This is a genomic window from Nostoc sp. DedSLP03 (assembly GCF_034530815.1).
Taxonomy (GTDB): Bacteria; Cyanobacteriota; Cyanobacteriia; order Cyanobacteriales; family Nostocaceae; genus Nostoc.
On record NZ_JAVRCK010000063.1, the window covers coordinates 1 to 50,959 of the forward strand.

Annotated in this window: 37 protein-coding genes and 2 pseudogenes; 24 read left to right on the top strand and 15 right to left on the bottom strand. The window is 41.7% G+C overall.

What is annotated here, in order from left to right; translation table 11 throughout:
• Positions 1-213 precede the first annotated feature (213 nt).
• The 5 genes from RM368_RS25550 to RM368_RS25570 form a co-directional block, all read right to left on the bottom strand.
• Entirely contained in the window at positions 214-846 is a 633-nt protein-coding gene (locus RM368_RS25550) for a glutathione S-transferase family protein (RefSeq protein WP_322696629.1), read from the bottom strand.
• Positions 833-1,303, bottom strand: coding sequence for a VOC family protein (locus RM368_RS25555; RefSeq protein WP_322696630.1), 471 nt, complete (start codon positions 1,301-1,303; stop codon positions 833-835). Before RM368_RS25555 ends, RM368_RS25550 begins: the two co-directional genes overlap by 14 nt.
• Before the next feature lie 326 nt (positions 1,304-1,629).
• Entirely contained in the window at positions 1,630-2,061 is a 432-nt protein-coding gene (locus tag RM368_RS25560; RefSeq protein ID WP_322696631.1) for a YciI family protein, read from the bottom strand.
• 91 nt (positions 2,062-2,152) lie between these two features.
• Positions 2,153-2,650: a VOC family protein gene (locus RM368_RS25565; protein ID WP_322696632.1), complete on the bottom strand. Its 498-nt coding sequence runs from the start codon at positions 2,648-2,650 to the stop codon at positions 2,153-2,155.
• A 35-nt stretch (positions 2,651-2,685) separates the two neighbouring features.
• On the bottom strand, positions 2,686-2,979 hold the full coding sequence (locus RM368_RS25570) for a YciI family protein (RefSeq protein ID WP_322648155.1): 294 nt from the start codon (positions 2,977-2,979) through the stop codon (positions 2,686-2,688).
• A 438-nt stretch (positions 2,980-3,417) separates the two neighbouring features.
• Between RM368_RS25570 and RM368_RS25575 the strand changes: the two genes are divergently transcribed.
• The gene (locus RM368_RS25575; protein WP_322696633.1) at positions 3,418-3,564 is read left to right on the top strand and encodes a hypothetical protein; all 147 of its coding nucleotides are present in this window, start codon (positions 3,418-3,420) and stop codon (positions 3,562-3,564) included.
• Positions 3,565-3,648: 84 nt separating this feature from the next.
• On the opposite strand, the gene RM368_RS25580 is transcribed toward RM368_RS25575, so the two are convergent.
• Complete coding sequence (locus RM368_RS25580) at positions 3,649-3,864, bottom strand: hypothetical protein (RefSeq protein WP_322696634.1); 216 nt, start codon at positions 3,862-3,864, stop codon at positions 3,649-3,651.
• A 125-nt stretch (positions 3,865-3,989) separates the two neighbouring features.
• Here RM368_RS25580 and RM368_RS25585 point away from each other — a divergent pair, with 125 nt between their 5' ends.
• A complete protein-coding gene (locus RM368_RS25585) occupies positions 3,990-4,577 on the top strand; it encodes a PEP-CTERM sorting domain-containing protein (protein ID WP_322696635.1) in 588 nt (195 codons plus the stop codon).
• A gap of 335 nt (positions 4,578-4,912) precedes the next feature.
• Here RM368_RS25585 and RM368_RS25590 read toward each other — a convergent pair whose 3' ends face one another.
• From RM368_RS25590 to RM368_RS25600, 3 genes are all read right to left on the bottom strand, one after another.
• On the bottom strand, positions 4,913-6,127 hold the full coding sequence (locus tag RM368_RS25590; protein WP_322696636.1) for an ARPP-2 domain-containing protein: 1,215 nt from the start codon (positions 6,125-6,127) through the stop codon (positions 4,913-4,915).
• A gap of 7 nt (positions 6,128-6,134) precedes the next feature.
• Positions 6,135-7,559, bottom strand: coding sequence for a hypothetical protein (locus tag RM368_RS25595; RefSeq protein WP_322696637.1), 1,425 nt, complete (start codon positions 7,557-7,559; stop codon positions 6,135-6,137).
• Positions 7,560-7,964: 405 nt separating this feature from the next.
• A complete protein-coding gene (locus RM368_RS25600; RefSeq protein ID WP_322696638.1) occupies positions 7,965-8,327 on the bottom strand; it encodes an alr0857 family protein in 363 nt (120 codons plus the stop codon).
• A 200-nt stretch (positions 8,328-8,527) separates the two neighbouring features.
• Here RM368_RS25600 and RM368_RS25605 point away from each other — a divergent pair, with 200 nt between their 5' ends.
• Positions 8,528-11,443, top strand: coding sequence for a HEAT repeat domain-containing protein (locus RM368_RS25605; protein WP_322696639.1), 2,916 nt, complete (start codon positions 8,528-8,530; stop codon positions 11,441-11,443).
• Positions 11,444-11,473: 30 nt separating this feature from the next.
• On the opposite strand, the gene RM368_RS25610 is transcribed toward RM368_RS25605, so the two are convergent.
• On the bottom strand, positions 11,474-11,701 hold the full coding sequence (locus tag RM368_RS25610; RefSeq protein WP_322696640.1) for a hypothetical protein: 228 nt from the start codon (positions 11,699-11,701) through the stop codon (positions 11,474-11,476).
• Between the two features lie 458 nt (positions 11,702-12,159).
• Here RM368_RS25610 and RM368_RS38860 point away from each other — a divergent pair, with 458 nt between their 5' ends.
• From RM368_RS38860 to RM368_RS25690, 17 genes and pseudogenes are all read left to right on the top strand, one after another.
• Positions 12,160-12,471, top strand: coding sequence for a hypothetical protein (locus tag RM368_RS38860; RefSeq protein ID WP_416212259.1), 312 nt, complete (start codon positions 12,160-12,162; stop codon positions 12,469-12,471).
• Positions 12,420-12,767 (top strand): annotated as a pseudogene (locus tag RM368_RS38865) (transposase); the annotation flags it as partial. The gene RM368_RS38860 and the pseudogene RM368_RS38865, both read left to right, overlap by 52 nt.
• A 3-nt stretch (positions 12,768-12,770) precedes the next feature.
• Positions 12,771-13,181 (top strand): transposase, encoded by a 411-nt coding sequence (locus RM368_RS25620; protein WP_416212260.1) that lies wholly within the window; start codon positions 12,771-12,773, stop codon positions 13,179-13,181.
• 389 nt (positions 13,182-13,570) lie between these two features.
• Positions 13,571-14,680 (top strand): 3-deoxy-7-phosphoheptulonate synthase, encoded by a 1,110-nt coding sequence (gene aroF / locus RM368_RS25625; RefSeq protein ID WP_322696641.1) that lies wholly within the window; start codon positions 13,571-13,573, stop codon positions 14,678-14,680.
• Positions 14,681-14,732: 52 nt separating this feature from the next.
• A complete protein-coding gene (locus RM368_RS25630; protein ID WP_322696642.1) occupies positions 14,733-16,442 on the top strand; it encodes an aromatic amino acid ammonia-lyase in 1,710 nt (569 codons plus the stop codon).
• 306 nt (positions 16,443-16,748) lie between these two features.
• Positions 16,749-18,170, top strand: a complete 1,422-nt coding sequence (locus RM368_RS25635) for a cytochrome P450 (RefSeq protein ID WP_322696643.1) — start codon at positions 16,749-16,751, stop codon at positions 18,168-18,170.
• 181 nt (positions 18,171-18,351) lie between these two features.
• Positions 18,352-19,875 carry a long-chain fatty acid--CoA ligase gene (locus RM368_RS25640; protein WP_322696644.1) on the top strand — a complete coding sequence of 508 codons (1,524 nt, stop codon included), beginning with the start codon at positions 18,352-18,354 and terminating at the stop codon, positions 19,873-19,875.
• Between the two features lie 132 nt (positions 19,876-20,007).
• Positions 20,008-21,861 (top strand): ScyA-related TPP-binding enzyme, encoded by a 1,854-nt coding sequence (locus RM368_RS25645; protein ID WP_322696645.1) that lies wholly within the window; start codon positions 20,008-20,010, stop codon positions 21,859-21,861.
• A gap of 250 nt (positions 21,862-22,111) precedes the next feature.
• Positions 22,112-23,257: a 3-oxoacyl-ACP synthase III family protein gene (locus tag RM368_RS25650; protein ID WP_322696646.1), complete on the top strand. Its 1,146-nt coding sequence runs from the start codon at positions 22,112-22,114 to the stop codon at positions 23,255-23,257.
• Positions 23,258-23,351: 94 nt separating this feature from the next.
• Positions 23,352-24,101, top strand: a complete 750-nt coding sequence (locus RM368_RS25655) for a Coq4 family protein (protein ID WP_322696647.1) — start codon at positions 23,352-23,354, stop codon at positions 24,099-24,101.
• A 129-nt stretch (positions 24,102-24,230) separates the two neighbouring features.
• Positions 24,231-24,866 (top strand): PEP-CTERM sorting domain-containing protein, encoded by a 636-nt coding sequence (locus tag RM368_RS25660; protein WP_322696648.1) that lies wholly within the window; start codon positions 24,231-24,233, stop codon positions 24,864-24,866.
• Between the two features lie 102 nt (positions 24,867-24,968).
• On the top strand, positions 24,969-25,628 hold the full coding sequence (locus RM368_RS25665; protein WP_322696649.1) for a PEP-CTERM sorting domain-containing protein: 660 nt from the start codon (positions 24,969-24,971) through the stop codon (positions 25,626-25,628).
• A gap of 230 nt (positions 25,629-25,858) precedes the next feature.
• Positions 25,859-26,491, top strand: a complete 633-nt coding sequence (locus RM368_RS25670) for a hypothetical protein (RefSeq protein WP_322696650.1) — start codon at positions 25,859-25,861, stop codon at positions 26,489-26,491.
• A 503-nt stretch (positions 26,492-26,994) separates the two neighbouring features.
• A complete protein-coding gene (aroH, locus tag RM368_RS25675; RefSeq protein ID WP_322696651.1) occupies positions 26,995-27,432 on the top strand; it encodes a chorismate mutase in 438 nt (145 codons plus the stop codon).
• 61 nt (positions 27,433-27,493) lie between these two features.
• Positions 27,494-28,729 (top strand): bifunctional chorismate mutase/prephenate dehydrogenase, encoded by a 1,236-nt coding sequence (gene tyrA / locus RM368_RS25680; protein WP_322696652.1) that lies wholly within the window; start codon positions 27,494-27,496, stop codon positions 28,727-28,729.
• 119 nt (positions 28,730-28,848) lie between these two features.
• Entirely contained in the window at positions 28,849-30,582 is a 1,734-nt protein-coding gene (locus tag RM368_RS25685) for a multicopper oxidase family protein (RefSeq protein ID WP_322696653.1), read from the top strand.
• A 216-nt stretch (positions 30,583-30,798) separates the two neighbouring features.
• Entirely contained in the window at positions 30,799-31,353 is a 555-nt protein-coding gene (locus RM368_RS25690) for a hypothetical protein (protein WP_322696654.1), read from the top strand.
• A 354-nt stretch (positions 31,354-31,707) separates the two neighbouring features.
• Here RM368_RS25690 and RM368_RS25695 read toward each other — a convergent pair whose 3' ends face one another.
• The gene (locus RM368_RS25695) at positions 31,708-32,118 is read right to left on the bottom strand and encodes a hypothetical protein (RefSeq protein WP_322696655.1); all 411 of its coding nucleotides are present in this window, start codon (positions 32,116-32,118) and stop codon (positions 31,708-31,710) included.
• A gap of 290 nt (positions 32,119-32,408) precedes the next feature.
• Here RM368_RS25695 and RM368_RS25700 point away from each other — a divergent pair, with 290 nt between their 5' ends.
• Positions 32,409-36,587 (top strand): S-layer family protein, encoded by a 4,179-nt coding sequence (locus RM368_RS25700; protein WP_322696656.1) that lies wholly within the window; start codon positions 32,409-32,411, stop codon positions 36,585-36,587.
• A 49-nt stretch (positions 36,588-36,636) separates the two neighbouring features.
• On the opposite strand, the gene RM368_RS25705 is transcribed toward RM368_RS25700, so the two are convergent.
• From RM368_RS25705 to RM368_RS25715, 3 genes are all read right to left on the bottom strand, one after another.
• A complete protein-coding gene (locus RM368_RS25705; protein WP_322696657.1) occupies positions 36,637-38,364 on the bottom strand; it encodes a ShlB/FhaC/HecB family hemolysin secretion/activation protein in 1,728 nt (575 codons plus the stop codon).
• A 361-nt stretch (positions 38,365-38,725) separates the two neighbouring features.
• Positions 38,726-39,280: a hypothetical protein gene (locus RM368_RS25710; protein WP_322696658.1), complete on the bottom strand. Its 555-nt coding sequence runs from the start codon at positions 39,278-39,280 to the stop codon at positions 38,726-38,728.
• 377 nt (positions 39,281-39,657) lie between these two features.
• Complete coding sequence (locus RM368_RS25715; protein WP_322696659.1) at positions 39,658-43,665, bottom strand: filamentous hemagglutinin N-terminal domain-containing protein; 4,008 nt, start codon at positions 43,663-43,665, stop codon at positions 39,658-39,660.
• A gap of 364 nt (positions 43,666-44,029) precedes the next feature.
• Between RM368_RS25715 and RM368_RS25720 the strand changes: the two genes are divergently transcribed.
• Together RM368_RS25720 and RM368_RS25725 are read left to right on the top strand one after the other, a co-directional pair.
• A complete protein-coding gene (locus RM368_RS25720) occupies positions 44,030-44,374 on the top strand; it encodes a hypothetical protein (RefSeq protein ID WP_322696660.1) in 345 nt (114 codons plus the stop codon).
• Between the two features lie 526 nt (positions 44,375-44,900).
• Positions 44,901-47,573 (top strand): CHAT domain-containing protein, encoded by a 2,673-nt coding sequence (locus RM368_RS25725; protein WP_322696661.1) that lies wholly within the window; start codon positions 44,901-44,903, stop codon positions 47,571-47,573.
• Between the two features lie 398 nt (positions 47,574-47,971).
• Here the strand turns inward: RM368_RS25725 and RM368_RS25730 are convergent, their stop codons facing one another.
• Complete coding sequence (locus RM368_RS25730; protein ID WP_322696662.1) at positions 47,972-50,503, bottom strand: S-layer family protein; 2,532 nt, start codon at positions 50,501-50,503, stop codon at positions 47,972-47,974.
• 91 nt (positions 50,504-50,594) lie between these two features.
• On the opposite strand from RM368_RS25730, the pseudogene RM368_RS25735 reads away from it, so the two are divergent.
• A pseudogene (locus RM368_RS25735) lies at positions 50,595-50,903 on the top strand (transposase); the annotation flags it as partial.
• Between the last annotated feature and the right edge of the window lie 56 nt (positions 50,904-50,959).

Here is a 50,959-nt window from a genome sequence, read left to right on the forward strand (position 1 = left end):
GCTCCCTGTCGAAAATATTATCTGCTTTGCTAACTAACCTGCAGAATGTGGGCTATAGGAGTACAACGCTCGTACATCAGGTGCAAAGTTTCCACTGAATGACCCATTGCGTAAGCCAGCGACCTCAATTCAATGTTAGACAAACCAACTTTCAGACCTGGGTGAGGTTTGTTCAGCTTGATTGGGTTTCATTGGGTTATCTCCTTTTGTGAATCATTGTGAGGTCTGATTGAGACTTGCAAGTGCAGCTGCGATTCGCCCAGATGCCTTTGGTCGTTTGTACATTCGTTCCATGTAGTCCACCAGTGTGGGGAAAGTGGCGAGTAGCTGAACTTCGTTTGCCCAATCCAGTGTGTAAGCAAGCACAAAATCAGCCACTGTGACGTGTTCACCCACTACAAACTGCCGCTCCAACAGATGGTTCTCTAAAACGACAGCCATACTGGTGAAGTCTTGCCGAGCGAGAGGTATTTCAGCAGGCAATCTCAACTCTTCTGGGTATATAAACGTGTGGCGAGCGATACGCCATAGCGGCTGTTCCAATTCGGTGGCAGTAAAGAGAAGCCAACGATAAAGCTGTGCTCGCAGAAGCAAGTCTGTAGGTACCAGGTTAGATTCTGGGTACTTCTCACCGAGATACAAAGCAATGGCTACGGATTCAGTGATGATATGTTCGCCATCGATAAGCACAGGGAGCTTGCCAGTGGGATTAATGGTGAGAAAATCAGGTGTATGGTGTTCACCTGCCCGCATGTTGATGGAAATTGCTTCAAATTCTACCCCAAGTTCCTGGAGAACCCAGCGAACTCGAATTGATCGCGTGGGAGCAAATTCATAGAGTTTCATGAATCAACCTCAGTGATGTGCAAATATCTTTTATCTTCTTGTATGAATGGGTGTGCTCATGTTTCGATGAGTTCGCTTTCTTTGTGTTCCACTCGATCAACATGCCAAAGCGCGATGACCAGAACGTTTGCGCGATCGCCATCTTCACCTTGCCGTTTTCTGCTAGAGCGTGAAAAAGCCGTTCTGCCTCAGCGATTTGGGGAACGCTAATTTGTACGTAGAAACCTTGCGGGGTTTCAAAGTATCCTGGTGGGCAGTCAGATCCCATCAGGAGGCGATCGTCTAGTTCAAGGCAAGCGTGCATGATTTTGTCCTGCCATTCCGGTGAGACATTTTCGGTAGAAGGTGCTTCTTTGTGTGTCATCATCATAGTCATCTTGCCACCCAGACATTGTTCATAGAACTTGAACGCTGCCTCACAGTTGCCGTTGAACATCAGGTAAGAATTGAGTTGCATTGATTTCTCCTTTTGTAATCGATTCTGCGTTTTGATGAGCGGATCGTTCGCACATGAACATCATTTGTGCGGTTGCTGATGACCAAAGAGGCAGGGGAGCAGGGAGCAGGGAGCAAGGGAGAAAGATACTGGAGTTCCCCTGCCACAAGGGTTGCAAGCCCCTAAATTTATTTATGCTCCAAGTAAAAACATTTATTTCGATAGCGCCGGCGGCAAGCGAGTCCGCGAGCGTCGACGCGAAGCGCGAGAAATAATACGTCCTTGTTCCAAGCCCCTAAATTTATTTATGGGGTTCTCCCCCCTGCCCCTTGTCCTCTTCGCTGACGTTATTCTTGCTGCTGCGTTTCAACCTGAGCGCGAATGCGGTCTTCCTGCTCCCTTAAGGCGGGTGTCAGGAATTCACCAAAATCCTCTGCCTCGAATACAGGACGAATCTCAATCTCGGAGTCTCCTAGCATAGGGTTAGGGCAGCGCTTTACCCAAGCAACTGCCTCTTCCATTGAGTTCACCTGCCACAGCCAGTACCCTGCCACTAGCTCCTGCACTGGAGTGAAAGGTCCCTGGGTGACGGTGCGATCGGTTCCTGAAAAGTGAACTCGCACCCCTTTTGAGCTAGGATGAAACCCCTCAGCGGCGAGCAAGATACCTGCCCTGGCTAATTCTTCGTTGTACTGCCCCATTTCAGTTAAAAGCTGTTCGCTCGGCATGACCCCAGTTTCGGAGTCTTGGGTTGCTTTGACAAAGACCATGACTTTCATTGTGAAATCTCCTTCCTGTTGAATGGTTTTGAGTTAGATTGCGAGGGGTTGGGTGTGCTGATTAGCGCAAAGCGCAACTCCGAAGGAACCGCTAATCAGCAGCGACACGCTTGAGTTCATCAATCTGGATCTTCTTCATTTGCAGCATGGCAGTGGTCACTTTTTGAGAGGTTGCCGCATCGGGGTGGTTGAGTAACTCAATCAGAATGCGAGGAATAATTTGCCAGGAGACACCGTATTTGTCTTTGAGCCAGCCGCATTGCTGTGCGGTTTCATCCCCACCGGCAGACAATTTTTGCCAGTAATCGTCCACGTCCGCCTGGGTATCGCAAAAGATTTGGAAGGAAATCGCCTCGTTAAATTTGAAGGTCGGACCACCGTTGAGTGCTGTGAACGGCTGACCATCAAGTTCAAAGCTGACAGTCATGACGGCTCCGGCTGGTTTTCCGTGAATTTCCTGTCCAGCATCTCCATATCGACTGACGTGGACAATTTTGGAATTGCGAAAAATCGACGTATAAAACTGAGCGGCGGCTTCGGCTTGATCGTCAAACCATAAACAGGGAGTGATTTTGGAATTGTTTTGCATGAGGGTTCTCCTTGAGTTCAAGCGGTTAAGGACGGTCAGGGCTGTGCTGGTAGTCCCGCAACTTCGATGACAGGACGGATTTCGACGGTGCCGACTTTTGCACCTGGGATGCGGGTGGCGATCGCAATGGCTTCATCCAAATCCTGAGCATTAACGAGGAAGAATCCACCCAATTGTTCGCGGGTTTCGGCAAATGGTCCATCGGTCACGAGTGATTTGCCATCACGGACTTGGACACTGGTTGCGGTTGCAACAGGATGGAGTGGAGCCGTCGCTAGAAATTGTCCTTGAGGGGAGCAAGTCCTGGGCGAGTTGGGCAGATTCCCCATAGCAATGCTCCCGCTCGGTGTCGCTCATGGCGTTTTCGTCCATATAAATCAGCAGCAAATATTTTATTCGGTTGCCTCCTTTGTAATTAAGTCGAACGGGAATTGTCCAAATCGACACCTGAGTGCAAAAATTTTGTCTAGTACAATTGAACTTTATCGAACAGAATTCAGGAGTCAGGAGTCAGGAGTCAGAATTCAGCATGAATTCTGACCGAAAAAGCGGATAGCGTAGCGGTAGCGACGCAGGAGCGTCTGAATAACCGGGTTTAAAACCCCTACCAAATCGTAGATTTGGTGGTCATCAATTCCTGCGCGGTCTGAATCCCCGACTGATAGCGACGCGCAAAGCAAGTCCGCGAGCGTGTTGATTCTGACTCCTGAATTCTGACTCCTGAATTCTGACTTCTGAATTCTTCTTCAAGTCTTTTTGTGAAAGGTATGGCTTCAATCCCAAAAACAGATGTGGCTCAAGCAATTGCTGCCCTTTATCGAACTGAATGGGGGCGCATTGTTGCTATTCTGATTCGGCTGGTCGGAGATTTTGATGTAGCTGAAGAAGCTGCACAGGCAGCATTATTAGGATAAAAGTTAGTTCTTTTGCTTGGGAGGAACTGACCTTTTAGCGATCGCTTTCTGTGCCCAACTTTCTCACGCCATCCATTCAGTCCATTACGGCGCATCTGTCACCAGTTGAGCAAATAAGTCTTGGCAAGCATCCTCAAACTCCAGCATCACGCCTCGACGCTCACCATTCTTGTCCAAAGTATTGCCCATCTTCTCTTTTGAGCGATGGCGCGATCGCCAGCCGCAAGCAGAGGCGAAATATGCTTTTAAAAACCTCAAAGTAAAAAACTTTAAAACTGAGGTTTTTACTTGGGTTGCCACAATGGAGTGATATCAAGGTTTTCAGTAGCAGATTACTTTAAGCGACGGACAAGACATGAGTGTATCTTCAGTTGCCAAGGATGTGATAGCATACCTTCAACAAATTTAAGTAGCATACCCAATCCATGAATCAAGTTCGACTCTCCAAACTTAGCATCGCCGTGATTGGTTTGGTAGTTGCAAGCGTATTTCATGCTACTCCCGTGCTGGGAGCGATTCTAACTAGACAAGAATTTTCAGGTGATTTTACCTTAGTCGATGCTACTAGCCCATTCCTTACGAACTCTTTGCCAAAAGAGAGCGAATATTCAGGATTCGTGGTTTACTCAGAGTCCGGGACTTTAAGCGATTGGGAGCTATCCGTCAACAATCTAGACCTGAATTTGAATCCAGGATCTACTAATGGCGGTAACTTAACCCCAGATGTTGATTTTGAGCTTGATTCTAGGTCGAATTGGAATTTAGTAGTTGATTTTGGCATTGCTTTTGATGCTCCAAGATATACCTTAGAAAGAACTTCAAGCTCTGAAATTACCTTAACGGGTGAAGTGGGACGGGCAGGAACATACGTCTATCAAGATTCTGCTGCCAATATTACCCTAAGTTCTTCATCTACATCAATACCTGAACCCACTTCCCTACTAGGTCTATTGTTTGGAGTTGGTGCAATTGCTGTCTCTAAAAAAGCTGGTGAGACAAAATCTGAAGCATGAATTAACGTGAGTTCGATGAACCTCTCCCCAACCCCTCTCCGAGGCGGAGAGGGGCAGAAATATTTTTAGTTGACAACGAAAAAATTAGGGTTTCAAAGCCTCTCTCCCTGTGGGGGAGAGGAATGGAAGTGGGGTTTTTAGAGCCGTCAAACTCACGTTGAATTACTCAACTCTTTACCAAAGCTTTCTCGATCTACACAGCGCATAGCCAATCGCACACCACAGACGTACACCCGCTATTCATTGTTAACCCAAAGAAGAGCCACTGCCCCAAATACCCATTCCAGTAAGGCTCCCCATCAGCAATCCCCCCATGCTTCAATCATCGGTTCATCTCATTTTTTTGGAGAATTTTTTCTTTGATATGATGGGGATTTTTTCACTTTTTTTCGTGCTGCATCACGTACTTGTTGATTCAGTAGATAGCTAAAGCCAGAAGCTTCGAGGCGAGAAACTAGTTCATCATGAGTATGTCCTAATGCTTTGGCTGTAGCATCAATATTCCAGTTATATTTGGCTAGTTGGCTGAGTAAATATACTCGACGGGTTTGGGCGGCTGATAAACGGTAAGTTTTGAGGTACTCTAATTCTCCGTTATCACGTACAATCGCCTCACCAATATGGTTTTCTTCTTTAGGTTGCAGGCTAGTGATAAACCGTTGCATTTGGAATGGTCCAGCAGTATACACTCTCTGGGAATGGAGTTGACGCTGTAATAATCCTCCAGCCATAAATCCTTGAAAAGAAGCCCAATCCGAGCGCATAAGAGCGATCGCTGTTTTTAAATCTGTTAAACTATTAATCTGAGCATCATCCACAGATACAGTCATTGGGCAGGTTGTATCGTACATGAAGCTATACTGATAAATCAGTTCACCGTAAAAGTCTTCTAAAAGGCTGGTATGCAAAGCGCGGTAATCTTCGGGAGTAGGAACTACAAAAGCAGAGGCTAAAGCTTCAGCGACAAATACTAATACACCAACTTGTCTTTCGTGAATTTCAAACACTCGCAAAGCGTCTTCCAAGCCTGCAATGTAACGTCCGCTAAAAGAATATTCGTAACGCGAACCCAGTCCGTGAGACAGCGCATATTTAGAATATTCACTCCAAGCAATATCTGGCCCTGAGAAAAACAGCGATAAAAAACCTTCCATTGCTAGGTGCAAAGGTAAAAATCTCAGTTGATTCTTTGATTCTCGCTTGACCATACGGTGCATTAACCGCACGCTTGCACAACAAGAGTTCAAACTTTTACCATCAGATTTGAGGATCTGTCCGCCAAAGCTAGCTACAGGACTACCGTCATCACTCCAAGACATGACTAAGCCATGAGGCACGTAAGAAAAATATTTCATACCTGGTTCAGTTATCTTACCTTCCAGGGAAACAACCGCAATATCTGCATTGTATGAACGACGCAGCAGGCGCAAATCACCGCGCACTTGTTGCCGCAGTAATGGCACAATACGCACTGCACCCCGGATTTGGGAAGGTGCAACTTCCAAGCCTTTCAAAGATATGTCTGTTAATAAGCTTTTTGTTTTTGCCATAACTAAATTAATTTGTAATTAACTGCTGTACTCGTTCTGCTAAATATGTTTCTAGTTCTGATAAGGGTGCAGAACCTTCGGCAAAACGAGCAAAGTTAAGCATAGTTGGTAAATCTTCTGCATCTCTTAGCCCTACGGTGGGAATGAATGGGCTAAGGGTGCGTAAGGAAAAGTCGTCAGAATTAAATACAGGGTTGCAATGAATAATAGAAGTTTGCCGACTGGGGTCTAATTTATTACGGTAGACGCGCAGGACTTCGGCTGCTCCATTGGGTGGATCGTTTTCGCAACCATCGGAGATAATTACTACTAAATCTGCTCTTGATGCCAAAGCTGCTAACAATGGTGTTGCTAAATCAGTCTGTGCGCGGGCAGTTACTTGTAATGAATCTTCTACGGGTACTGTCCAAAAAGCTTGGTATTCTCTAGCTGCGGCTTGCAGTAAGTAGTGAGTAGCCATAGCTACACCCAAGGGGCGACGACGCTTTTCACTAGAGCCAGAACTAGAGTAGCTGCAATCTAAGACGGCTGCAACTTTTCCTAATTTGAGAGGTGCTTTTTTTAATGCCAAACGTGCCGATCGCTCTAAGGCTTGGTGTAAAATGTCTCGTTGGTGTTGTCGTGTTTCCCAAGGTAAAGACAGGATATATAACGCCAGTTTAGTTAAGGGCAGACGACCAAAATCTACATTTATATCAATTTCTGTACGTTCCGCCGCACCTTGCAAACGCAACTTTTCGCCTAAAGTCATTTGCTGTTGAATACGAGATAAGAACACATCACGGGGAACTTTGTGTTTAACTGCAAATCCTTCGGCGATGGTGAAAGGTAAATTGTAAATGGCTTCGGCGCTGTAATGTGCTTGGCGAAACTGTTCAAATAACCCAGTTGAGTAAGAATTTTGCTTCCAATTACGGAACAGGAAAGTACCCAATTCGCCTTGCAGTTTGAGGTGTGCGTGAGTAGCGATCGCTCGTACTTTAGCACGATACTTAACAGCATCAAAACTCAGATCACGCCGCATACTTAAATAATCGCGGGCGATCGCTCTACTACGTCTATTATTAATACTGCGTTGTCGTAACTGTTGTAATACTCCCCAAGCTCGTTGTGGCGGTAAAGCATTCAGCGCATAAGCAATTAGTGCGCCTTCTTCTTGGCGATGTTCTGGGCGCGTGTCTTTTCCTGTCGCCAGTAATTTTAAAATGATTTCGGCTTGGTTGAAATGGTTAATACCTGCTGCTAAAGTCCGCGCATAAAGTAAGCGGTAATTACCCAGAATGTAGTCATGTAGAAAGTCAATTGATACTCGTTGTCCGTAAGCATCATCATAAAATTCTTTTTGTCCAGTGCAGGCAAGACAAGCATTAATGAACATTACTAAATCTTCTCGCGCTACTCGTTCAGTACTATTATTATTGTTATTAGTCATAATATTTACTCACTTAGAGGCGCACAGAGAGTCCGGGGAAAGAACGGTACGACTAAGTTAGACAACTTAAGAGGTTGGAACGGAAGTCATACCAAAGTCCCGCGAACAGTAAATTCTCTGCGTAATACCAATTTGAAAAAAGAATGCGACAGATAGATAGCCCTAAACCCTTATCCTGTCTGAATTCTTAATGCGTGAATTTTGTTAGCGCAGCGTAAAGCCTTCTCTACGAGAAGCCATGCGTGAATTTTGAATTGGTATAACTCTGCGCTTACCTTTGCGTTCCTTGCGTTTCAATATTGTTGGGTGCTGTTCGGGGAAAGGCGGCACGACTAACTAGGACAGTTCCATATACTGGGTTCGGAAATCATACCAGAGTCCCGCGAACAGCAAGACTAAATTACTTTAAGCATGACACAGTTGTAGGCTTTGGGATAATTGCTGGAATAATAATTCTGCCGATGAACTCAAAGCGGTAATAAAAACACCTGTTTCACTCTTGGGAGTTGATGTTATCCAAATACCTTGGAGAGTAACTTCCAACCATGAACTATCGCAAAGGCAAAACTCTATCAAATTTTCTTCAGCCAGTTTTTCTAAAACAGCTAATGATTCGATAGGTAATAGAAAAGCAGCCGTGCTGGGTTCTAGATAAATATGTGTGCCAGTGCTTAAAGCCAAACTCGCTCTTGTATTTACCCAATTTTCTAAAGGTACGTTGAGATAATCTAAACTAAAGCTGTTTTCGGTGTAGGTTAGTTTTAACATATAGGTGAAGGAATATCTAAATAAATACTGAGTTATGTGCTTTGGTTGATTGAATCTATAAAATCAGAATAGTCTGGGGAATTTCCCCTAAGCTAACTGTAAATGTGCAACCGGAAATGCTTGTGAAATAAAGTTTAGATAGTTAGGGGAAGTTGCTAAACTTGGGGGAATCCCCGAACTTTGTTCAGGCAATTACGAAAATGGCAAGAGCGAGTTATGGCCCAGAGGCAAAAAAGCGATCGCGGCATTTATTAGAGGTGCTATTAGCTTATGCTAATGATGCACTCTTGTGTGATGAAGCAGCTTTAGATGCCCTGCGTCCTGAGATTCAAACTCGCTGGCAAAGTGAAACTCGTTTAGTTGTCAGAACTAAAGTGAGATTTTTGCAAGCGTTAACAGGCTTAACATCAAGTCAATTAACATCTGAGCAAATCAAAGAAGCCTTAAAACGGTTTGCAGATTTCTTAGAAATTTTAGAAGATAATCGCCCATCTCGCGGCGGTTCAGAAACTTGGCACTTTACCTTGAATCTCTGGTACAAACGCCAAGACACAGCAGCCAACATTCAAAAATTTGATTTCGAGTGGGAAAGCCGCCGCCCAAAGAAGTCCAAGGAAGTAACAACAAAAAAAGGAGACAAGGAGACAACAGATAAAAATTCTTCCCCAACGTCCCCCACTCCCTACCCTAACTGGCAAGAACTATGCCGCGCTAATCTAAATAACCGTTTAACAACAAACTCCCTCACCAGCGGCGATGGTATCACTTTTGAACTGAATCAGGTTTACGTACCTTTGGGCTTAGTGCAGCGAAAACAGCGTCTACGTCATCGTGATGATGTAACTCCTCTTGAGGGTTCGCGCTTATATGAACCAGAGGATGTGGATGTTACGCAAACTTTTGACCATAATGAATTTTTGCAACAGGTGCTAGGACAAAGGCAAAGTCAAAGAATTGCAATTGTTGGTGAACCAGGCGCAGGTAAAACTACTTTATTGCAGAGAATTGCTATTTGGGTATTGGAAAATACCGCAGATTTACCCATTTGGATTTCCCTAGCAGATTTACAAGGTAAAACTCTAGAACAGTATCTAATTCAAGACTGGCTACCTTCAGCTATTCGTAAACTCAGGGTTCTACCAGAAATCGAAGACGCATTCTGCGAACAGTTCAACCAAGGAAAAGTTTGGTTACTCTTAGATGCAGTAGATGAAATGGCAATTGAATCTACTAGTGCTTTGGCAAAAATTGCTAATTGCCTGAAAGGTTGGGTAGGTGATGCGACAGTTATTCTGACATCTCGGCTAAATGTTTGGGATGCAGGAAAGAATGCTTTAGAAAATTTCGACACTTACTGCAATTTACATTTTACTTACGGTGAGGAGCAGACACAGGATCGGGTAGGACAATTTATTTGTCGATGGTTTGAGTACAACCCAGATTTAGGAGAAAAGCTACGACATGAATTAAACCAACTCCAAAGGCGACGTATCAAAGATACAGTAAAAAATCCCTTACGCTTGGCTTTGTTATGCCGTATCTGGGGCATAACTCAAGGAGAGTTACCTAATAGTAAAGCGATGCTTTATCAGCAGTTTGTGGAAGCAATTTACGAGTGGAAACAAGACCGTTTTCCTACGACTTCAACCCAGAAACAACAGTTAAATCAAGCTTTAGGAAAATTAGCACTTTTGGCTATTGCTCAAGAACAAACAAAGTTCCGTCTGAGACATCGTTTTGTGTGTCAAGTTTTAGGTACTCCCGATGACGGTTTGTTTCAATTAGCACTCCAGTTAGGTTGGCTGAATCAGGTGGGAATTTCGGAAACTCTAGGCGAAAAAGTTTATGCTTTTTACCATCCAACATTTCAGGAATATTTTGCGGCTCAATCTATTACAGATTGGCACTTTTTTATATCAACAGATACGGGCGATTATGAAAACAGTTATCGGATTTTTGCACCACAGTGGCGAGAGGTTATATTACTATGGCTGGGTAGAGATGATGTACTATCAATAGACAAAGAAGAGTTTATTCGAGCACTCACTCAATTTCAGGATGGATGTGGAGGATTTTATAATTATCAAGCCTATTTTTTGGCAGCACAAGGAATTGCTGAATTTACCAATTGTCAACAAGCTGAAGATATTATTCAGCAGTTAATTAAGTGGCGTTTCGGATACTTTCATCAGCAAAAACAGAAATGGTGCAGATATCCATCGCCAATTGTAGAAGGTGCGCGGGTAGCTTTACTCAAAACCGATCGCACTAAAGCGATCGCCTGCTTAGAACAATTTATTACTTCTTGTCAAAATGAATTTGATAGTTGGAATGCAGCCTATAGTTTAGGTAAGATTTTTGACCCTGGTAATAGGATTGCAATTGCCTCTCTAGAAAATCTGGTTAAAATAGTTCGTCATGAAACTATCCGTTGGCAAGCTGCTTATAGTCTAGGCAGAGTTGATACAGTAAATCAAACAGCAATTACTGCATTGGTGCAAATTATTGATACTACTAACAATGAATCTATTTGCCGCAAGGCTGCTTATAGTTTAGGCAAAATTGCTCCAGAAAATGCAATCGCTATTTCTACGTTAGAAAAAATTGCTACAGCCGCCACAGATTTATCTCAGCGTCGCCAAGCAGAAGAGAATTTAGCAACTTTACGCGGTGAAGAAATTATAAATAAACGGCAAGATAAACAAATACTAAAAAATAAGTTATCTTTATCCCTTTTACCTGAAAAAATCACAGCCTTAATCAATGGCATCTCCTCATGTGAGGATGAAGAGACTAAAAGACGTAGAGCTTATAAATTAGCCCAATTTGATACAGGAAATACTATTGCATTTACAACCTTACTGCGATTAGCTAAATCAACCCAAAATATATCTTTACGAAAACGTACAGTAGATAATTTAAAAGAAATTCTAATTGATGAACAATTAGCAAAAGCAATTACTTACCTTAAAGATTGTTTTGCTAATACAGTGCCCGAATACGAATTGGAATCCTATCGGGACTATTACAAATTGATGTGGTACTGTGCTGAAAATATGACGTATGAGGCGTTTTATCAGGCTTGGCATAGTCCAAATGATATGATAAAACCATAACTGAGTGCAATCACCTCAAAACTTAACAACTCACCCCATCCACTGCACCCAATCGGGAGCCACAGCCAGCAATTGACAAAATATCTGCGGTTGATTCTCTTCCATCTCCACCATCACTCCCCAGCGTTCATCATTCGTCAGCGTACTGAGTATTTCTTTAACCACTTCTACCCCGTCTTCTAGCTTCTGAGCAATTAACTGAGCATAATATTTAACTCGTTGACGCCACCTATTACTGAGACTTTCATCTGTGTCCATACCCCCCCGATTATTACTTCCATCTCCATTATTAGGGGGTGTGGACGAAAGATTAGACGAATGTCTAACCGCATCAACTCCATACTAGGTTTGCATTCTAGCTGCAAAAGCCACATTCTGTTCCTGCTCCTCCTGTCGTCTTCGTTCCTTCTCCTCACGCCGCCTTTGCCAATACTCCAGCACCTTTCGCACGAACGCCACATCATCAGCTTTTAAACAGTAGTACCTAACGCGTTTACCATCTTCTAGAACACCGATTCAGTAATCGCAGAAGAAAAGAAAAATCAACCCAGAATGAAGTAAATAATGGAAGAGAAAATAGAGAAAACGCTTACTAGGCAACACTTATAGCAATAAACAAGCTTGGAGGGAGATTTAATAAAGTCTCAAGGAGAGGCGTAACTAAAATTGTTGTAAATTCAGGTAATAAATGTGCATTACCAACAGCGAATTTACGTATGCGACCCCAGATATGGCAGCCGCCGATAGAGCTATCGGCATTAGAGCAAAGTATCGTCAAGCGAATTAAACGAGCAAAGCTGTTTACGTTCTTACGGCAATATCGCCATCAATTATTTGATGAGGAATTTCAAGAAGAACTGAGCAAGCTGTATGCAGATTCTGCCAAAGGGCAACCACCAGTACCACCAGCACAGTTGGCGTTAGCAACCATCTTGCAAGCATATACAGGGGCTTCAGATGCAGAAGCAATTGAAGCGTTGGTGGCAAAGTTCAGTTCACCAAAAATATTTGTACAACTTGTCCACTAAGAGAACGCTGCACTACTTCTAAGTCTGGACGCAGTGTTTCGATTCATCCTGATGAACCATTATTCCAAGAATTAAAACAACGCCAATTAACTCCTGCTGGCCGTGCCAAGCTCAGAGAACGTGTTGCTGTTGAGCATTCTTTATCTCACATTGGTCGATGGCAGGGGGAGCAAGCTCGTTATGTTGGTTCTCGCAAAAATCTCTTTGACCTTCGCCGTATCGCCGTTGTTCACAATCTTCATGTCCTTGCCAAAATTTTTACTCACACTACTGAGCAGTCTGTTACTTTATCGTAATTACTGAATCGGTGTTCTAGTGCCGCAATAGTTGATAGTCAGTCAATTGAAAATGGCACGATGGTGGGAAAATCAGTAGGTTTCGATGCAGGCAAGCGCGTTAAAGGAAGAAAACGGCATTTTCTGGTTGATACTTTGGGATTGGTTTTGATGGTCGTAGTTACTTCTGCATATGAGTCTGACTCTTCAGATGCCAAAAAATTGTTTGCACAAGCACATCAGAGAATTAGCGATCGCCTGACCAGGCTGGTTTGTATTTGGGTTGATGCTGGTTATCAAGGACAAGGATTGATGAAATGGGTAATAGACACCTATCGTTGGATTTTAGAGGTTGTACGCCGTCCCAGTGATGCCAAAGGCTTCGTCCTGCTGCCTAAACGTTGGGTTGTTGAACGTAGTAATGGAAGGGTTTAATGGAAGCAACGCGATTTTGTGAGGTTGGGTGAAAAAAGTGCGATCGCTAAAAATTCTATTTAAGTAGAGAGTAATTTTATTTACATTAAAAGTAATTGTTGGCAGGAGAATTTATCTTGATAAGATATCTTAAAAAGATTGTTGGTAAGTGATTTGACGATTGCAGAAAAGCTTTCAATGCACTTTTCTGCATGTTCCAGGTGGAAAAACTGCACCTAAAGCAGCAGAAAAGGTTGCTGTATTACATAAAGTTCTCAGATATTGTGTAAGTCATTGGTAACAGTAAAACTACTGAACGCCATTATTTCCTGGTTTTTAAGCTAAGTAATTACACAATTTCAGATTTGTACAAGTTAATTGCATACATATTTTAGAAGGATGTTGAAACGATGATTATTGTCATGAAATCCGGTTCTCCTCGACAAGAAATTGACTCATTGCTCACAGAACTTTCACGCTGGAATGTTGTCCCAGAAATCTCTGTAGGTCAACACAAAGTAGCTATTGGTTTAATTGGTGATACGGCAGAAATCGACGTGCGGCAAGTGCAAAATTTAAGCCCTTTTATTGAGCAAGTGCTGCGGATAAAGAAGCCATTCAAACGCACTAGTTTAGAGTTTCGTCATGGTGAACCCAGTGAAGTAAAGGTGTTTACACCCTCTGAAACCATTACTTTTGGTCAAAACCATCCTGTAGTTGTAATTGCAGGCCCCTGTTCTGTAGAAAGCGAAGAAATGATTGTAGAAACTGCACTGCAAGTCAAAGCAGCAGGTGCAAAGTTTCTCAGAGGAGGTGCTTACAAACCCAGAACTTCACCTTATGCTTTCCAGGGACATGGAGAAAGTGCCTTGGACTGGCTAGCAACAGCTAAATCGGTTTCTGGCTTGGGCATTATTACCGAGGTAATGGATGCGGCTGAATTGGAAATAATTTCATCAGTTGCAGATATTTTGCAAATTGGCGCACGCAATATGCAAAACTTTTCCCTGTTGAAAAAAGTCGGTGCAACTAATAAACCTGTGTTCCTCAAACGTGGTTTATCAGCCACTATTGAAGATTGGCTGATGTCAGCAGAGTATATTTTGGCAGCAGGAAATCCCAATGTGATTTTGTGCGAACGAGGCATTAGAACTTTTGATCGGGAATATACACGCAACACGTTAGATATATCTGCAATTCCGGTTTTGCGTAATTTAACTCACCTGCCAATTGCGATCGATCCTAGCCACGCTACTGGTAAATCGGAATTGGTGACATCAATGGCGCTGGCTGCGATCGCGGCTGGTTGTGATTCGCTCATGGTTGAGGTTCACCCTAACCCTCAAAAAGCCCTTTCAGATGGGCCTCAATCGCTCAATTTTCCTAACTTTGAGCAATTTATGAAAGAAATCACTCCTCTGGGCAAATTCTTTGGTCGCTGGCAAGAACCAAGATACACAAACAGTAAAGTCACTCAATCGCAGACATCTTTAATAAATTGGAAGATTGGGGTTCTTTAAGAATTGCGTCAGCCAACATTGGAAACTTTAGTCACAACAAACTCTAGAAAACATGAATACAGTTAGCTTAAGTACAAACACTGTCCAGAAAACAGCTTTTTCTTTTGTCCCTAGTTCTGATGATGCTGTAGTCGTAGGCGATCGCAATCTCACTGTTGAAGAAGTAATTAGTGTAGCGCGTTATGGCAAACAGGTACGTTTAACTGACGATCCAGAAAAACTGGGTAATATCCAAGCATCCTGCGATTATATTCGTAATGCCGTTGAATCTGGTGAACCTATTTATGGGGTGACAACTGGTTTTGGTGGGATGGCAAACGTGGTAATTTCTCCTGAATCTGCGACTTTACTACAAAATAATTTGATGTGGTATCACAAAGTTGGTGCAGGTAAAAAATTACCCCTAGTTGATGTTCGGGCTGCCATGCTGCTACGTGTGAATTCCCACATTAGTGGTGCATCGGGGATTCGTTTAGAAATCCTCAAGCGGATGTTGATATTTCTCAATGCTGGTGTTACACCTCATGTCTGCGAATTTGGTTCCATTGGTGCTAGTGGTGATTTAACACCCTTGGCATATATCACCGGAGCATTAATTGGTTTAAATTCCAGTTACACCGTTGACTTTAACGGTGAAGAAATGAATGCCTTAACAGCACTGAAAAAGCTAAATTTAGAGCCATTGCACCTACTTCCTAAAGAAGGGTTAGCAATGATGAATGGTACTTCAGTCATGACAGGTATCGCCGCTAATTGCGTCTACGACACCAAAAACCTTTTAGGTTTGTCAATGGCTGCCCACGCTTTAGCTATTCAAGGTTTAAATGGGACTAATCAATCATTTCACCCATTTATCCATAAACTCAAACCACATTCAGGACAAAAATGGGCTGCTAGCCAGATGCTCAACCTGTTAGAAGGTTCACAGTTAGTTAGAGACGAGTTAAATGGCGCTCACAACTATCGTGGCGAACATCCGATTCAAGATCGTTATTCACTGCGTTGTTTGCCTCAATATATGGGGCCAATTGTCGATGGTTTTGACCAAATTCAAAAACAAATTGAGGTAGAAATTAACTCTGTAACTGACAACCCACTTATCGATATAGAAAACCAAGCAAGTTATCATGGCGGTAATTTCTTAGGGCAGTACATTGGTGTAGGTATGGATCAATTGCGTTATTACATCGGCTTGTTAGCAAAACACTTGGATGTCCAAATAGCGTACTTGGTTGCACCAGAATTTAACAATGGTTTATCTCCATCTTTAGTTGGTAACACAGACCGAGTTGTAAACATGGGATTGAAGGGATTGCAAATTACTGGCAACTCGATTATGCCTCTGTTAACCTTCTATGGAAATTCTATAGCCGATCGTTTTCCTACCCACGCGGAACAATATAACCAAAATATCAACAGCCAAGGTTTTGCCTCCGCAAATTTAGCGCGTCAATCAGTAGAAATCTTTCAACAATATATAGCGATCGCTTTGATGTTTGGTGTGCAATCGGTTGATTTACGCACATACAAAAATTTGCAACATTATGATGCCCGTGCGACGCTCTCGCCTGCAACTAGAGATTTATATCTCGCAATCCGCAATGTAGTTGGACAGCCACCTTCTGCTGAACGGCCTTATATTTGGGACGATAATGAACAAGCCTTAGACGAACACATTGCCAAAATTGCAACTGATATTGCCAATGGCGGACTGATTGTGCAAGCAGTTAACAATCTTTTGTTGACTTTAGAGGATGTTTGAAAAGTTCTCTGAGTGGTAGATCAAGTGTTCTAGATTCTTTTAAAATCCTTGATATATTGGGGGACTTTAAATCCGATCCCCCCCTTTTCAGGGAGAGTTAAAGCGGATCAATTAAACACTTTTCAAATAATCTTTAATATTTTTACGAACCGCAGAGGCGCAGAGAACGCAGAGAGATGAAAGAGAAGAAAAATTGCTTAATCCTAATTTATTGTTTTCTGTAAACTTCTAGCCTCTTGCCTATTAAGCATCTCCATCTATTACAAACAGTCATAATTTTTCTATTAAATTTGGAGAGAAAATACAATGGTTCAACAGAATATATATCAAAGTGTACGGAAAAATCCTCCTGGGCCACGCGGTTTTCCAATTATTGGCTGTTTTCCACAAATGTCAACAAATCCATTACAATTTCTTACTAGTGCAGCGCGTGAGTATGGTGGTGTTGTCCATTTAGGGGCAATTGGCCCGCAACAACTTTACTTAATTGCCGATCCAGATTGTATTAAGTATGTGCTGCAAGAAAATCCTCAGAACTATACAAAAGGTGAAAATTTTAAGGATATAAAACTGGTAATTGGTGAAGGCTTAGTAATTAGCGAGGGTGATTCATGGCGTTCTCAGCGTCGCCTAATGCAACCATCTTTTCACCGTCAGCAAATTGCTGCGATGGTCGATGATATGACCCAGCTTACTAACCAGATGTTAGAACGCTGGCAAAAAAAGGCAGCCGGAACAACTCTTGATGTTTCTGAGGAAATGCTGCTTTTGACGCAGAAAATTCTCCTGAAGACGACTTTGAGTATCGAAGCTGAGAGCGATTCCACTGAACTAATTCAGGCTTGGAATATTATCTACAAATTCCTTAGCGATCGCTTATGGGCTGTCATCAAGCCGCCTATCAACTTCCCCACGCCAAAAAATCGCCAGTTTACCCAAGCAATCAACACCCTTCGCACAGTTGCTAACAATATTATTCAGCAACGCAAACAAGGCAATCATACTACTCATGACATACTTTCAATGTTCATGAGTACTCAGGATGAATCTGGCAAGGGATTGAGCGATGAGCAATTACACGATCAGATTGTTGGACTCTTCTCGGCTGGATTTGAAACCTCAGCTGTAACACTTGGCTGGATTTGGTATTTGCTTTCTAAATATCCCACCGTGGAACGCCAATTACAGGCAGAACTGACTACGGTATTGGCTGGAAGAACCCCAACTTTTGAGGATTTACCGCAGCTTAAATATACCAAAATGGTTGTCCAAGAAGCCATGCGACTTTATCCGGGTGCTTGGGTTTATGCCCGCAATAACTTAGCTGACGATTCCATTGGCGGCTATGATATCCCAGCTGGTTCCATGCTTTTAATTAGTCCCTTTGTTACACACCGCCTCCCCGAGTTTTGGGATAATCCTGAAGGCTTTGATCCTGAGCGATTCACACCAGAACGGTCTGCCGATCGCCCGCGTTATGCATACTTTCCTTTCGGCGGTGGCCAACGTCAGTGCTTAGGTGATATGTTTGCGTTAACAGAAATTCAGTTGATTGTGGCAATGGTATGTCAACGTTTCCGCCTCAACTTATTGCCGGAACACCCAGTTGAATACCAGCCATTGCTAACTCTGCAAACTCAAAAAGGCATCATGATGACATTAGAACCACGGACTAAAGTTGATAATGTCAGTCAGTTAAATACTCAAAAGACATTGTTAGCTCATTAATACCATTAAGACTTACGCAAAACTATATACGGTAATTGTACTAAGAATCAAATAAGGGTTTCGGCTATTGTTTGCGTAATTCTAGACCATTTCAAATGCTTGAATCTGTTGCTGTTTGAGAATTGGATAAATAACTGTCAAATTAGGTAAACTTCATAAAATTTAGTGAGTAGTTTTAGCCATGAATATTGCCAATCATATCGAGCGTGGCGAGCGATTATATCCTGAAAAGATTGCTCTGATCTTTGAAGATAAATTGTTTACCTATAAACAGCTTAATCAGCTAGTTAATCGTGTTGCTAATGGGTTACATGGATTAGGAATTGAAAAAGGCGATCGCGTCATTTTGTTTTTGCCCAATATTCCAGAATTTATCATTTGTTATCTTGGTATTCTCAAAATTGGTGCGGTTGTCGTCTCAGTCAACGTCATGCTCAAAAGCAATGAAGTTAGCTACATTTTTAATGATTGTGCTGCTAAGGCAATAATTACCACCGAGTCACTCGTTGAAAATGTACAAGAGGTAGATTTACCCGAACTAGAACATATTTTGATTGCAGAAGGTAGCACCAAAAAGGGCATTTCTTTAGCGAAAGTTATGGAAAACGCTTCTCCTAATGCTTACGCTATTGAAATAGATCGTCATGCTCCTGCTAGCATCGTCTATACATCAGGAACAACAGGTTTTCCTAAAGGAGCAACTCTTTCCCACGGCAACATAATTTCTAATATGTATTCCCAAAATCGTTGTTGTGGAATGCAACCAGACGATCGATTACTACTTTACTTACCCTTATTTCATTGTTTTGGTCAAAATGCTATTCTTAACGCAGCATTAAATGTCTGTGCTACAATTATTCTACAACGACGATTTGACCTTGAACAAGTACTTAATGCCATCGCAACTCATCAAGTAACAATGTTCTTTGGTGTACCAACGGTATTCATTAATCTGTTAAATAGTGATTTATCTAGTTACAACCTCAATAGCGTGCGTTATTACTTTTCAGCAGCTGCACCGATGCCAATTGAAGTTGCACAAACTTGGCGAGATAAGTATGGAAAGGTCATCAATGAAGGATATGGTTTAACTGAAACATCACCATGTGCATCTTATAATCATGATTTGAAATACAAACTCGGTTCCATTGGCGCTCCCATCGAGAATGTAGAAATGAAGGTTATAGACACTAAGGGTAATCAGGTAGAGCTTGGTGAACTGGGTCAGATAGTAATTCGAGGGCCTAATGTTATGCTTGGTTATTGGAATCGCCCATTTGAAACTGCTGAAGTAATTAAAGATGGTTGGTTCCATACTGGTGACATTGGTCGGGTAGATGAAGACGGTTTTTTCTACATCGTTGACCGTTTAAAAGACATGATTAATATGTCTGGATTTAAGGTATATCCAACTGAAGTAGAAAATGTAATTTATCAACACTCGTCTGTTGCTGAAGTAGCTGTATATGGTGTAAATGATGATTATAAAGGTGAGATAGTTCACGCAAATATTATTTTGAAAGAGGGTCACGTTATTAGCGAAGAACAAATTATCAAATTCTGCTCTGAAAGAATGGCAAAATACAAACTTCCCTGTAACATTAATTTTGTAGATTCTCTGCCAAAAAACCCAACTGGTAAAGTTATAAAACGAGTTTTGCGCCAGCAATCAGGTTCTAAAAGGCTTTTAACAAATAAATCGTAGTTTGAGCTAAGTACTCACTTCAAATAAAAGAAAATAGGGGAAACAGGTTTTTTATTTCCCCTATATCAAAGAATTTTCCAAAAATACGCAAGTACGTAAAAAGTCAACAGAAAGTAACAAAATTTGGCAATCATGAATATTAAATCTATCAACAAAAGCACTAATTATTCTCAAGCTTTGGGAACGAAAACTAGCCTCTCACCTAATCAAATCTCATTTGATTCAACTGGATCTTCTATTTTTTCGCCTGCATCACTGAATGAAAAATCTCCAGAGTCAGAATTAACTCAACCTACGGTTGCAGAGGCTTTAATCGAGATCCTGGAAAATTTGGGAGTTGAGTATGGATTCGGTGTTTCAGGAGGCGGTATCGGGCCATTATGGGCAACATTAAACCGTAGCAGCATCCAATTGCTTCACTTTCGCCATGAATCAGGAGCAGCCTTCGCCGCGACTGAAACTTATTTTGCCAGCGATCGCCCCGTTGTGGTATTTACTACTACAGGCCCTGGGATTACGAACGCTCTGACTGGGCTTTTCGCGGCGCGAGGGGAAGGAGCAAAGGTAATTTTCTTGTCGGCTGCAACCTCAACTGCAAATCGCGGTCGGGGAGCTTGTCAAGAAACTAGCGCCCACACAATGCCCTTCTCAGGAATTTTTACTTCCGGGCCACTATTCAATTACGCAACTATATTAGAGTCTGGGGATCAACTACCAGAAATTTCTCGCAGACTTGCCCAAGGTTTAGCCCAACCAGGCAGCTTTGTAGCCCATATTAGCGTTCCTACCCCAATCCAGACGACACCATTAAAAGCACAGTTACCTCAGCAAGGCTTTTCTCAATCTGTACCAACAGCTAGTGAGGAAGCGATCGCTGAATGTGTAAAACTGTTATCTGAAGAATCCTTTGCCATCTGGGTTGGCTTCGGGGCGCGACACGCCGCCGAGGAAATTCGCCAGTTGGCACAAAAAAGTGGGGCAGCGGTAATGACATCACCTCGCGCTAAAGGGATTTTTCCAGAACATCATCCCCAATTTATCGGTGTCACAGGTTTTAGCGGACATTTATCAGTCCTGACATATATGCAAGAGCAACGACCGCAACGCATATTAGTGTTGGGAACGCGCCTTGGTGAACCTACCTCATTTTGGAGTCCAGCGATGATTCCAAGTAATGGATTTATTCATGTTGATATCGATCCGCAAGTTCCAGGAGTAGCTTATCCATCAGTAGAGACTGTTGCTGTCCACTCAGAAATTAAAGCATTCCTCAAAGCGATATTAAAACACTTGCCGGAACGTCTTAATTGGTTTCCTAATTCCTCACTACCCCGTCCTGAAATTTACACCAATGCTCCCCGCAACAATGGTTTAGTGCGCCCCGATGTACTGATGGATGCAATACAACGGCTGATTATTGAAGGCAGCGATGCCTCAATCTTAGCTGAAGCGGGTAACTCCTTTGCTTGGGCAACTCACTTGCTGCGATTTAAGCAACCAGGTCGTTACCGGATTAGTACTGGTTTTGGCTCTATGGGTCATGCTACCACCGGGGTAGTTGGCACAGCATTAGGGCGAAAAGGTAAAGCCGTTGCAATTGTTGGTGACGGAGCAATGCTGATGAACAACGAAGTTAGCACAGCAGTGAGATTTGAGGTTCCATCTGTCTGGATTATCCTCAACGATGGACGTTACAATATGTGCGCCCAAGGAATGGCATTGCAGGGGTTAAGCGGCGAAGTTCCCATAGATACAGAGATACCGAGTACTGATTTTGCTGCGATCGCTAGAGCTATGGGAGCCGATGGCATCTGTGTTAATACTGAATTTGAACTAGAAGCAGCGCTACAAAAAGCACTTTTATCTACTCTTCCATTCATTGTTGATGTGAAAATTGACCCAACACGACCCGCACCTATTGGAGGCCGCATTCAAAGTTTGATTAAGCAAGGAGCCATAGAAGCTAAAACGGTTATTGGTCATTAGTCATTGGTCATTGGTCATTGGTCATTGGTCATTGGTCATTAGTCATTAGTCATTAGTCATTGGTCATTAGTACCAATAATTAATAACTATATAGCGTTTCCCAATCATACAAGGTATATCATAGCCCCCTCATCGCTTGCGGGGAGGGGGTTGGGGGTGGGGTTCTTTTACCTCACTCAACTGAGAATCGTATCAGTATTTTTCACTTTCATCGTGTAACACCAAAAACAAACTCAAAAGGATATTTGTCATGACAACATTAGAACCAGTAGGTATTCGTGCAGTTTCAGTTAACTTTCCTAGCATCATCCGCACAAACAATTACTACAGAGAGAATTTCCCAAAGATGGTTGCTGAGGCTGAACAAAAAACTCTAGCGAAACTGTTTGTACCCGACCAAGCCACAGTCACCAGTGATGACGATATCTGGTCACAAGAGGTAACACCATATATGTCAGACCCTTTCCGTGGTACTGTCGAACGAAGGGTGTTAGCTCCCGATGAGACTTCGCTCTCACTAGAGTATCGTGCCGCTCTCGATGCCCTCGAAGCCGCAAAGCTATCTCCTGAAGACATCGATCTCATGCTCGTTACTTCACTATTTCCAGAGCAAATCACACCTGGTAATGCTGCTTTTCTCGCTGGAAAACTGGGACTACAAGGTGCGGCGTGGAATATAGAATCAACTTGCACTTCAGCGTTAGTTTCGCTTCAGACGGCCTGTTCTTTAGTGCAAACGGGACAGTATCAGAATGTGTTAGTGGTCGTCTCAACTACATATTCACGCTATACTGACGAAAATGATACTTTAGCATTTTTATCAGGCGACGGTGCTGGAGCCTTTGTAGTTGGTAAACTGAAAGCAAACCAAGGTATTCTCGGTACTAAAATTGCCAATACTGCTGCGACCTGCGGTGCTTTCTATAATGAATTCACCACCGATGAACATGGTAACGTCAAAATGTTTATCCGAGGCGGCAAGGGTGCAAGCAAGATGTTTAACGAGACAACAGTGAAGTTTATTCGTCTATGTTGCCACGGTGCGATCGCTGATGCTGGACTCACCTTAGATCGAATCAACTTTTTTGTCTTTAATACACCCAGTGCCTGGTATTCACGAGTTTGCACCCGCGCTCTCGGTATTGAACCAGAGCGTACACTCAACATTAATCCCCTATATGCCAACATTGGGCCAACCTTTCCCGTTGCGAATCTCTACCACGCCGCCCATGCAGGTAAAATTCGTGAAAACGATCTAGTTCTCGTCTACACAATGGGTTCGTCATCTAATGCTGGTGGCTGTGTAATGCGCTGGGGCGATGTTGCGCTAGGCCCTGCTCCTGCTCCATCAGTCAGCTTTTCTCAACAAGAGGATAGAATTTTGATTCGTCAATAGGATTCTTGACTTTTATAGAGACGTGATTAATTGCGTCTCTACACTGCATACATCTAAACAGCAAAATACATACATCTTTGAAAGGAGTTTTGTGATGGAGATTACAGAGTCAATGGCACAAGTACTGACCAATTCTAACTCTGTGCTGAACGATCCAGCTTTTGTCCAGGCTTTTTTATCAGTAGCAGCATTTCCTCAAGATCCTGAGCTTGCATGGTATTTCAAGTTAGAAGAAACAATCAGGCATCTGGATGACATGCAAGCTTCTGACCATGTTGAACAGTTGCAGCTTTATCCTGGGATGGCAGAAATGATTTCGCAACGCTATTTGGGGCCTCAGTATAAATTAGAAGACCTCAATAAAGACTGCGCTCCAGGAACTCTAGGTTATGTCTACTATCATCACATGACTGAAAATGGTATTCCTGCTTATAACTATAGCGCTTATGATTCACCTGATGATTTAAACTATATCAAAATACGCAAAATGCAGACTCACGATATCTGGCACGTCATAACTGGCTATAACACAGAAATTTTGGGAGAATTAGCACTCCAGGGTTTCTGTCATGGTCAAGGCCCAACAGTCTATCAAACCTTGTTGATGACAGCTTTGGTTCTGCACTTTGCAACCATTAACACCAAGAATCTAGGCTTGGCTCTAGAGGCGCTATTTGAAGGCTGGCAACGGGGTAGTGCTGCTCATCCCCTTTGGGCTGTGCGCTGGGAAGAAATGTGGCACAGACCTTTAAAAAGTATTCAGGCAGAATATAATATACTCCCAGGTCAAGTTTTACAACGCGATCGCCTGCCAAATAATAAAATTTTCAGCCTGAAAGTATAACAATAGCAATCTTAAATGATATGCGAGAAAATGCTAAGGCAAAAGTACTTAATTATACAGGCGCTACAGCTTTTATTTATTCTCCCGTATCATTTAAGACTGCTATATATTGATTGAGACATAACTAAAATGGCTTTGTTGAATAAATTCTCAATTGCTTCTGCTGTCAGCATTGTAGCATTGTTAGCTTTAGGAACGCTTGGTACACATCCAGCCCAAGCTGCCTTGTTGAAATTTAGTTTCGAGGGTGAGGGAGTAAACGGTTACTTTACTTACGATGACAGTGCTATAGGAAGCAGTCCCTTTACACCCAATGCTACAGCATATCCTGATGGAGGATATGATTATAAATTTGACTTTGGGGAGAAGGGGGTTTTTGAAGGAAGTGTTGGTAATCCGATTATTTTTTTAGCTCGTGCTGAAGATGGTATTCCATATCCTGACACTGATGATTTTATTTGGGAAGTACGTGCTTTTCAACGACAACCAGCGTCTGAGTTTGCTTTCGTGAGCTATTTTCATTACCCAGAAGATACATTTGGTGGATCTACCGCTATACGGACAACAGTCCCAAGTACTGCAATTCTTGATGTTTTTCCAAATGTAGACCCTTCTTCTTCAAGAGGCGACCTGTTGTATACAGGAACTGTCCGAACTCGGATTGAGAAGGTTCCTGAGCCTACATTCTTGCCTGCATTGTTAGGAGTAGGCGCTTGGTTTTTGTTCCGTCGTCAGCACCGACATATTATTACTGAAGAGAATTAATTATAGTAAACCAACTTAGTATATTTAAGTCTTTTTTAGTACTTTATTAAGGTTAGTTTCAGAAACTAATTGGGCAATCAATGTTTTTTAGAGGTAATAAAAATGGCTCTATTGAATAAATTATCGCTTTCGGCTATTTCAAGTGCAGCAGCGTTACTTGCGTCAGTAACATTAAACATAAATACTGCTGAAGCTGCCCTGTTTAAATTTACTTTCGAGGGCGAGGGAGCAAATGGTTACTTTATCTATGATGATTCAGCTAAGAAGCTAGAACCTCTCGGAGAGAACTTTCCTCTTGCTGAGTATGATGGCTCAGTGAAACAATATTCGATTAATGCAGGGGGTGTTGTTACCGAGGGAACAAAAGGATCGCAGCAAGATATACATGATGAGGCCAGAAATATTGTTTATCTTAGCCGTGCTGGTAATTTAGGCTACGATGGTGGCGTTGATGACTTTATTCTTTACGTTCCTCCGGCTGCCAGTGGGCGGCAATACGGTTTGTCAATTCGCTTTAGTTACCCAGAGGGAACCTTTTCAGATTCTGTTGCCATCCGCACAAGTGTACCTGACACCGCTAGACTCAGAGTTTACCCATACTGGGATTTCCCTAATACGACGGGAGACTACACATTTCAAGGAACTGTTAAAACAAAAATCGAACAGATTCCTGAACCTGCATCAGTGTCTGCATTACTGGGAGTGAGTGCTTGGTTTATTTTCCGTCGTCAGCGCCGACAACTATTATCAGTACAGGATTAATTATAGCGAACCAACTTAGTAGTATGATTAAGGCTTTTTCTGTTGGTTTATTAAGTCTTAATATTATCAAAATCAGGCAGTTTATGATATTCTTCGTGTGTCAGCTTTCCTATAACCTGATTTCTGAAAAATGGCGAAAACTTATTATTACTAATGTTTTTCACCATAAAATTTTTGAGACAGTTTAAAAAATTTAATTTGGCAATCAATCTTTTTTAAAGGTAAGAGAAATGGCTCTATTTGATAAATTCTCACTTCCTGTTATTTCCAGTGCAGCAGCATTCCTCATATCAATAATATTAAATATAGACACTGCTCAAGCAGCTTTGTATCGATTCAGCTTTGAAGGTGAGGGAGTGAACGGTTACTTTACTTACGATGACACTGCCATAGGAACTCCAGATTCACCGAAGTCTACCCTATATTTTGAAGGGGGATATGATTATAAATTTGACTTGGGGGAGAAGGGAGTTTTTCAAGGAACTGTTGGCAATCCGATTGTTTTTTTACCCCGTCAAGAAGATGGTCTTACATCACCTGATACCGACGATTTTATTTGGGAAGTACGCGCTTCTCAACGGCAGCCAGCGTCTGAGTTTGCTTTGTTGAACTATTTTCATTATCCAAAGGGTACATTTGGGGAATCTACCGCCATCCGAACAACAGTTCCAAGTACTGCAATTCTTGATGTCTATCCAAATGCGGACTTTCCTAATTCAATAGGCAATCTACTGTATACAGGAACTGTCCAAACCCGAATTGAAAGGGTTTTTGAACCTGGAATGTTGCCTGCATTGTTAGGGGTAGGCGCTTACTTTATCTTCTGTCGTCGTCAGCGCCAAGGAAAACTAATTGATATCTAAGATTGACGCTGGTTTAGTTAACTTTTAGTTCAATCTAGATTGCTCCTCTTTCATCACCTTTGGTCAAACTTTCTATTGCTAAACAATCGTTATATCTAAAGAATGAAAGAGGGTTACAAATAGTTTTATTGTTTTTTAACTCTTTAATATCAATCATTTCTCTAGAATTTCTCAGAACATATCATCTATACCTGATATATATCGTATCAAAACTATAATAGGCGATCGCACTCTTCAAAGCAGCACATAGCTATTGATATTAAGAAATAGCAAACATCAATAATCAAACAATCCGAAATAATACAGCAGCAAGCAGCAGTTTTAGCTTACAATGACTTATTTCGCTACAGTACCTTCATCATTCTTGCTAGTTATCTACCTTTACTGTTTCTGAAAGTTAGACTAAAAAATCGAAAAAAATCTCTAATTATCTTGAGTTGAAAGAGTCGCTAACTAAAACTTTGTATTGAGACAAAAATTAAGTTTTTAAGGGTTAAATCAACATGGATAAGTTCACATTGCTTACACATACATACCAACAAAATCATATATCAGCGCCACTTGCAGAATGGCGGGTGCGAGGACTCCGAGGTGCAACTACAGTTAGCCAAAACTCAGCACAAGCGATCGCTGAGGCTGTAGATGAGTTATTGAATGCTTTAGAAGCAAACAATCCTTTAGATCCTGCTGAAATTGTTAGTGTCACCTTTTCAGCGACTCCTGATTTAGATGCAATGTTTCCAGCTGCGGTGGCACGTCAACGTCCTAACTGGGATCGAGTTCCTCTATTGGATGTCCAGCAAATGCAGGTAAACGGTAGCCTGAAATGCTGTATTCGGGTGCTAATTCACTTTAATACCCCCATGCCTCAAAATGCATTACGCCCGATCTATTTACGTGGTGCTGCACAGTTACGCCCAGATATAGCGAGATGCAGTTAGGCGTAGCCCGTCGCAGATATCGCTATATCTCGAAAAAATAATTATATATTTGAGAGGTCTTATGCTTCCAGAAAAGCTGAAACAAATTGACCAACAACTCATTGATTTACTAAGTAAAAGAATTGCAGTTTTAGCTGAATCACAATTTATATCTTTAGAAGAACAAATTACTAATTTTGCATTCTCCTTAGTGCAGGCTGGTGTTCCAGAGTCAATGTGGAAAAACCTGGTTACAGGTTGTACCTCTGCTGCTAATGCATTTTCGCCTCCAGCAAATACCAAACCACGACGGGTTACTCTAGTTGGTGGGCGCGGGATGATGGGGTACTTTTTTCAGCAGAAGTTATCAGCCGCCGGTCACTACATCAGTATTCTCGATCAAGGAGACTGGGAACAAGCAGAATCGCTACTAAAAAAAGCAGATTTAGTTTTAGTTTGTGTTCCTATTGAATATACAATAGAGGTTATCCATAAACTTGCTAAATACTTATCTCCAACTACTGCTTTAGCTGATATTGCTAGTATTAAAACTCCAATATTACAGACTATGCTTGAGCAGCATAGTGGCCCAGTAATGAGCTTACATCCAATGTTTGGCCCAGGCATAAAATCCTTCTTGTGCCAAAAGGTGGTAGTCTGTTCTGGTCGTGGAGACGATGCATTTCAATGGCTTTTGGATTTAATTGAACATGATGGTGGTAAACTGATTGTGTCAACACCAGAAGAACACGATGAAATGATGATTGCTGTTCAAGCAATCCGTAATTTTACAACGTTTAGTCTTGGTGTTTTCCTAGCAGAACAAAACATTGACATCCATCGGAGCTTAGATTTTTCAAGCCCAGTTTTTCGTCTAGAAATGGACATAGTTGGTCGCTTGTTTAGCCAGTCTGCACCTCTGGTAGTGGATATTATGCTTGCGACATCAGAGCGTCAAGAAGCTATTGGGCAGCTAGCGATCGCTTATAATCGGTTGGCGCAATTAGTTATTCAAAACGATCGAGATAGTTTAATTCAGGAGTTCAAAGCAACTCATAGTTTTTTGGCAGAAGAAATGCACTCTGCTGTAGAAGAAAGTACTCATGTAATTGACTTCTTGAGCACACTCTTAGCAGCTAAAGATGTCGAACAAAAACAACTATGTTTTAGTAAACATACGATGCCTTCTCTACGAGAGGCTTCTCTTTCAGAGACGCTAACGCGAACGCCAACGGCGGGCGTAGCGATCGCTAATCAACCTATAGCACCACGAGCCGAGGTTCTTTCTCATGGAAGAACTATTGAATCCAAAGGGTAGAGTGCATTCGCGCAGCATCTCGTAAGAGTTGGACACAAAGAAATCAGAGTTTCAAAGAGTTCTTGCGTAAGTCCAATTCCTTGTAGACTCAATGCTAATTTTTACAATCAAAATCAAAAATGTTAACTAGAAAGCAATTTTTAACGATGAGTGTAGGTTTAGGAGCCGGAGTTCTGCTCCCCGAACTACTTAAAGGAAAGAGAACTCATGCAGCCTCGCCCTCACTTTCAAAATTTACCGAGTCTCTGCCCATTTCATACCCAATTTCACCGCCTAGTACCTTAGATATTGCACCAGGTACACACTCGTTCCACAGCAGCTTAGGGTCTTCTACCACCTGGGGTTACGGCGGATTGTCTTATCTTGGCCCCACTTTCGAGGTAGCAAGGGGAACGCCCGTTAGGATTCAGGCATTCAATAAACTTGGCACTCATCCATTAGCTAGGTCAGTAGATACAAACTTGCATGGTGTCAATGCATCCGACATAACTAATCCCCGAACAATCATCCACTTACACGGCAGCAATACCAAACCTGAAAGCGATGGTTATTCAGAAGATACATATCTGCCTGGACAGAGCAATGTGTACAACTACAACAACAATCAAGAGGCAGGAACACTCTGGTATCATGACCATTCCCTTGGCATGACCGCCTTGAACCTCCAAGCCGGGTTAGCTGGAATGTATCTGATTAGGGATGATGACGATCCCATTGGTGGCAATGGCCCCCTTGGTATCCCTGCTGGAGCGCCTTATGAAATACCGTTGGTGCTGCAAGATCATTCCTTCGATTCCAATGGTTCCATGTCCTTTCCAGCGACATGGAAAACTGAGTTTTATGCTGATGTTGCTGTCGTCAACGGCAAGGCTTGGCCAAACCTCAATGTTGACCGAACTTTGTACCGCTTCCGCATCGTCAACGCCTCAAACTCCCGATTCTTCAGATTAAAGCTGTCGTCAAATCAGCAACTAATTCAAATTGGCAGTGACGGAGGATTCCTAAACGCTCCAGTATATTTGTCTAAGCTACTGCTAGGGCCTGGTGAACGAGCAGACGTGCTCATCGATTTTTCTCAAAGCCTGCCAGAAGACAAGATTGTATTGCAAAACGACGCTGCTGCACCGTATCCCAAAGGTTTAGCTACGGTAATTGCTCAGGGTTTCTTTAAAATGCCAGAAGTTATGCAGTTTACAGTGAATCAGGGTGCTGCCGTTCCTAAAGCTATTCCCACAAGGCTGCGAGTAAACAATCCATTAATCACAAAAATTGCTACGAAACCAGTCAAAGAGCGCAACCTGGTTCTAATAGATATTTTGGACTCTAATTTTAAAGTCTTAGCCATGATACTCAACGCCGTTTACTGGCATGAGGCAGCCAACCACCCAGAATTGAGAGAGCAACCACAAGTAGACACAGTAGAGCAGTGGAACTTTATCAATCTTCAGCCATTTGCTCACACAATGCACCTGCATCTAGTACCATTTCAAATCCTCAACCGTCAATCAATCAATGATACTGCATACTCAGCAGCATACAGGGCTACTGGGCCGCGTAAAGTACTCATGCACAACGCACCTGGTGGGGATACAGTCCCATACGGTTATCCACCACTCGACCCTACCCCCTATTTAAAAGGTTCAGCAAAACCGCCAGCAGCGAACGAGGCTGGTTGGAAAGATACTGTAGTAGTCAATCCGTTTGAGGTGGTTCGTGTGATAGTTCCTTTTGGTGCTAAAGCCGCAGCAAACTTACCTTTTGGCAATTCATTCACTGGACGATTTGTGTGGCACTGCCACATGCTGAATCACGAGGATAACGACATGATGCTACCTTTTGACGTTCTACCGTAGCTTCGTATGTGTTGAGAAGAGAATCAAAGATGGGGTTTTTTAGGAATAAGTCATTCGACCTCTTGCAAAAAGAACTTTTGCAAGAGGTGGGAAAAGGGGAAAGGTTAAAGGGGAAAGGGAAAATAACAAATCTTTCCCCCTTTTCCCGACAAATGCCAAGAAATCTATTAACCAAAGACGATCTTAATAGTGATTTGAAATAAAAGGAAAAATAGAATGAATTTTGACAAAAAACTTGCAGCTACTTTTACTGGTACGATCTGTTTTCTAACGGCTATGATGGCTCCTGTTTCGGCTGCCATGTTTAATTTTTACTACTCTGGTACAAGTGTACTGAACCCAAATGACAATGTTATAGCCAGTGGAACATTAACAACTAGCTCTTACCATTCCGCCACAAATAGTTATGAGATTATAGATATTACTGGCACTAGAAATAGCGATCCAATAGAATCTTTATTACCTCCAGGTTCATTTCTTGACAATGACAATCTCTTACTAGCTGATTCTCCAGCATTGAGTGAATTTGGATTTGCTTTCACCGCAGGAAAAGTGTCATACAATATTTTTAACACTTATGACTATTTAGAAGTTGGATATCAAGGTTACTATACAGGTTATCCCCTCAGTTCTTTTTCTATAACACCTATACCTGAGTCTTCTTTAATGTTGGGAATATTAAGTCTAACTGTTTTAGTAGCTATCAACAAAATCAACGTTAGGCTCGCTCTTAAAAAAATCAATCATTCCAATGGAGGCATTGCTAATTAACAGATAGTTTTAAAAGTTTATCACCGGGATTTTAAGTACTTTTAGATTCCCTCTAACCTTCTATCAAAGCCTACGGACTACACACAAATAATTTAATTACCCCAAATCCCGTTTTTAGTTGCACGTCAAGGCTAAAACAGTGTATTAGAAAAAAGCATAATGCATTAATTTATCTCAATTTTATCAAAAATCTATTACAACATTTTAGCCTTGTCACCCTAATTCATAATAGGGATTTTAGGTAATTACAATTAGTCCTTTCAAGGTGTTGTGTGACGGCTTGATTTGTAGTTTGGCAATATTTTACGCCAATGGCTGAGATTGTCACAGATATTTACAGAGAAACATTCTACTCTAGATAAATTGCGATCGCGCTACCGTTCTCAAATTCTCCCAACATCCTATTGCATCCGATTTGAAACCACATTGCATAGATACATCCCATTGGTCACTTACTATATTACCTCTTTGCCAAGCAATTTGACTGACGTAGAAATCTTCGCCATCTCCTAGATTAGCAAGTTGGCTAGGAGTAAGCATAAGGATTAAACAATAGCGTGTAGAACAGAGTTTGAGGTTAGCGCTAGCATCGCTGAAAGCCCCCATAACTGTATAGTCACAGCCATATTTTTCGCCATCAATTGCAATGCTGCAAGTTGATGGATAAAAGGTTTGGTGATATCTAAAATTATTGGCTGGTTTTGCTAATGTAGGGCTAGCATTTAGGCTTAATAGACCAACGGAGGTGAGTAAGGATACAACCATTCTTTTCAACATTATTCTGACCATTATAAAAATTATTGTTATGGGTGATGCAACCTTAGTAAAAATTCGTACACTAGTTTTACTATTGGCAATGAGTTACACAATATCTGACATATTCATGCAACACATCCACCTTTTCTGCTTGTTTGTGTGCAGTTCTCATACCTAAAGAATGCACAAATGCGATCGCACTATTGCAGAAAACTGCGTAATTAATGAATATTCGCTTGTTTATCGTCCCAAGGTGCAGTTTTATTAGATACTCAAATAATCATGATGAATAGCACCCTATGACGATAAGATACGCATTACACAGGTGTTTGCAGTTTGGATTGGCAGGGTTAGCGGGCTGCTTAAGTGCAAGTATCTTCACTGCTAAAACTCAGGCACAGCAAAGTAATATCGTACCCGACAAGACACTTGGCGCTGAGTTCTCTCAAGTTATAGGCAACTTTCAGGGACTACCTATAGAACTAATTACGGGTGGTGCAACTCGCCAAATCAATCTGTTTCACAGCTTTGGAGAATTTAATATCAGCGAGGGGCGGGGGGCGTATTTCTTGAGTCCTAGCGCAGATATTCAAAATATTCTGGTACGGGTGACGGGGAATAACCCTTCAGAAATTTTGGGGAGACTCGGCACACTTGGTAGTTCTAATCCTAATGTATTTTTGATAAATCCTAATGGGATTGTGTTTGGAAAAGATGCCAGTCTAGATGTGCAGGGTTCTTTTGTGGGGACGACGGCGAACGGAGTACAGTTTGGTAATCAGGGTGTTTTTAGTGCCACAAATCCCCAAGCCGCGCCATTATTGACTATTAATCCTTCGGCTTTATTTTTTAATCAGATTAATAAGAATGCAGCAATTCAAAATAGCTCAATTGTACCAGCAGGAATATCTCCTTTAGGCATGAATGCATCTGGTTTACGAGTGCCAGATAGGAAGAGTTTACTACTTGTAGGTAGCGACATTAATATGGATGGTGGCAGATTGCGAGCCTATGGTGGTCGAGTTGAGTTAGGAGGATTGTCTGCTCCTGGAAATATTAATCTTCAGCTAGATGATAATAATTTCAGTCTAACGTTTCCAGAGAATGTCACCCGGGCAGATGTGTCTCTCAAAAATGCTGCAAATATAAATGTAAGCGCTAGTGATGGTGGAGACATCATAGTCAACGCTCGTAATATAGATATTTTAGAAGAAAGTCTGCTGATTGCTGGCATTGGGCAAGGTTTGGGTACACCTGAGACTGTTGCAGGTGATATTACACTTAATGCTACCGGAGAAATCAAAGTTGCTGGAGTTGGGAGTGGAATTCGCAATTTTGTGAATTCGGGAGCAAAAGGCAATGGAGGTAATATTACCATAAATTCTAATTCCCTTATCTTAGAGGATAGCGCTCTACTTACTGCCTCAAATTTAGGACAAGGGAATGCGGGAAATATCATTATAGATGCTCGTGAAAATGTTTTGTTTAATGGGGCTAATGTTTTTAGCGCAATTGGATATGAAGCAGTCGGGAATGCTGGCAATATTTCCATTAAAGCTGGGTTAGTATCTTTGAGCAATAATACAAACTTGTTTACTAGTACTGGTGGACGAGGAAATGCAGGGATTATTAATATCAATGCACGCGATAGTGTCTCTTTTGATCAAAGGAGCCAGGCTTTTAGCGAAATGAGAACTCAAGGAGTAGGAAAAAGCGGCAATGTGAATATCAACGCCAGGTCGCTGTCTGTGAAAAATGGTTCAGAACTGAGTGCTAGCAGTTTTGGACGGGGAGATGCTGGTAATGTAACCATTAATGCTAGCGATACAGTAAATTTTGATGGAGCAGACAGTGGGGCTTTGAGCATATTAGGAGAGGGAGCGGTAGGTAAAGCTGGTGGCATCAATATCACCACTAAGTCACTTTTTGTCACTAATAACGCAGGATTATCAGCCAGTACTAGTGGACGAGGAGATGCAGGCAATGTGAATATCAACGCCAGTGATATAGCCTTCTTTGATGTGGGAAGCCTAGCCTTTGCTCTTGTAAATCCTAGAGGAGTGGGGAAAGCAGGTACGATAAACATCAACACTAGAAAGCTCTCTGTGAACAACGGGTCACAATTGAGTGCCAGCAGTTTTGGTCAGGGAGATGCTGGTAATGTAACCATTAATGCTAGCGATACAGTAAATTTTGACGGTGCAGACAGTGCGGCTTTCAGTATATCAGGAGCTGAAGCAGTAGGCAAAGGAGGTGGTATTAACATCACCACAGGCTCACTGTCTATGACAAATGGTGCTTTTTTAACTACTAGCACCCTTGGACGAGGAGATGCAGGTAATGTGAGCATCGATGCTCGTGATACAGTTGTTTTTGATGGTATAGGCAGTAATGGATTAAATAGCGCGGCTCGCAGTTTGGTACTAGCAGGAGCGGTAGGTAACGGTGGTAAAATCCTGATTAATACTGGATCAGTAGTCATTACTAATGGTGCTGGCTTAGAAGTAAGCACTGCCGGAAAGGGAAATGCTGGTAATGTGATAATTAATGCCAGTGATACAGTCTCTATTGACAGAAGTAGTAAAATTTCCAGTAGTGTCAGAGCAACAGGTGCGGGTAAGGGAGGGGATCTCAATATCACTACTGGCTCACTTTTCTTGAACAACGGCGCTCAATTAGCTTCTGGTACTGTTGGACGAGGGGATGCAGGAAATGTGTTTATTAGTGCTTCTGGTTCTGTTTCAATTTCAGGAAATAATACTGCCATCCTCAGTGACGTGAACTCCAAAAATGAGGGTAATGGTGCCAATATCAACATCAAGGCCGCTTCACTCTCCATTAGTGATGGCGCTCAACTAGTAACCTCTGTTGAAAATAATGATGATAGTTCTGTTAGACAGCCATTCAACCAGGGAAGTGCAGGCAATGTTAATATCGATGTCACGGGTGCAGTTGCGATCGCTGGAATCAGAGAAGGAAAGACAACTGGAATTATAAGCGACTTAGGAAGAAGAACGGTTGGTAAAGGCGGAGACATTAATATATCCTCTGGCTCGTTATCTGTAACAGATGATGCCAGAATTTCGACTAGTACCTCTGGAGAAGGAAATGCAGGTAATGTCTTCATACAAGCTAAGGATTCTGCGTCTTTTTCAAATGGTTTTATATTTAGTTCTATAGAAAGTGAAGGATTAGGTAATGGTGGAGAAATCAATGTTACAGCGAACTCTCTCTCACTATCGAATGGCGCTCAATTTGTTACCACTAGTCGTGGACTTTTTGCTGGTGTAGAAATTACTTCTCCTGGAAATCCTTCTGTAGATGCTTTTGAATTTATTAGCAATTACCTTAAAGCTGGCAATATCCAGATTAATGCAACTGACAGTGTTAAGATTTCTGGTTTTAATTCAATCACTGGCAGTTCCAGTGGATTATTTACAGATACTGAAACTTCAGGTAATAGTGGCAATATCGCTGTAAATACTGATGTTTTTCTAATATCTGATAGTGCTTTATTAGACGCAAGAACTTATAATTTTGGTGATGGTGGAAATATTACAGTCAATGCACGAATAGTGGAGGCTCGTAATGGTGGGCAACTTATTACAAATACCACGAGAGGTGGTAATGCAGGTAAGATTATAGTCAATGCTAAAGACCAAGTAATTGTTTCAGATACCTACATAAATCCTGATAATACAGAAACTCAACTTCCTAAAAGGTTTCCCGAAGATGATGCTAATAGTGGTTTCTTTGTTCGTTCTTCAGGCTTTGGTGTTGCAGGTGATATTGAAGTTAACTCGCCCAAAGTTACTTTAGATAAACAGGGAAGATTCATTGCTGAATCAGCATCAGGCAATGGGGGTAATATTAAGCTGGTAATTAGGGATTTACTTCTAATGCGGCGTGGTGGTCAAATCTCCACTAACGCAGGTACGGCACAAGCTGGTGGTAATGGCGGTAACATCAATATCAACTCAAAATTTATTGTCGCCCCTTCCAAAGAAAACAGCGACATTAGCGCCAACGCCTTTCAAGGACGCGGTGGAAATGTCGAAATTAACTCGCAAGGTATCTTCGGTATCGAGTCGCGGACAAAACCAACGGAAAAAAGTGATATTACAGCTAGTTCTGAACAAGGTGTTTCAGGTGCTATCAACATTAACGCACCTGATACTAGTTCCATTCAAAACAGCTTCACCGAATTACCCCCAGTCATCGACACCAGCGCACTCATCGCCAATAGTTGCATTTCACGCGGCACAAAGCGACAAGAAAACTCTTTTACTATTACAGGTTCTGGTGCTTTAACTACTAATCGTCCTGGGGTTTTGGTTTCTAACTACACAACTGGTGAAGTAAGAGGTGTGGAAACTACATCCCGTCCTTGGAAGAAAGGCGATCCGATTATCGAACCGACTGGTCTATATCGGCTGAATAATGGGCAGTTGCTATTGAGTCGAGAATGTTCTAATTAATGTTATATATTTAGATGCCAGTTCAAAATTCAAAATTCAAAATTCAAAATTAAAACGGCTGATATAGCACTGAAAAATTAAAGCCATTATCTTGCAGTGAATTACCGCGATCGCTTGTGCCTATAAATGGTATACCATAGTCTGCACGCAATACCAAACCGTTAAAAGGTTGCCAATTTAAGCCCAAACCCAGGCTAGCAATGGTTTGTGGGTCAGGATTGCTAGCGCGATTGTTCCAAGTTGTGCCGATGTCAAAAAAGGGTATTAGCTGTAAAGTTTGCACATTTGATGTTAGGGGAATACGAACTTCCACACCTCCAACTACCCCATTGTCAGCAACAAGTTGATTTTGACTATAACCGCGCACTGTATCAACTCCGCCAATGCTGATTTTTTCCAGCGAAAGTAAGGAATCAGGAGTAAGTTGAGTGTTAACTTTGGCCAGCATCAAAATGCGGGGAGATAGCCGTTGCACCCATTGAAATTGTCCCACCCAAGAGAAAAAACGCCCATCAGTACCACTATCGTTGATAGTTGCGTCAATTGCATCGATGCCAAAACTAAATTGCGATCGCGCCGCTAAAACACTGTTAGCATTACGTTGTAACCAATCTTGAGAAAAGCGAATTACTGTAACTCTTGATTCCCCATCTTCGGGGCCTTCAGTAAAGGAGAAGGGGATATCATTGAGTATAAAGGTTTGACTGCGCCGTAAATCGAATGCTAACGAAAGAGCAAATTCCTTATTTGGTGTGTGAATTAGCGGTTGACGGAGGTTAAAAGAAAGGGTTTCGGCTTGGCTGCGGATATCTAAGTCACGAAATTCGCTTTCAATAATCCGGCTAGCACTGTTGCTATAGCGGACACCAATAGTTCCATCTAGGGCGTTAAAGGGAATAGAATAACTGATATTGTAAATGTCTAAACCTTCACTACCAGCATATTCAGCGTTGAATTTATCCCCAAACCCTAAAAAATTATCGTGAGCAATAAAAACACTCCCTTGTTCTGAACCAACGCTAGGTGATTGGTTATTGGCAAAGTTCACCCCAAGGTGGAATGGTGGCGATTCAGTAATTGTCACCTGTAAAATATTGCTACCTGGGGTGCTACCTGCGGTTAACTCAGCATTAACTCGTTCAATTACCGGATCGAGTTGTAATAATTGCAGCGCTTCTTCGATGCGTTTTTGATTTAAAGGCTTACGCGCCAACCGAGCAATCCGGGAACGCACGTATGCAGGTTGCAATCTTTCTAACCCTAAAATAGAAATTCCTTCGAGTTCACCTTCCACTACTTGGATTTGCACAACACCGCTAGCGATATTTTGATTGTTGGGAATAAATGCACCACTGGTAATATAGCCATTATCAACATAGAGTTTAGTGATTTGCGATCGCAGTTGCAATAACTGCTCAAATGTAATGTTTTTATTTTCTAAGAGCTGTTTTAATTTGATGATTTCATCTTCTAAAACAGAATAGCCTGTGACTTGAATTTGTTTGACAAAGAAACTTTTACCACTAGGAAAGATGGTGTCGGGTAGATTTTCCTGTGGGGGTGATGGGAGTATGGGAACAGTTGGTGTCGGTGGTGTCGCCGGAAGTGTTGGTGTAGGTGATGGTTGGGGTAGAGTTTCTTCAACTTTCCCTGGTGTATCAGGGGGAATTGTGACTCCTGGCGGGGGTGTCGATTGTGCAAATACTGCAAGTGGAGTGATGCTGATGCACGTAAGTAATATGAAAAAAAGCTTTGAAAACCGAAAGTATGAACTCATTATTTATTTATGATTTGAAAGGGCGATCGTTTGTTATTGGTAAGGTTGTTAGATATATTTACGCTTCGTAACATACTTCTTTTTATTGCCACCAACTGACTTAGCGATCGCATTAATAATTAGATATTTGGCAAAGGTTATCACTCAATTAAAATACCATAATAGGTTGCTTGATGATTGCATAAAGATGAAATAATCTCATCAAGCTCTGATTTGGTCATTCTAATATTTAGGATTTAGGTATTGATAAATAAGACAATAAATGCAGTAATAAAACAATACGCAATAACGCAAGCGCTGACTTGTCAGTGTTGCTTTTCACCAGGGAACTTGAAAGCCAGATAATTTACGCTATGTTTATTTAATATTGAGACACTATTCTTTCTATATCTACAGCCGAACATTGGCTTCGCTCATCGCAAGTATATGCTGTTAGTGAACCATCAGGCTCAACAGAAAACAAAAAATTATCAGCAGCATAAGTAGGGTGTCTTCTGGAAGTCCCAGCATAGACTGGGTTATATCCCAACAAAACTAATCCTTGAGGAGAAGACTTGAGGCTAATGTTTTGGTCTACACCCTGCTTCTGATTTATACTAGGGTCAAAATATCTAGTTCTCATCACTCCAGAATATCCCTCCATCACCAGCACGCTTTGATAAACGATTCCATCAATGCTATATCTGAGCTTCCAACTTCCGTAAATCGGAGAATTTGCATCTAAGAGTTGCGCGATCGCATATGATGAAGATTGAGAAATATCTGGTGTTTGTACTAAGGCATTTCTCGCATCTACTGACTTGATACCAAACAATCCAATTCCAGCTACTAAAATTGCAATGGAAGTAGTTTGTTTGAAATTCGGTAATGTCAAAGATGTCGCTAAAACTGTGTTGCGAACTAGTTCAGAAAACATAATCAACCTCTAATCTAAGTTAAAAAATAACGACAATTTCATCAGCAATGGTTGATAAATTGATGATTTTTGTTGTTTTTCGATTTATTAACCGTTTCTTTAATACTCAGATTAAGGGATATGACTAAGTAATGCATTCACCTTTTATGCATATATAGTTGCATGATTTGGATAGTGCGATCGCATGATGGTGCATATCATTTTGCAGAAAACTGCAACGCCAGATTTTCCCAATATGACGCGATGTGCGACTTTTTTTTATTCTTGTGGGATGGACATCTTGTCCGTCCTTTCTGGGCAGGCAAGATGCCTACCCCACAATGGAATCAAGGTTTAACAAAATTAAGTTGCACACGGCGTAATATGTGCATTTATATTCACGAACAACTTCGACTCAAAATTAATTGCCCATTGGGTAATTGATACAATCCTTGCGGTTCAATAATCGGGTCGCCTTTTTTCCAAGGACGACGAGATGTAATATCGACACCTCTCACCTCGCCAGTTGTGTAGTTTGAAACCAAAATCCCAGGACGATTGGGAGTTAAAGCACCAGAACCTGTAATGGTAAAAGAGTTTTCTTGTCGTTTTGTACCGCGTGAAATGCAGCTATTAGCGATAAGTGCGTTGGTATCAATCGCATTTTGTGGTAATTCAGTGAGGCTGTTTTGAATAGAACTGTTATCGGGTGTATTGATATTTGTTACACCGGAAACCCCTAATTCTGAACTTGCAGTGATATCGCTTTTTTCGGTTGGTTTTGGCCGCGACTCAATACCGAAGATACCTTGGGAGTTGATTTGGATGTTTCCACCAGTTCCCGAAAAGGCGTTAGCGCTGATATCGCTGTTTTCGTTGGGAACTGCAACGATAAATTTCGAGTTGATATTGATGTTACCGCCATCGCCACCTGATTGCGCTGTCCCGGCGCTGGTGGAAATTTGAGCGCCACGACGGAGTAAGAGTAAGTCACTGTTGACGTTGATGTTACCACCATTACCGGATGCAGATTCAGCGCTGAGTTTGCCTTGGTTGTCTAAGGTAATTTTGGGTGAGTTGATTTCAATGTTACCCCCATTGCTAACTGTTCCTGCTTCCACTGTAGTGAGGATACCAGCGTTTGCAAAATAAACAGCATTTTTTGCAGCCACTGTCACATTCCCCGCATTTCCCTGTCCCAAAGTTGAGGCAACAAGTCCAGCGCCGTCTCGTAATGAGAAGTCACTAGAATCAATGGTAATGTTACCCCCATTGCCAACTGTTCCTGTGTCAACAAGGCTGAAAATCCCACTGGGAAAACCATTTTTCTCCCCAGCAATATCAACAGCGCCTGTTACCAAAATATTGACATTTCCTGCATCCCCTCTTCCTGCTGGTTGGGTATCAAATGCACTACTAGTGAGGGTTCGCAGTGAAGCGCTATCAGTGAGTGACAGGTTTGCTGCATTGATATTGATGTTACCTCCCTTACCTACACCTCCTGCTTCCACCGTACTGAGGATGTTACTATCTGCAAGGTTAACAGCATTTTTTGCACTCACTGTCACATTTCCCGCATTTCCCTGTCCCAAAGTTGAGGTTACAAGTATAGCGCCATCTCGTAATGAGAAGTCGCCAGAATCAATGGTAATGTTACCCCCATTGCCAACTGTTCCTGTGTCAACAAGGCTGAAAATCCCACTGGGAAAACCATTTTTCTCCCCAGCAATATCAACAGCGCCTGTTACCAAAATATTGACATTTCCTGCATCCCCTCTTCCTGCTGGTTGGGTATCAAATGCACTACTAGTGAGGGTTCGCAGTGAAGCGCTATCAGTGAGTGACAGGTTTGCTGCATTGATATTGATGTTACCTCCCTTACCTACACCTCCTGCTTCCACCGTACTGAGGATGTTACTATCTGCAAGGTTAACAGCATTTTTTGCACTCACTGTCACATTTCCCGCATTTCCCTGCCCCAAAGTTGAGGTTTCCAGTGAAGCGCCATCGGTAAGTGACAGTGTTGCTGCATTGATGTCGATATTACCTCCCTTACCTACACCTCCTGCTTCTACCGTGCTGAGGATACGAGCGTTTACAAGGTCAACAGCATTTTTTGCACTCACTGTCACATTCCCCGCATTTCCCTGTCCCAAAGTTGAGGTTAGCAGTAGAGCGCCATCAGTGAGTGACAGCGTTGCTGCATTGATGTCGATATTACCTCCCTTACCTACACCTCCTGCTTCTACCGTGCTGAGGATACGAGCGTTTACAAGGTCAACAGCATTTTTTGCACTCACTGTCACATTCCCCGCATTTCCCTGTCCCGAAGTTGAGGCACGAAGTACAGCGCCGTCTCGTAATGAGAAGTTACCAGAATCAATGGTAATGTTACCCCCATTGCCAACTGTTCCTGTGTCAATATAGCTGAAAATACCACTGGGAACACCATTTTTATCCCCAGCAATATCAACAGCGCCTGTTACCAAAATATTGACATTTCCTGCATCCCCTCTTCCTGCTGGTTGGGTATCAAATGCTTTATTAGTAAAGGTTAGCAGTTGAGCGCCATCAATGAGTGACAGGGTTGCTGTATTGATGTCGATATTACCTCCCTTACCTACACCTCCCTCTCCCACCCTACTGGAGATTCTAGCATTACCTGCAAGGTCAACAGCATTTTTTGCACTCACTCTCACATTCCCTGCATTCCCCTGTCCAGAAGTGTCGGCATCAATTCTAGCGCCATCTCGTAATGATAAGTCACCTACCAAAATATTGATATTGCCTGCATCCCCTCTTCCTGCTGGGAAGCTATCAGATGAACCACTAGTAAAGGTTTGCAGTTGAGCGCGATCAGTGAGTGATAGGGTTGCTGCATTGATGTCAATATTACCACCCTTACCCACACCTTCGGCTCCCACCCCGCTGAAGATTCTAGCATTGCCTGCAAGGTCAACAGCATTTTTTGCACTCACTCTTACATTCCCTGCATTCCCCTGTCCAGAAGTGTCGGCATCAATTCTAGCGCCATCTCGTAATGATAAGTCACCTACCAAAATATTGATATTGCCTGCATCCCCTCTTCCTGCTCGGTAGGTATCAACTGAACTACTAGTAAAGGTTGCCAGTAAAGCGCCATTAGTGAGTGACAAAGTTGCTGCATTGATGTCGATATTACCACCCTTACCCACACCTTCGGCTCCCACCACGCTGCCGATGATAGCATTATTTGCAAGGTCAACAGCATTTTTTGCATTCACTGTCACATTCCCTCCATTTCCCTGTCCATAAGTTGAGGTGGTAAGTAAAGCGCCGTCTCGTAATGATAAGTCACCAGAATCGATAGTAATGTTACCCCCATTGCCTTTTGCTCCCAAGTTCACTAAATTTCTGCTCTCAGAATCAACAATTTTGATTTCTTCGGTAGCATTTAGCGTAATATCTCCTGCAACAGTCTCAGGTGTCCCCAAACCGACCACAATACCAGCATCAAGCACACTTTTGTTTAATATCTCTAGATTTCGGGCATTAACTGCAATATCACCGCCACCAGCAGCTTTTACAGACACACGCGCTTGATTAGTAAGTGATACCTCAGCACGAGTCACATTCTCAGGAAATTTCAAACTGAGATTATCACCATTAAAAAGAAGATTGACATTTCCAGATGCTGTTAATCCTCCTAACTCAACTCTTCCACCATAAGCATTTAATCGTCCCCCATCCATGCTGACATTACCGCCCACTAGCAGCAAACTTTTACCATCTCCTACTCGTAAACCAAATGCATTAAAACCTGCTGGGTCTGTTCCGGCTCGTGCAATTGAGTTATTTTGAATTCCTGCACCTTGATTAATCTGATTAAAAAACAACGCCGAAGGATTTACCGTCAACAATGGCGGCGCTTGGGGGTTTGTCGCACTGAAAATCCCCTGATTGCCAAACTGCACTCCATTGGCTGTTGTCCCGACAAAACTCCCCTGCACATCTAACTGTGCATTCTGCCCAAATAAAATACCCGAAGGATTAATCAAAAACAAATTTGCTGCGCCATCAACGCCCAAAGTCCCGAAAATATTCGATGCATTCCCACCTGTTACCCGCGTCAATATATTTTCTATTCCAGTTGGGTTGGCAAAATACACTCGTTGCCCATCTTGGATATTAAACTCGCTGAAACTATGAAAAAGATTGCTTTTGCGTATTGCACCACCGTTAATTTTGTCGCCCAGTGCGCCATTAATTAACACATTTTGATTGAGTTGAGAAGCTTCTGCACCCAGGCTGTTATCGGGTGTGATTTGTGCTGAGGCGGGCATTGCTTGGCTGAATGCAGTCGATATTAGGCATAAATAAAGAATATTTTTAATACTATCTTTTACCGGATTATCTGCTTGATTCATAAATAATTTACTTTGGAGAAATTAAAATAAAATTTCCAATCGGGTAAACGACTAGATAATACATTTACCTTTCATGCAAATATAGTTGCATAATTTGGTATCGTGCGATCGCATAATTGTGCGTGGCATTTTGCAGAAAACTGTATATGCTACTTTCCTCATGTGTGCAATATTTGTTTTACCCTGACTTTTCCCGTTATCTTTTGAGAAAATGCGATCGCTCCCTGGTTCTGTGAAAAACTTACTGATGAGGAATCACCGATAAGGTTTATTCTTTACTCAATGTTTAAAACATAACCTCATTAACCGATTTTTTTATTTAAAAAAATCGAAAATCAAACAACTTAAGCTAGGAGATTATTTCATGGCTACTGTAAAAATTAATGATCTTAATTCCTCTGAATCTGACATATTATATGAACTTACTGATGCTGAGAGTTTAGATATTAAAGGAGGAAGTCTATTCAAAGACTTGCTAGGAGTTGCGTTAATAGTAACTGGAGTTTTTACGTCTCCTGTTATAGGTACTGCTTTGATTGCAGGTGGTGTAAATCTTATTAATGGGGGTAGTAGTAAAAACAGCAGTAATGTGGGTGAAAGTACAAAGAAGATTCAGAGTGTCAATAGAGATGGAAGTCTAAGTAATAGTAATAGTGATAATCTTGGTGTACAGTCGAAAAACAAAATACCCCAAATGTCTTCAATTTGAGTGAGGTATGATTTAATATGTGGAATATTTCATTTTAACAACTTCGGCTCAAGATTAGTTGCCCATTTGGTAAGCGATACAATCCTTGTGATTCAATTATTGTGTCGCTTTTTTCCAAATCTATGTAGCTTGCACTTCTAGTTACTAGATGCAAGACAAATTGCAGAAAACTGCACACTTTCCCAAAACTCAGTTTTCGATTCCTATTTCTGGTAATTAAAAAAAATCTATACAAGTATTTTCTCTATCAATTGTTTGTGACAGAAAAATGTATAAAAAAGAACTTATTTAAACCGAAGATCAGATCCAGACATTGCTGAATGAAAATATGAAATACCCAAAGAAATATTTTAAGCTCTTACTCTCTAAACCTTTACGACCACCATTCGCGCCTTGCATCTCCCAAACAAAGAAGTTTCGAGCAGCGGATTCTGTCGCTAAAATTTCTCTTTATGCAAAGCTAATTTATATCTTCACTCAGTATTATCAAAAACTAAATCGCCATCGATTGATTAAAGTATTATTTTTGGCAAGTCTCGTAATTTGTTTATTGTTTGGACAAGTTGTATCTGCACAAACTCCAGATGTCACTGCACTAATTGAACAAGGCATTAAAGATTATGATGACAGAAAATTTTTTAATGCGATCGAGCATTGGCAAGAGGCATTAAATCAGGATAAAAATAATCCGTCAGTTACGGCAGTTGTGAATGAAAATTTGGCGCGTGCTTACCAACAAATAGGAGAAAATAAAGCTGCGATCGCATCCCTATCGGCAGCAATTAACGACTATAGCACGGTAGCAAATATCCAGCAAGTGGGACGGATGAAATCAGAACTCGCCCAAGTTTACAGCAATCTGGGACAACCGCGCAAAGCGATCGCACTTTTGTGTGGCAAACTGGTAGATAAAAGTCAGCAAATAGAATGCACTCCCGAAAGTGCTACACAAATCGCCACCAAATATAACGACAAACGCGGTCAAGTTGCAGCTTTGGGAATTCTCGGTGAAGCATATCGCTTAATTGGCGATTACGACCAAGCAATTAAATATTTGCACGTAGCTCAACAACTTTATCCAGAAGATGACTTTTTGCTGTTAAATAGTTTGGGTAATGCTTACAGCAGTCGCGCTCAATTGCGAGAGTTACAAGCCGATTCTGCAAATAAAGCTGGTATTTCTAGTAAAGAAAATGAATTTAGTCAAAAGTCTAGAGAAGACTATAACCAAGCTTACCAATATTTTCAGAAAAGTACCAAAATCGCCAGCGACCAAAAACAAACTTTAGCTCAAATGCGAGGATTGTTAAATTTAATTCAATTGGATTCCCAGACAAATAAGAACAAAGTTATTAATAATCCAGAGTTTCACAAAACTGTTGACGATGCTTTGAAGGTTCTTGAAATTCTACCCGATTCAGCTACAAAAGTCTATGGGGCAATTAATTTAGCATACTTGCAGTCAGATGCTAAAGGAACTTTACCTTTTACCTACTGTCCAACTACCCTGATTTTACCAAATGCAGATGTATCAAACTTACTACAAAAATCACTATCAGCTAGTAAAAACTTACAAGATAATCGCTTAATCTCTTATTCTAATGGGGCTTTGGGTCATTTCTGGGAATGCCAACCAAAGAATGAAACAGTAGCATTAAAATATACCCAAGCTGCTATCATCGCAGCAGATAATAAATTGAGTGCAAAAGATAGCTTGTATTTGTGGGAGTGGCAAGCCGGACGCATTTTAGATCGACAGAATCGAAAAGAAGAAGCGATCGCATCCTATCAACGAGCATTTGATACCCTAGAAGATATCCGCAGCGATATTTTAACCTCTGAAAGGGATGTACAGTTTGACTTCCGCGATGTTGTGCGACCATTGTATCGGAGATTGGCACAGTCGCGGCTAGATTTGCTAGGAGTTGGTGCAATCGCAGATGAACAACGTGCGAAAGAATTATCGGCAGTAGTTAAAACCATCGATGCTTTGAAACTAGCAGAATTACAGAATTATTTTGGCAATGATTGCATTTTAAGTGCCTTAAATCCCAAACAAGTGGGAGAACTCCTCAAGGATAATAGTGTAGCCTTTAAGAATACTGGGTTTTTGAGTTCGATAATTTTAGATGGTAAAACCGGGATATTATTGCAGTTACCCAATCAGGCAACTAAATTTAAATGGATTGAAGACCGCAATCAAGAAGGTGCAAGCACAATAGTTAGCAGCAATACATTACAAACAAAAATTGCCGAGTTTCGCAGAGGACTAGTTAAAGGAAAAGAAGAAATTAACTACGATACAACAACTGCGGCACAGCTTTATGATTGGATAATTCGCCCGTTTGCTGAGGATATCAAACCGGAGAAAGTCAAAACCCTAGTGTTTATTCAGGATGGTTTTTTGCGTAGCGTGCCAATGGCAGCACTTTACGACAGCCAACAACAGAAATATTTAGTCGAAACCTACGCAGTTGCTACAACTCCCAGTTTACGACTTACCACACCCAAAGCACGCGATGGTTTACGGCCGACCGGAGGTCATCGCAGTAGACAAAAGGCGTTAATTTTGGGTTTGACGGAAACAGCCACAATCGACGGAAAGACTTTTGATGCGCTTTTTGCTGTTCCTGATGAAGTTAGCGCAGTTCAAAGTATATTTCCTAATCATGCCGACCTGATAGATCGGGATTTTTCGCCCGAAAGTTTTCAGAAAACACTTGACAAAACCACATATCCTATTGTCCACATAGCAAGTCACGCTCAATTTGGGATCATTCCTGAAGACACCTTTATTGTCACAGGCAAAAACCAAAAACTTACCATCAGCGAATTAGAAAACTCACTGCGAAACCTCAACAGTAAATCAGATAACGTCGAACTACTGACATTGACTGCATGTGAAACCGCAGTTGGCGACGACCGTGCCACACTAGGATTAGCTGGAGTTGCATTGCAAGTTGGAGTTAAAAGTGCGATCGCATCTTTATGGAGTGTCAGCGATCAGTCAACATCCGAGCTAGTGAAAACATTTTACACCAACTATGGCAAAGCTGGCATGAGCATTGCAGAGGCGTTGCAAAAAGCCCAAATTAAAATGATTAATGCTAAAAAACTACCGCCATCTGAAGGTATAAATATCAGTTATGATAATCCTGCGTATTGGGCACCAATGATTGCGATCGGTAATTGGCTTTGAAAGCCACAGATCCCCGAAAACCTCACTTCCATTACTCTTCCCTTCTAGAGGCTACGATGTACATACAAGTATGACCAGCATAGGTTTCAACTCTTCTAGTAGTTTCGTAGGGTGCGTTATGGACACGCCGAAATAAAAAATGATATCATGTCCGGTTGAAGACTTATCATTTAGAGGGCAGGGGGCAGGGGGCAGGGGGAAAGAGACTTTTGGGATTTTTGCACAGATACGGTAATCATAAGTGATTAGCCGGACATGATATGAGTACCCCGAAATAACAAATGAGTACCCCGAAATAACAAATGAGTACTCCGAAATAACAAATGAGTACTCCGAAATAACAAATGAGTACTGTTCTTGTTAGGTCTGTATTGAACTCAACCCAGAAGCGCTATATTTTAATGGCATTCTCGACTGAGTACCAACTGTCCATCAGCAAGTCGATAAACTCCTTGTGCTTCAATAATCGGGTCGCCTTTTTTCCAAAGGCGGGATTTTGGTTCAACATTACGCACCTCACCAGTGGAATATACCGAAATTAATTGATCCCCTGGAGTATTACGTAAAGCGCCAGAACCAGTAATGAAGAATGTACCTCCTTGCTTGGAACTGCGTGAAATGCAACTATTGGCGATGAGTGCATTAGTGTCGATGACGTTTGAAGATGCTTCAGTAAAGCTGTTTTGAATAGAACTGGTATCGGGTGCGTTAATATTTGTTATACCTGAAATACCTAATTGGGAACTTGCAGTAATATCACTTTTCTCAGTCGGCTTTGATCGTGACTCGATACCGAAGATACCTTGCGAGTTGATTTTGACTCTTCCACCGGAACCAGTGTATGCATCGGCGCTGATGTCGCTGTTTTCTTCAGGGCTGGCGACGATGAATTTTGAGTCTATATTGATGTTACCGCCATCGCCACTTGATTTGGCTAACCCCGCAGTTGTAGTGATATTGCTGTTACGACGCAATAGTAATAAATCTGTAGCAGTTAAGTTAATATTTCCACCATCACCAGAGGTAGTTGCAGCAGCAATAATTCCTTTATTATCTAGCTTTACAGTACCGGAATTAATGTTAATATTCCCAGCAATTCCATCTCCAAGGCTACTAGCAGATAAAGCTGCACTATTGAGAGATAAATCACGGGCTGTAACGTTAATATTGCCGCCTTCACCTTTACCTGTGAATCCTGCATCTGTTGCAACTATGCTAAAGATGCCAGTATCAAAGTTAGAACCATCGATAGTTGTCCCCTGAAAAGAGAATTTACCGCCAGCATTAACGGTGACGTTACCTGCATTTCCCTGCCCAATTGTTGCAGCATTGATGTTAGAACCATTTGTGAAAGAAATGTCACCAGTGGCATTAATTAGCACATTTCCAGCATCGCCTTTACCAGCAGTAGTGGAATATAGAGCAGCACCATCGGATAAAGAAAAATTACGCCCCTGAATTTCAATATCTCCACCCTTACCGACTGCATTTAGGTAAAGAATGGAGGATAAAAAGCTTTTTCCCGAAATAAAGACATCACCACCTGATCGAATTGCAATCTTACCAGCATTTCCATCTGTGGCAATAAATGTTGCTATATTACTATCTTTGATTGTTGTGTCACCTAATGTAGTTATCAAGACATTACCCGCGTTGCCTTTACCATTAGATAATGTAAACAAATCAGCGCCATCAGATAGCTCTAAACTACGGGCTACAATCTCAATATTACCACTGTTACCTACACCAGTTTCCAACACGCCGCTAGATACTCCGCTACTAAGTCTTTCACTGCGTCCAGAAAATGTCACAGCACCACCTGCTTGAATTTTGATATTCCCGGCATTACCTTCACCTGATGTACTAGCATTCAGGAAAGAACCATCTGTGAAAGAAACATTCTCTTTTGTATTGATTGAGATATTGCCGGCATTCCCTTTACCAGCAAGATTGCTGTTAAAAATGGTAGATTCTCCGCTTACAGAAAATGACTTTGCAAAGATATTAATATTCCCGGCATTACCTGCACCTGTTTCGGAGATGCTGTTACTTATACTACTCCCATTTGCAAGAGAAATTGTATCTGTTGCTTGAATTGAGATATTACCAGCATTTCCACTGCCAAAAGTGCTAGCGAAGAAATAAGAGTCATTATATAAAGAGAGCTTTCCTGTTTGGATATCAATATCTCCACCATTACCTACTAATTCTGAAGTTGCACTACTAAAATATGCTTGATTATTTAAAGATAAAGTATCTTCAACTTTAATCGATATATTACCAGCATTTCCCTGTCCAGAGGTGTAACTATTAATCGCAGCATTATCTAATGATAAGTCTCTAGTTTGAATGTTGATAGTGCCAGCATTACCTCTAGCCTTATCAAGAACAGTATAACTAATTTGAGTGAAGCCAATATTATTAGTATCGCTGAGGGAAATTTTTTCTGCTGCTTGAATAAAAATATTACCTCCATCACCCAGCCCAAAGGTATCAGCACTTATTTGACCTTTATTGTTTAAGAATAATTCTCTGGTGTTGATGCGGATATTTCCACCTTTACCTACGCCATTAAAACTAACGCCACTATTAATACGGCTGGGTAATTCACTTTCTCCTAATTGTTCAATAAAAACCCTACTAAAACCGTCTATATTAATAGTTTCACTAGCATTAATAGTGATATTACCTGCATTACCTATTCCATTTGTACCTGTATCAATACTTGCACCATTTGTTAACGACAGCAAGCCAGTTGTGATTTCTATATTTCCCCCATTACCGACACCTCCAGTTATCACATCACTTTTGATACCAGCAATCGAATAGCCAACTATCCCATCTAGCTGAATTGTGTCGCGGGCATTAACAAAAATATTACCTGCATCACCTTTACCGGAAACTCTAGTAGATATTTGTGAACCACCCAATAAGAGCTGATTCGTAAAGAAAATCTAAAGAGAACAGAGCCTCGTTTGACTCAGGCTATAGGCTAAATCAATAACACTTATGTTGTTGTCGATGAGCCGTCTACCCGCAATTGAAAACCAAGAGCGCAAACCTTACCCAAGTGATTTAAGCGATGCTGAATGGTTAATTATCAAGCCTCTTTTACCCACGCCCAAGGGATTTGGGCATCCAGTAAAAGTAGATTTACGAGAAATTCTGAATGCCATTTTCTACGTACAACGTACAGGGTGTCAGTGGGAAATGTTGCCTCATGACCTTCCGCCTTATACAACGGTGTATGGCTACTTTCAAAAATGGCAACGTAAAGGTATTTGGCAGCAGATTCACGATCAAGTCCGCCATCAACTACGACAAGACGTAGACTGTTCGTCTGCAAGGCATTTACTATGGTGCATTTTTTGATGACAACCAATCAT

Excerpts from the sequence above, each read along its gene's own strand:
- RM368_RS25600 (WP_322696638.1), bottom strand. The coding sequence starts at position 8,327 with ATGTTAAAACTAACCTACACCGAAAACAGCTTTAGTTTAGATTATCTC.
- RM368_RS25565 (WP_322696632.1), bottom strand. The coding sequence starts at position 2,650 with ATGCAAAACAATTCCAAAATCACTCCCTGTTTATGGTTTGACGATCAA.
- RM368_RS25575 (WP_322696633.1), top strand. The coding sequence starts at position 3,418 with ATGGCTTCAATCCCAAAAACAGATGTGGCTCAAGCAATTGCTGCCCTT.
- aroF (WP_322696641.1), top strand. The coding sequence starts at position 13,571 with ATGATTATTGTCATGAAATCCGGTTCTCCTCGACAAGAAATTGACTCA.
- RM368_RS25720 (WP_322696660.1), top strand. The coding sequence starts at position 44,030 with ATGGCTACTGTAAAAATTAATGATCTTAATTCCTCTGAATCTGACATA.
- RM368_RS25550 (WP_322696629.1), bottom strand. The coding sequence starts at position 846 with ATGAAACTCTATGAATTTGCTCCCACGCGATCAATTCGAGTTCGCTGG.
- RM368_RS25640 (WP_322696644.1), top strand. The coding sequence starts at position 18,352 with ATGAATATTGCCAATCATATCGAGCGTGGCGAGCGATTATATCCTGAA.
- RM368_RS38860 (WP_416212259.1), top strand. The coding sequence starts at position 12,160 with ATGCGACCCCAGATATGGCAGCCGCCGATAGAGCTATCGGCATTAGAG.
- RM368_RS25655 (WP_322696647.1), top strand. The coding sequence starts at position 23,352 with ATGGAGATTACAGAGTCAATGGCACAAGTACTGACCAATTCTAACTCT.
- RM368_RS25670 (WP_322696650.1), top strand. The coding sequence starts at position 25,859 with ATGGCTCTATTTGATAAATTCTCACTTCCTGTTATTTCCAGTGCAGCA.
- RM368_RS25585 (WP_322696635.1), top strand. The coding sequence starts at position 3,990 with ATGAATCAAGTTCGACTCTCCAAACTTAGCATCGCCGTGATTGGTTTG.
- RM368_RS25645 (WP_322696645.1), top strand. The coding sequence starts at position 20,008 with ATGAATATTAAATCTATCAACAAAAGCACTAATTATTCTCAAGCTTTG.
- RM368_RS25570 (WP_322648155.1), bottom strand. The coding sequence starts at position 2,979 with ATGGGGAATCTGCCCAACTCGCCCAGGACTTGCTCCCCTCAAGGACAA.
- RM368_RS25665 (WP_322696649.1), top strand. The coding sequence starts at position 24,969 with ATGGCTCTATTGAATAAATTATCGCTTTCGGCTATTTCAAGTGCAGCA.
- RM368_RS25610 (WP_322696640.1), bottom strand. The coding sequence starts at position 11,701 with ATGGACACAGATGAAAGTCTCAGTAATAGGTGGCGTCAACGAGTTAAA.
- RM368_RS25690 (WP_322696654.1), top strand. The coding sequence starts at position 30,799 with ATGAATTTTGACAAAAAACTTGCAGCTACTTTTACTGGTACGATCTGT.
- RM368_RS25650 (WP_322696646.1), top strand. The coding sequence starts at position 22,112 with ATGACAACATTAGAACCAGTAGGTATTCGTGCAGTTTCAGTTAACTTT.
- RM368_RS25630 (WP_322696642.1), top strand. The coding sequence starts at position 14,733 with ATGAATACAGTTAGCTTAAGTACAAACACTGTCCAGAAAACAGCTTTT.
- RM368_RS25685 (WP_322696653.1), top strand. The coding sequence starts at position 28,849 with ATGTTAACTAGAAAGCAATTTTTAACGATGAGTGTAGGTTTAGGAGCC.
- RM368_RS25560 (WP_322696631.1), bottom strand. The coding sequence starts at position 2,061 with ATGAAAGTCATGGTCTTTGTCAAAGCAACCCAAGACTCCGAAACTGGG.
- RM368_RS25705 (WP_322696657.1), bottom strand. The coding sequence starts at position 38,364 with ATGAGTTCATACTTTCGGTTTTCAAAGCTTTTTTTCATATTACTTACG.
- RM368_RS25555 (WP_322696630.1), bottom strand. The coding sequence starts at position 1,303 with ATGCAACTCAATTCTTACCTGATGTTCAACGGCAACTGTGAGGCAGCG.
- RM368_RS25700 (WP_322696656.1), top strand. The coding sequence starts at position 32,409 with ATGACGATAAGATACGCATTACACAGGTGTTTGCAGTTTGGATTGGCA.
- aroH (WP_322696651.1), top strand. The coding sequence starts at position 26,995 with ATGGATAAGTTCACATTGCTTACACATACATACCAACAAAATCATATA.
- tyrA (WP_322696652.1), top strand. The coding sequence starts at position 27,494 with ATGCTTCCAGAAAAGCTGAAACAAATTGACCAACAACTCATTGATTTA.
- RM368_RS25590 (WP_322696636.1), bottom strand. The coding sequence starts at position 6,127 with ATGGCAAAAACAAAAAGCTTATTAACAGACATATCTTTGAAAGGCTTG.
- RM368_RS25605 (WP_322696639.1), top strand. The coding sequence starts at position 8,528 with ATGGCAAGAGCGAGTTATGGCCCAGAGGCAAAAAAGCGATCGCGGCAT.
- RM368_RS25660 (WP_322696648.1), top strand. The coding sequence starts at position 24,231 with ATGGCTTTGTTGAATAAATTCTCAATTGCTTCTGCTGTCAGCATTGTA.
- RM368_RS25710 (WP_322696658.1), bottom strand. The coding sequence starts at position 39,280 with ATGTTTTCTGAACTAGTTCGCAACACAGTTTTAGCGACATCTTTGACA.
- RM368_RS25715 (WP_322696659.1), bottom strand. The coding sequence starts at position 43,665 with ATGAATCAAGCAGATAATCCGGTAAAAGATAGTATTAAAAATATTCTT.
- RM368_RS25695 (WP_322696655.1), bottom strand. The coding sequence starts at position 32,118 with ATGGTTGTATCCTTACTCACCTCCGTTGGTCTATTAAGCCTAAATGCT.
- RM368_RS25595 (WP_322696637.1), bottom strand. The coding sequence starts at position 7,559 with ATGACTAATAACAATAATAATAGTACTGAACGAGTAGCGCGAGAAGAT.
- RM368_RS25635 (WP_322696643.1), top strand. The coding sequence starts at position 16,749 with ATGGTTCAACAGAATATATATCAAAGTGTACGGAAAAATCCTCCTGGG.